Source organism: Streptomyces sp. NBC_01384 (assembly GCF_045040035.1).
Lineage (GTDB): Bacteria > Actinomycetota > Actinomycetes > Streptomycetales > Streptomycetaceae > Streptomyces.
The window spans coordinates 8,760,904-8,818,574 of sequence record NZ_CP109559.1 but is presented as its reverse complement, the minus strand read 5'-3'; the positions used below and the strand labels follow the sequence as shown (position 1 = coordinate 8,818,574).

The following is a 57,671-nucleotide window of genomic DNA, read 5'->3' as shown; positions in this document are numbered from 1 at the left end:
TGCCGTCTTCGGCCGAGGCTGGGGCCGCGCGTCCGTCGGTGAGGACCTGGCGGCGGTGGTCGCCGGCGGGCAGGACGTGTCGAAGACCCTCAAGGCGATCGCCGGACGCCTCCTCGCCGGGCCCGAGGAGTTCGCCAAGCGGGGCGACGAGACCACCGCTGCGGAGTGGCGGGCGTTCCTGCGGGAGGCCGGGGTGGCCGACGGGCTGCTCCCAGTCAGGTCCTCCGACGCCTTGAGCCGGGTGGACCAAGGCCGGGAGCTCAGCGATCGGCAGCTGGTCCGCATGGCGAAGGTGTCTGCCGAGGTGCAGGAGCAGTGGGCGCCCTACGTCCACTGGCCCGGTGTCCACTACCCCCGGACACCGTACCGGGGAACCCCCGCCTGGCAGCTCCCCGGCCAGGACGTCGTCGGACGCCTCAGCCAGGAGGCCCGGCTGGCGTACGCACGGCTTGTCCTGCACGGCCTGGCCAGCTGGAATGACGAGAGGTTCGCCAGTGTCTGGACCAGTGCCGGCAGCCAGAACTCCCCGGACACAGAACGGGTCACGACCCCGCTCGGCGCCTTCGTCCGAGAGCAGCCGTGGCTCCCAGTGCGGGGCCGCGACCGGGCCGTCCGGTTCGTCCGGCCGGCCGACGCCTGGCACTGCCCGCCCGGGCTGGAGGAGGAGCCCTCGTACGCGCCGACCGTCGACCATCGGCTGCGCCACCTCCTGGAGCGCGGCAAGGCGAGCGACCGCCTGCGGGAGATGCGGCTGCCGACCTGGGACGACCCCCGGGACAGCGACCGCCTCATCGCCGCGCTGGGACGGCTCGCCGCGGAGGGCACGCTGGGTGCCGAGGACCGGCCCGCCGCGCAGCGCGCCAACGAACGCGCGTGGAGGCACCTCGTACGGCTGCCCCGTCCCGCACTGCCTGAGGGCGCCAGTCTCCTCGCTGAGTCCGAGGACCGGCTGATCAGCGTTCCGCTGTCCGCCCTGGACGGCGGGGAGAGCGATGGTGATGCCGGGACCGTGCTATACGTCAGCGGTGAACGCGACGGCCTGACGGCCCTGCTTATACGGGAGATGGCGCGCCCCCTGCTCACCCTTCCCGGTGTCTCGGCGGAGGCCGCCGAGCTGCTGGCGGCCGAACACCCCGCCACCGTCCGGCACACCGACGACCTGATGTTCACGGTGACCGTGGACGGCGCACGGGTTAACCCCGCGGCCATGGGAGAGCCACTGGTCCAGCAGCTGCCCTGGCTCACGCTGGCCGTGGGCGTCCTCTGCGACCACCTGGCGCGCGGTCCCCGGGCGAGCGAGGCCGAGCTGAGCGAGCTGACGTCCCTGGTCCGGCGCGTATGTCTGCACCGCTACCGCTCCTGGGACATCGAGCTCGACGGCCGGCCCGTGACGTTGCCGGGCCGCCTCGGCGGAGTGCTGCCGCTGCCCGATCCGAAGCATCCGCTCGTCCTCGCCCCGGCAGGCGAGCCGGGCTGGCACGAGACCACCCGCATCGTCGTGGCGGTCGCCGAGCTGCTGGGACGGCGGGAGTTCGGCGACCGGCTGCGCCTCGCCGCCCACCAGCTCGCCTCCCGCCACGCTGACCTGCGCGACCCGGGCCAGGAGGAGCTCGCCGACGCTCTGGAAGTCACGGTCCACCAGGTCGAGGAGACGAGTCGCCGGATCGACGGGGCCATCGGCGTGGTCCTAGAGCGCTGCCGGCCTTTCCTCGTCCACCTGCTCGGCACGGAGGCCGCGAACTCTCTGTTCCTGCCGCCGCCGGGCGACACCCGGGAGTTCCAGGCTCATCTCGAGGAGTACGCCGCCGAGCTCCCGGTCCCCGTATCCGAGTTCATCGCCAGGGCCCGCGCGGCCCGCGGTACGGACGAACTGCGGCGCGACCTGGGCATCGGATTCGCCGAGCTGAACGACACCCTGCGCGCGATGAACCCGCCCCTGGAACCGATCAGCCACGCCGACGAGCACGAGGAGGCGCTCCGCACCTACCTGGACCTGCGCAAGAAGGAGCTCGTCAACCGGCTGCGCTGGGCGGTGCTGGAGGGCTTTGACGCGCGCCGTCCGATGCCCGACTGGCCCTCGGTCCGGGCCCTGGACTGGATCACCGCGCCGGAGGCATGGACGTACACCGTGGACACGGCCGACACGGGGAGCCTGGAGGCGCACGTGGAGGAGCAGCTGGCGCTGCGCCTGGGCCGTGCGGTGCCGTTGCCCCGGTCGGGCGAACGCCTGCCCGCCCGTGACCAGGTACGCGGCGTGAACCTCCGTACGATCACCGGCCTGGCCGCCGACCTCGCGGTCCTGGTCAGGGCTGCCGGACACCCGTTGCCCACGGCCCTGACCGGAGTCGAGCCCGCCGAGGAGGTCACCGCGCGGCTGGAAGCCGCGGGCGCGCTGGACTTCCGACCCCTGTCCCCCACCGACGTCGTCGGCTGGCTTGCGGTCCTCGGCCAGTGGCCCGACGGGATGGCGATGGCGACAGATCCCGAACGGCACGGGCTGTCCGAGGGCGACCTGGACCGGGTGCGCAACGCGGCGGAACACGAGCGCCGCGAACGGGAGCGCAAACGGCGGTCGATCTCCGTCGGCGGCCGCGACTTCGACGTGCACTCAGGCGACTTCACCGCCCTCACCCGCGAACTCGACCGGGTACTGCAGAGCGGCTCGGCGCCGGGCATCACCGCCGCCGGGCCGCTCCGCTTCACGGACCCCCGTCCTCAGACCGGGCGCACCCAGGCCAGCAGTCACACGCGCGGGCGGCGGTACGGGGGCGGCACGGACAGCGGGCTGACCACGGCCCAGCGGGAGGCCATCGGCTACGTGGGCGAGTGGTACGCGTACCAGTGGCTGTGTGCGTGCTACCTGGACCGCATGGACGAGACCGGCTGGGTGTCGGGCAACCGCCGCAAAGCCTTCCCCGGCCCGTCCGGCGACGACGGCCTCGGCTTCGACTTCCGGGTCGGCTCCGGCAGCCGGCCTTACCTGTACGAGGTGAAGGCGACCGGGGGCGAAGGCGGCCGCTTCGAGCTGGGAGAAAGCGAGGTCCGCGCGGCCCGCCAGCACGCGGGCAACGACCGCTGGCGCCTCCTGGTGGTCACACACGCCCTCACCCCTGACAAGATGGCCATCCAGATGCTCCCCAACCCCTACGGAAAGCGCGGCCGGGGCCGCTACCGCGAGGAGGGCGGGGCACTGCGCTTCTCGTACCTGCTGTGACCTTGACGTTCAACTCCAGCGCGAGATGAGTCGGGGTTGAACGTCAAGTTCAACGAGCTCGTGCACGGTTGGCGGTGAGACGTCGGGCCTGGATGGTTGATCATGGTCGGGTGGTGGGGAACTCGACGCGTGCGGTGATCATCAGCAATCGGCGGATCACGGGCCTAGGCATCACGAGCCGCTCCTCCATGTCTCTGAGCGCGGCGACGATCGGATGAGGAGAAGTAAGCCGCGCCGGAACCGGAACCACCGAGGCGTCACCCGCCGGCTTCCGGCTCTGCGAGTCGGGGTGTGATCCCGGCGCGCACCCACCACGGACCGTCTTCCCGAGGAGACCTGGTCGCCATCGGCTCAGGCGTGGCCGTGGCAACGCTCTTGGCCCTGCTGCTCAACGCAAGTCCTGAGTAGCCCCCCACGCCCGTCGGCCGCCCTGCCGTCAGCGCCACCTCGCCCGCACGTTAAGGAGGCGCAATCGGCCTAGGCCGGTGTCAGGTCGTTCAATGCGCCTTGAAGGGCCGCCCCAGTCACCGGTGCCGCCTCAGCGACCTTCCGGAGGTCTTCACCGGTCAAGTACCGGTAGCTCTGCGGCGGATGGAACGATCCCGAGGCTCGCAGCGCGGCCAGCGGTACCGGGGCCTCGAAGGTGATCGGTTCTTCGAGTGACAGACCGCTGGCCTGGGTCGCTCCACTCATGTACTCGTCGTACTCACGCCGACTGATCCCAGCGCTCGTGCGGTTGGCCGACCAGACCTCCCGCGGCGAGGCCACCTGCACGGAAGAGATCCGCGCCATGCCCACAATGGCCATCGTGGGCGCGGTCGCGTACAGGAGCACAGGAGTTCCCGGTGGGGCGGCGACGCGCTGCCGGCGAACCTCGACCGTCTTGGTCCCAGCCAGGATCGCCGTGGCAAACCGAGGGTGGACGGACAGCAGCATCGCGCGCTCCGGATCACTCACGTCTTTCGGTGCCCCTCTTCGTACATGGCCTGGAACAGCGTGTTGCTGATCTTCGACAGCTGCATCGGCGGTACCCACCGTAGTCCCAGCCCCTTGGCCAACGCGGTCATTCGTGCATGCGTCACCTGTACGGGAAAGATCTCCGTGTCCGAAAACCTCAACGCCATGGCCTTGCCCGACACATCGGCTGCGGCACGCACTTCGGCATGACCATATACGCCCAGGTGTTCGAATCGCGAGAAGAGGGTGTCGGGGTCGTCGATGACCACCTCGTCGAGGCGCGAGCAGCCGATGACCATCTTGCCCTGCTGCCCGGAAGTCCCCTCACTGACGTACCACAGGATCCGGGCGGGAACGCTTTCTCCTCGGTGTCCGGACGAGCGGTAGTAGACGTGCTCGCGGCTGATGCCCAGTACGTCGTCCCGGGGAACAAGCATGGCCGGAATGTCGAAGAGCTCCGTGGACCAGCGCGGCTTGATGGGTGCGATGAAGGAGGGCAGGGCCGTGTCGGTCAGTTTGGCCGGCCACCACACCCGCTCGGCCATGCTCGCGATCTCGGGCGACACGCGATCATCCAGCCATGGCGTCGACCGCCTCATCCGGCCCGCGATCTCCGCGGCCTTCTCCGAGACCGCCTCAGCAGGTCCGCAGACGTCGACCAGGAGTGCGGTGAAGCCGCTCTCGTCCTCGGTGAAACCGTCGGCGCCGGCAGCCGCCATCGCCGTCGGCGACAGGAACGGATCGGTGATACGGACCGCCTGCGCCCCTCGCTCCCGGCCAAGCCGCTTGAGCATGAACAGCAGTTGCCGTGCAAGTGTCTCCTCCAGCAGGTGCGACGCCGTACGGAGGAACGCGACGTTCAACGTGCGGCCGTCCATCGCCCAGACGTAAAGGGCCACCGGATACCCCTCTCCGTCCCGGAGCAACTCCCTGCGCCACAGCACCCCGTCATTGGCGAGGCTTTTCAGCCGCTCCGCGAAGCCCGTTCCACGGTCGCCCTCGGCCTGGTCGAAGAAGGCGACCAGCTCTCCTTCACCGCCTGGCGCGATCTCCTCGGCGGAGAAAGCAGTGCCCATGAGATCCGCAGGACGGTACACCTGGGCCTGGCGCAGTTCGTCCACATGCAGCGTGACCACAGCTGGCGCGACGACCTTGACCCGTGCGACGTCCCAGGCGATGTCCGCCAGAGCCGCCAGTGCGGGATCGCGCGTCACCAACACCTGGAGCCCGGCACACGACGTCTCGGCCACGTAGCGCAAGCGGGCGCGCTGCCGGCCATCGAGGGGGACATCAGGCAGCTCCTTCCTCACTGCCGCAGCCAGCTCCTCCAAGCGGATGGCCACGGCAGCGCTGTCGGGAGACAGTGACCGCAACTCGGCAAGCCCCGCACGCTGATGGTTGCGCGCCTCACGCTCCTCGACATCACGCACATCGTGCAGAAGCTGCGGAGTGAACGCGAGCTCGATCAGGTCGGCGAGCCACCCCGCTTCGAGAGCACGCGACTCCTCAACCGCGCGCTCCGCACCCGCACCGCGCAGCCCGGCGAACACGCCATGGTCGACGGTCACCACCAGCAGCGCATCACTCTGGGCCTCGGTGAACAGATCCTCGTGCCCCAGGTCGAGCCACCAGGTGTCCAGCGTCTCCTTGTCCTTGCCCCGCCCCAGGCTCTCACCCTTGGGAACAAAGCCCAGCGCCGTCCACATACCGCTGAGCCCATAGTCGCGCCGACACTTCGCACGAATACCAAGCCGATGAGCATGCCGCGCGCGGATCGCCTCGATCAGCTCACGAGCAACACCCCTGCCTCGATGCTCCTCGGCCACGCACAAATGAGCCAGACGAACATACAGACTCCGCTTAGGCAGCCGGAAGAGCGCGTAACCGACGACCTCCTCGTCATCCACAGCCACCAGCAGGCCGCCGTCCTCGGCGTGCTTACGGTAGGCAGGCGGTGTGAGCAGACCCAGATACTTCGTGTCTCGGTCGCCCAAAGCGACAACCGCGTCCAGCAGCTCCAACCGTTCCGCAGACACCGGCAGCACTCTGATCGCCATGTTCCCCCTCCGGTTCTCCCAACCGACAATGCCCCAGGACGGCATACTGCCCAACAGCGTCAGTGCCGAGCCACCGATCGATCAAAACCGGCTAACTGGCGGGAACTCACCAGACAGCCCGCAGCGACTCCTGTGACCGCAAATCCGATCAGCCATCCCGGCCCCTCTGGGCCAGTACACACTCCGGCGGTCACTCATGGGCAGAATCCGCGAGCTGGTTGATCAAGACCGATCTTCTCCACAGCAGCGTGGACGCCGCTTCTACGCTTGCCGTCATGCGCGAAGTCGAGTAACGGAGCAGCGGGGTTCCGTTGGAGGAGTATGAACTCACGCGCGGGAACCACCGCCGTCAGAAGCAGAGCGAGGAGATCAGCGAGTGGGCTCGGCGTCAGGTCGAGGAGGACGACGCCAAGTGCCGGGCAGATCCGGAGAGGGCGGAGCGTCGTCGCCAGGCGTTCGAGAACGTCGCGAAGCTGATGCAGTCCTTCAAGAAGGCCGACCACGAGATCATGCGGTGGCGTGTCCGGCTGTACTGCGGCCACATCATCGAGACGGAGGCGCACTACACGTATCCCGACCCCCTCTCGGCCGGGTCATACGGCAGGCGATGCTCTGAGTGCGGGAAAGACCGGCAAACAATCGTGGCCTTCGAACCCATCGGACTGCGTGGCGAGCCACCGGAAGCAACCGAGCCCCTACCTCCACCACCCCCGAAGAAGCCGACACGAGCCGAACTCGAACGACGCCTTAAGTCGCCAGCAGCTCACGGAGGCCGAAGTGACGGCAAGGGCGGAATTCGACGCCCGCACGAGCATCCAGTTCGCCCGCACAATGGCAACGCATCGCTCCCCTCGGCGAAGAGCCGGCCACGCACCGGTCGGCCTTACGCCGCCATCGCCGCGTACACACAGTCCGCGTCAGCCCCAGCTCGTTCGAGCGAACTGTTTCGAACCGCCCGTCGCTGACCAACGGAACTGACAACATGCCGCCGTCGTACGTCAACCTCAAGTCGAAGGCGGGCCATTGGAGCGGCAGGTCAATGAGCGGCAACTGTCAGTGCTGCAGTGGGTGGGAGCCGGATGTCCTGCTGGCGTTTGGGAGACCAGCTCCTACAAGACCACGTGTCAGGCACTGCAGAACCGGGGCCTGGTCACTGTCTCCCGGAAGGGCGGGCAGTGGAGCGTCGACCTGACGGGTGCAGGCCAGCACTACCTGGCGCACGGCACCTACCCTCCCCGCGGGTCACGCCCGCCCAAGACCCAGGCCACCGCTCCACGACCCCGGTCCCCCCGAGCGCACGAAACTCCGGCCACCGGGCGGACGCCAAGCCCTCCATCACAGCCTCGTATGACGTTCACGGAACAGCTGCTGCAGGAGCTTGCGGACGCCGGCGGCCGGATCGTCAAGAGCGGCAGCGGCCCGGACTTGGAGAAGTGGCCGTCCCGCGTCGCCGCGGCACGTAGGTCCGGAAGGGTCCCGGAGACGAAGGAGCTATACGGGGGTTGGTGCCGTGGCGGGTACGAGATCAAGCTCGTCGACATCCCCGCCTGGCGCCTTGCCGTCCTCAAACCCATCTCCGTGTCGTCGCGGCTCGCGCGTCCGCACACCGTGGTACTGGCCATGCAGAGCGAAACCCAACCGCTGGGCCTCACGAAGCCCGTCCAAGGACGTGCCCTCCGGCTCATCCAGGCGCTCATCACCGCTGCCGTGGCCATAGGACATTCCACTTCTCCTGGACGGACCGGCTTCGCTCCCCCGTCTCATCGCCGCCGCAGCGGATCTCCCCACTTCACCATCACCGCACGGGGCCAGACCGTGGGGTTCCTTGTCCTCCAGGAGCAAGACCGGACCGAGCACGTCGCCACCGAGAAGGAACTTGCCGCGGCCAAGAAGGACTCCTGGGTCAGGATCCCCCGCTTCGACTACACCCCGTCCGAACGGCTCCGCTCCGTCCTCAGCGGCGGCCAGCCGCACCGGGCGAGCGAGTGGGCCGACACCCACGGCTGCTCCCTCGAAGAGCAGCTCGCCGAGATCGCCCAAGAGGTCACTCTCCGCGGCGAGGCCGCTGAACGCAGACGCCAGGACGAGATCGAAGCGGCACGCCAGAAGCGCATCCGCTGGGAAGCCGCCATGGAAGAAGCCCGCATCCGGTACGCGGAGGCGTACCGGATCAGGCACTTCGAAGCGAAGGAAGCGGCTTGGCGCCACGCCACCCGATTGACCGAGTACGTAAGCACCGTGCGCGCGCGAGTCGAGGCCATGCCACCGGGGCAGGCCAGAACCGACGCCGAAGCATGGATCAGCTGGGCAGCGACCACCGTCGAGCGCCTCAACCCGCTGAGCTCACCACCCCGGTTGCCCGACGTCCCCGAACCGCGAGCCGACGACCTAAGGCCCTTCCTCGGGCACTGGAGCCCTTACGGACCGGCCTATTGAGCGCCCGCTCCGCCAACGTCCGACCCGCCGAACTACGGCATGCAGGAACTCGGCTTAGTTTCCTTCGAGTTCCTGCAAAGACAGCCCGCGGGAACGCGCCCTCTACCTGGCACGACCTGCACGATGAGTCAGGTGACGTCCCGTCAGAACGAGCGTCAAATGAGCGTCACGAGCGTCATTTCAGCGTCAAGATATCACCCGTAACGCCCACACCGCACATAATGCGCACGCGCGAAACCGCAGGTCAGGCGCCCTTTGCGACCGGTTCAAGGATGGCAACGCACTCCACATGATGCGTCATCGGAAACACATGGACGACTCCACGAACCGCCCGCTGTGCGCGTTACTGTCCGCCTCGAGGTCCCGGTCCATAGGGACTCCAACCCTTCAGGTGTGCCTTGAGCTCGTCCGACGTGGGCTCCCTTGGAGTCGGCATCTCCGGAAGCCGGTTCAAGGGGTCGATCGCCCGTACAAATTCACGTGCCCACTCCAACCAGCGTCTGGCCGATCCCAGAGTGGTTTCGTCCACATCACCCGGTTGGGCAAGACGACGTTCCAGAGCATCGCAGTACGCACCGAGCACGGCGGCCTCCTGCCAGCGTCCGGCTTCCTCGCGCAGCACCTCGGCCAGTTGGTCCTGAACAGCTCGCTTCCTTGCCTCCTCCATGGCCGCCCGCCAACCGACCTCGCGCTCCGCCATGACGCGCTGCTCGTGCTCCCTGCGCTGAGCGTCCTCCGTCGCTCGCGCTTCGACCTCCCCAAGGATCACCTCTAGGGCGTCCTCAAGCGCCCTGCTCTTCCGGTCTCGCCACCGCCCTGGCCGACCAGACCGGCCATGGTCAAGCTCGACGACAATACGCGCGGAGCGCTCTGCATTCGTCGACTGCGGGAACTCCTGCCTGACACTGACCGCGCACGCGAAACCGCCGACCACCACGTCCACTCCCCCCTCGCGCCGCGAATAGCACGACCGGCTCTGCTTGACCTCGTATCCTCGCCGCACCGCCTCGGCAGCCAGCGCCTGCAGCAGCAAGAGCGACCGGCGGCGAAGCACAGGGGGAACGACGAGCTGTCCGTCATCGTCCCTGAGCGCAGCCACAGCCGGATGAAGAGAACTCAGCCGCGTGGTCACCGGCACCACCGATGCATCAGCCTCCGGCCGCCGACTCCGCGCGTTGGGATGCGGACCTTCAGCGAGAAACATCTCCAGCCCGCGTGCGCCGATCCGGGCCTTCTCGATGCGTTTGCCCTGCGGTTCCAGGCCGTGCCGCTTGGCGAAATCGACCGCACGCCGCCACTCCGCAACCTCGTCGTCATCGAGGTCGGTGAAACAGACACGTCCCTCGGCAACAAGGCGCTCGACCAAATCCACTGCCTTCGCCCGTCGAGCTCGCGCGATAGGCCGCTCACTGTATGGCGTCGGATTGCTTTTTCGAGCGGTCACTTCGCACTGTGCTCCGTACTTCGTGGACGCCAGAGTCCCAGCTGACACTAACTGAACGCCACCCGCAAACAACGATCGTCGGGATGACAACCAAGCCGCGTACAAGAACGAAGCCAGCCTCAGCGACTCCGTGTGCGCACCCCCACCGCTCCAGATGACTGTCAGCAGGCGGCGGTCTGGCAGGGGCGTAGGCCGAGCGTAATTCTCGCGGAACCCCGACTCCAGGCCCCTCACCAGTCACGAGCCGCAGCCCGCACCCCACTCAACCTGCTCAGGACCGAAAGGGCGGCCGACGACAAGAGGGGGCCCGTGAGAAATTCCCGGAACTTCCGCTGCGTCAACGAACATGGCGGTGAAACAGCCGAAAGGCCATCTACGCAGCTCAGCGCCCTGCTGCCATCCGACACGGTCGGCACCATAACTCGGAAACGCCGGTTAGCCAAACCGGCGTTTCCAGAGACGATTATTTCGCCAACGTCCGCTCCCGAGCACAACCACGGACCTAAGCGACAGTGAAGGTGCGTCGCCACTACCGGCTCGAAATTCGCCGCGCGCATTCTCCGGTCGCGAACTGTGTCGTCCGTCTCTGGACTCTTCCACAGATCCGTCAAGTGTTCCGTACTCCCCGGAGAATAGCCGCACTTGCCCAATGAGTCGATAACAGCCATTGCCAACGCCGAACCGCATCACGAGAAGGAGGCCGCAGCGTACCCTGCAGCTCCTCCCCATCATGTCGTCTCACCTGATACCCAAGCGCCTCTCCTGACCAACGCCTGGTATTCGACCAGTGACCTCGCCGCTTGTCTGAGAGTGGACGCCTCAACTCTCCGCCGCTGGCGCACCGCTCAGCCTCCTCAGGGGCCGCCTTTCGTGACGGTCTCGGAACGCGTCGTCATGTACAGCGCCCTCGACGTCGAGGAATGGCTGCGCAGCCGACGTACCGTCCCTGCCAAGGGGCTCAATGGCCGATAAGACCAGTGTTCCTGTCGGTGTCCGCCTCTCCACCGATATCGAGTACCGCCCTGACCGCCCCACTCCGTATCGGGCACGCGTCCGGTGGACCGATCCGACCAGCAAGCGCCGCCAGTCACTGTCCGAGGGAAAGGACAGCGAAGAAGAAGCGCAGGAATGGCTCCAGTCCATCATCGAGGCCGCAGAGGCCGGCCTGTCCCCGTCGCTGGCCACCATGAAGCTCGCCGAATACGGCGAAGCGAACATGGACCTCGCCCTGCGCGGCCTGGAGTTGAAAACGCTGGACCCCTACCTGTCCGGGTGGCGGATGCGCGTTGTCCCCGCCCTGGGCCACCTCGCGGTCCGGATGATCACCAACGGCGTCGTCGACCGCACCGTGCAGAACTGGATCGCCGACGAACACAGCCGCTCAACGGTGAAGAACACCATCGCCGTCCTGGTCCGCGTCATGGAGCAGGCAGTCCGTGACGGCATCATCAAGGTCAACCCCGCCCGGGTGACCGGCTGGCAGAAACTCTACAAGCAGGCCGAGGACGAACTCCTCGACCCACGCGCGCTGGCCCTGCCCGACTGGGAAACCCTCCTCGCACTGGCCGACGCACTCGTGGCCGCCTCCCACGACCACTACCGCGGCTGGGGAGATGTCGTCCTCTTCGCCGCCTGCACCGCCGCCCGGATCGGCGAGGTCTCGGGATGCCGCGTCGGTGACATCGACACCAGCCAGTGGATCTGGACCGTGCGGCGTCAGACCACACCCGCGCCCGGCGGGCTGACCGACAAGGGCACCAAGGGCAAGCGGGCCCGCAAGGTTCCCATCGTCGAGGAGATCCGACCCCTCGTCGCCCAGCGCATCCTGTCCGCCGGCCCCAATCCCGACGCCCGTCTGTTCACCGGCCCGCGCGGCGGACGCATCTCCACCGCCGTCCTGCGCGACGCCACACACTGGGACGACGTGGTCACCAAGCTCGGCTACGAGCACCTGCGCCGCCACGACCTCCGGCACACCGGACTGACCTGGTTCGCCGACGCCGGAGTCCAAGTGCACGTCCTCCGCAGGATCGCCGGCCACGGCTCCCTGACCACCACCCAGCGCTACCTACACCCCGACGTACACAAGATCACGGCCGCCGGGGCAGCACTCTCCGCGCACCTCAGCGTGCTCCGCGCCCCCCGCTCCCTGCCGGGCCCGATCGTCATGACCCGCTGACGCCGGTCAAGAACGCCGGTCCCCAACTGGTCCCCAAGAATGACCAAGGGCCGGTTTCGGATGCCTCCGAAACCGGCCTTGACCTGCGACTGTCTCCAGTCGGGACGACAGGATTTGAACCTGCGACCCCTTGACCCCCAGTCAAGTGCGCTACCAAGCTGCGCCACGTCCCGATGCGTTCACCCGCGGTGTTCCGCGTGATCGTGCGAACAGAACTTTACCCCACGTCGGGAGGCTGCTCCGCAAGGGGCGCGGAGCGCGCGACAATCGGGGCATGAGCGGAACATCCGGAGGTCGGCAGGGCGGCGGGCGGGATCGGGACACGGCGGGCCGGGCACGGAGCGCCCGGCCGCGGGACGGTCTGGGGCGGCCACTGCCCTACGGCGCGAACGGCGTGGGGCGGCAGCCGGAGGGCGTGGTGCGCAGCCCCGAGGACACGGTCACACAGGCGCAGGCGCTGCTGGACGCCGGGAAACCGTTCCACGCGCACGAGGTCTTCGAGGACGCCTGGAAGTCGGGCCCCGAGGGCGAGCGCGCGCTCTGGCGGGGCCTGGCCCAGCTCGCGGTGGGGCTCACGCACGCGGCCCGGGGGAACACGACGGGCGGTGCCCGGCTACTGCGGCGCGGGGCCGGGGCCGTCGAGGAGTGGGCGGCCGGGGCCGTCGGCCAGGGCCGTCCGTACGGGCTGGAGCTCACCGAACTGACCTCCTGGGCTCGCGGGTTGGCGACGGTCGTGGAGCGTGAGGGTGCCGCGATCAGCGCGGTGGCGTGGGCTCCTCGGCTGCGGGGTCGCCGGGGCTGATCGGTGCGGTGCGCGCGCCGTCACCCGGGTGCGGTGCGTCCACTGTCAGTGGCGTGCGGCAGACTCGGGGTGTGCGAAAGATTCATGTCATCGGCATTGGCGCGGGCGACCCCGACCAGCTCACCTTGCAGGCGGTCAAGGCGCTGAGGAGCACCGACGTGTTCTTCATCCTGGACAAGGGCGAGGTGAAGTCGGACCTCGTCCAGCTGCGCCGCGACATCCTCGACGCACACATACCGGACGGGGCGTACCGCCTGGTCGAGGCGCGCGACCCGGACCGCGACCGGGCCGCCGGGGGCGCTGCCTACTCCCCCGCGGTCGGGGACTGGCGCAGTGCCCGCGCGGACATCTACGAGCGGCTGATCGCCGAGGAACTGGGCGAGGACGAGAGCGGCGCGTTCCTGGTGTGGGGCGATCCCGCGCTGTACGACAGCACGCTCGGAATCCTGCAGGAGATCCTGGACCGGGGCGCCGTGGCGTTCACGTACGACGTCGTGCCCGGCATCAGCAGTGTCTCCGCGCTCGTCGCCCGGCATCGGACCGGCCTGAACCGGGTCGCGCGTCCCGTTCAGATCACCACGGGGCGACGGCTCGCGGAGGGCTTCCCGGACGGCGTCGACGACGTGGTCGTGATGCTCGACGCCCATCTGACCTTCCGGCAGTACGCCGATGAGGACATCGACATCTACTGGGGTGCCTACATCGGCACGCCCGACGAGATCCTCGCCGCCGGCCCGATAGCCGAGACGGCTCCCCGTATCGAGCGGCTGCGGGCCGAGGCGCGGGAGCGCAAGGGCTGGATCATGGACACGTATCTGCTGCGCAGGAATCCGCGCGCGTAGGCCGCTCGGCCGAGGGCCCGGGTACGGGGCCCGGGTACGGCGGACCGGGTACGGCGGACCGAAGGGTTCCGCGCCGGTGCACCGGGCGGGGTCGCCCCACATGCAGAGGGGCCCGCGGTCCGAAGGTGTCATGGCGACGGCGAAGTGCTCCGGGCCGTCGAGCGCGTGCGGGCTTCCGTCATCGCGGGCCGAGGTTCAGCAGCGCCAGGGCCGACGGCACGTCCGGGGCCGTGGTCACGTTCTCCGGGAGCGGGGGACGACGTACGACGATCACGGGGAGCGCGAGATCGCGTGCGGCGGTGAGTTTGGCGGCCGTTGCGTCTCCCCCACTGTCCTTCGTCACCAGGACGTCGATGCGGTGTTCGCGCAGCAGGGCCTTCTCGTCGTCGACCGTGAACGGACCACGGGCGAGCAGCACCTCCGCGTCCGGGGGCAGCGGCGGCTCGGGCGCCTCCACCGAGCGGACGAGGAAGTGGAGTTCGGGGAGGTGCGCGAAGGCCGCAAGCCCCAGGCGGCCCGTGGTGAGGAAGACACGGCGGCCCAGGGACGGCAGGAGGGCCCCGGCTTCGGGGAGGGTGGCGGCCCAGTACCAGCGGTCGTCGGGGCCGGGGCGCCAGCCGGGGCGGCGCAGCACGACGGCCGGGATTCCGGTGGCCGCGGCGGCGCGGGCCGCGTTCGCCGTGATGCGTGCGGCGAAGGGGTGGGTGGCGTCGACGACGGCGTCCACGCGGTGCTCGCGCAGCCACTGCGCGAGCCCCTCCGCCCCGCCGAAGCCTCCGACGCGTACCTCCCCGTCGAGCGCCCCCGGCCGGGACACGCGTCCCGCGAGGGACGTGGTCACACGCGCGCCGGGGCGCGCCGCCAGGTCGGCGGCGAGTTCGCGGGCCTCGGTGGTGCCGCCGAGGACCAGGACGTGGGAGGACATGGCGTCGAGCCTACGAGGTGGTCAGCGCAGCAGAAGCTGCACCCCGCCCACCACCGTCGCCGCGATGACCAGCCGCTCGAAGAGCAGTTGGTTGATGCGGTGCACGGCCCATTTGCCGAGGACCGCCCCCGGTACGACGAAGATCGCGAGCGCCGCGTCCAGGAGCAGCGAATGCCCGTCGATCAGGCCGAGGCCCGCGCTGAAGGGCAGTTTGGAGACGTTCACGATCAGGAAGAAGAACGCCGAGGTGCCCAGGAAGCCGAGTTTGCGGAAGCCCGCCGACAAGAGGTACATCGACATCACCGGGCCGCCCGCGTTGGCGACCATGGTGGTGAAGCCGCCGAGGACGCCGTACGAGCGGGCCCTGACCCGGCCCGCTCGCGTCCTCACCGAGTCGGGTTCCTCGTCCCGCGCGGCGGCCCGCCGGCGCCACATCGTCACCGCCGCCATCAGCAGCAGGATCGCGCCGATCGAGGTCCGTACGATCCCGTCGTCGGCCCACACCAGGAACAGCGTGCCGAGCACGACACCCGCGGCGACCGCCGGGAACAGCCGCCACAGCGTGGGCCAGTGGGCGTGCCGGCGGTAGGTGAGCACCGCGAGCACGTCCCCGACGATCAGAAGGGGCAGGAGTACGCCGGTCGAGGCGCGGGCGGGCAGCACGGCGGCGAAGATCGCCAGGCTGACCGTGTTGGCCCCGCTGACGGCGGTCTTCGAGAAGCCGACGAGCAGGGCCGCGGCGGCGAGCGCGGCGAATTCCCAGCCGGATATGTGCCAGAGCGTCATTGTGTTCATGCGGGAACCGATGCTAGGCGCAGGCATCTCCTCGCGTAAGGACCATCTCGCCAGGTGACCCCTGCGCCGCCCTCGGTCCCTCGTCGATCCGCGCCGGGTCGAGCCCGGGCTCCTCGGCGAGCGGAGAACGCCTCCGCCTCCCCCGTCAGCCGTGGAAGACTGCTCGAACATCGACACGAGCGTGAGCAGAGGAGTGCCGCATGACCGCGACGGGACCTTCCGCCCAGCGGATCGACACCAGCAGGCCGCACCCGGCACGGATGTACGACTGGTTCCTCGGCGGCAAGAACAACTACCCGGTCGACGAGGAACTCGGGCGGCGGATCATGTCGTTGGACGCGAACGCCCCGCGCTCGGCGCGCAGCAACCGCTGGTTCATGCAGCGCGCCACCCGTTGGCTGGTGCGGGAGACAGGCATCCGCCAGTTCCTCGACGTCGGCACCGGCATTCCCACGGAGCCGAACCTCCACCAGATCGCCCAGGCCGCCGCCGCGGACGCGCGGATCGTCTACGTCGACAACGACCCGATCGTTCTCGCCCACGCCGAGGCCCTGCTGCGCGGCACCCCCGAAGGCATGACGGAGTACCTGCAGGCCGACGCGCGTGAACCGGGGAAGATACTCGAACATGCCGCGCGTGTCCTCGACTTCGACCGGCCCGTCGCGCTCTCGCTCATCGCCCTGATGCACTTCATCTCCGAGGAGGACGGCGCGTACGACGTGGTGGACACCCTCGTCGACGCACTGGCCCCGGGTAGCTGCCTGGTCCTGTCCGCGATGACCGCCGACTACGACCCCGTGACGGTCGCGACCGGCATCGCGGCGTACGCGGCGGGCGGCGTGACCCTCGTGGCCCGTTCGCACACCGAGGTGAGCCGCTTCTTCAAGGGACTCGACCTCGTCGACCCCGGGGTCGTGTCGGTGGCGAAGTGGCATCCCGAGCTCGCCCTGGACGAGGACGAGATCGGCGACGCGCCCGTCCCGCTGTACGGCGGCGTCGGCTTCAAGCCCTAGCAACAGCAGGGGACTTGGGCCGATGATCACGGCTCGCGACACGGCCCTCAGGAGGCAGGCTGTGGGAGCGGATCACCGCGTGGGGGATGTCCTGCTGGTCTCGTGCCCGTACACCGACGCACGGGTCACCCGCCTGACCCGGCAGGAGGTGGTCGTCGAGTGGCCGTGGTGGGAGGTGGACCCGGAGTGCGAGTGGATCGAGTGGAACGGCCAGGTGGCCCTGGCCGGCGATCCTGCCTCGTACGACTGGGACTTGGAGCTGTTCCGCACCGAGCCGCCGACCCGGGATCTCGAGGTCGGCGCGGTGTGCCGGGTCGGTATCCCGCCCACCGTGGTGCATGTGAGGGAGGTCGAGCGGTTCGATCCACCGCGGGAGACGGGGCGCCTCCCGCGCTCGCGCATGCACGTGGTGGTGCTGCGCGCGGGGCAGTCCCACGATCCCGAGCTGGAGTGGCAGGGCTACGAGATCGTCCCCGACGACGGGGTCCCGATCGCCCTCGACCTGTTGTTCCGCCCGTACGCCTGCCTGGTGGCGGGTGACGAGGTCGCGGATGCTGCGGGACGCGCCTGGCGTTTCGACGCGCCGTGGGACTGGCACCCGTTCGACGGCTCGGAGCCGTCCGTGCCCGTCTGGCCACTCAGTCTCCTGACCCGCGACGGCCACGCCGATGACACGGCGGCGGCCGCCGTGGCGCGGGCGACGCGCACCGGTTCGCACGAGCACGAGCTCGCCCGCTGGGTGGAACTGACCCAGGCCAGACCCACCCGCCTCTTCGTCGTACGGGACTCGACCCGGCAGCCGAGCCGCTGACCGCCGAACGCTCCAACATCACTTTGCCGCGAGGGGTTCCGCCGGTTCGCGCGTAAACAGAAACGACGCTGCCGGCGACACCTGAGGATCAAGGAGCAGGGGACGACATGAGATTCCTGGAGCGGGAGCGCACGGCCCTCGCCAAACTGCTGCCCGGCCTCGACGAGAGTCTGAGGGCCGTACCGCTGATGACACTGGAGGGGCCGGGGAGCCCCGGCATCGGGTTGTTCCGGGAGGCCGGGGGGCCAGGTCTGCTGGCGCCGACCGCCTTCCAGGGCCGAGGTGCCACGGCGCTGGAGGCCCTGCGGGTGCAGCGCGCGCTGGGCAGTCGTTCGCCCTCGCTCGCGGTGGCGACGACCATGCACCACTTCTCGATGGCCACGCTGGTCGGGCTGAGCGACTCCGGGGAGGGACTGGAGTGGATGCTCGTCCAGGGCGTCGCGTCCGAGAACCGGCTGATGGCGTCCGGCTTCGCGGAGGGGCGCAGCGGCACCGGCATCCTGTCGCCCTCCATGTCCGCCACGGTGACGGCCGAAGGCGTACGGATCAGCGGTGTGAAACGGCCGTGCAGCCTGGCCCGTTCCATGGATCTGCTGACCGCCAGCGTGATGGTGCCGTGCGAGGAGGGCGAGGGCCAGGAGCTGGCCGTGGCTCTGGTTCCCGCCGAGAGCGAGGGGCTGACCGTCAGCGGGTTCTGGTCGAGCAGCTTCCTCGCGGGCGCCGAGAGCGACCAGATCACCTTGGACAACGTACTGGTGCCGAAGGAACTCCTGGTGCGTACGGCCTCGCCGGCCGGGGCCCGCCTCGACGAGGTGCAGACCGCCGGTCTGGTCTGGTTCGAGCTGCTGATGACCGGCAGCTACCTCGGTGCCGCGAGCGCACTCGTCGAGCGGGTGCTGCTCAACGACCGGGTGCCGGACGCCGAAAGGGTCCGGCTGCTGGTGGAGATCGAGGGTGCGGCGGCGGCGGTCGAGGGCCTCGCCCGCCGGGTGGACGAGGACGCGCCCGACGAGTCCGCGCTCGCCGACTCGCTGTACGCGCGCTACACCGTGCAGGACGCCCTCGCGCGGATCGTCCCCCGGTCGGTCGAGCTGCTCGGCGGGCTCAACTTCATGACCTCCGACGAGGTCGGGTACCTCGCCGCCTGCGCCAACGGCCTCGCCCTGCACCCGCCGTCGCGGTCGCGGATGACCGGCCCGCTGTCCGCGTACCTCGCCGACGAGCCACTGACCATCGCCTGACCCTGCTCCGCTCGGGCGGGCACCGCCCTGACCTCGGCCGGCCCGAGCGGTTCCCTCCAGACAGGGCTCGCAGCGCGGCGAGCTGCCCCGGCCGGGCCGACATCGGCCTGGGCCGGCCCGGGCAGCGGACGCGGCGCCCCACGCGACGCGTATCCAGCCCATGTCCCACCCGTATCCGGCCCACGCCCCGGCCGTGTCCGGCCCGCATCGCGGCCGTATCCGGCCCGGCCCGTATCCACGCTCCCGCCCTGATCAGGTGTGGTCCGCATCAGCGCGCCCGGCACCGGCACGCACGGTCCGGTCCCGGCCCGTTCCGGTCTTCCGGCCCCTTTTCGCCCGGTCCGAACCACCGCCCGCCCGACAGCCACCCAAGAGCCGCCCCGTTGACCGTCGTCGGGTCCACCATCCGGCCACCCCGCACCCGACACCCGCCCGGGCCTCCCGGGCCTCCCGCCCATCCATCCATCCATCCATCCGACCGCCCGCCCGCCGCCCGCCGCCCGCCGCCCGACACGAGCCACCGCCTGACCAATGCACTGCGCTCACTCGACCGAGGGGAACATCGCCATGCCTCTGCCCCGGCCCCGGCCCAGCGCTCCGACCAGCCCGCCACCCTCCGCGAAACGCCCCACGATTCTGCTCACCGGCGGCGCCGGAGTGCTCGGCAGAGCCCTGATCGAAGAACTGTCGCCGGACTTCGGAATCGTCTGCCTGCGCCACCGCACCCCAGTGAACGACCACCGGGTCCGCGAGGTCCGGGCCGACCTGGTGGAGCCCGGACTCGGCCTGACACGGGCGGACTTCACCCAGCTGACCGCCGAAGTGGACCTGGTCGTGCACTCCGCCGCCGCCACCAACTGGAAGGCGGAGCCGGACCGGATCCGGCGCGCCAACCTCGACGGCACGATCGCGATGCTCGGCCTCGCCGCCCGCGCCGAGGCTCCGTTCTTCCACATGAGCACCGCCTTCGTCGCCAATCCGCTGGCGCCTGAGGAGCAGGAGCGCTTCCCCGGTGCCGCCGCCTACCTCGCCTCCAAGACGGAGGCCGAGCAGGTGGTCCGCGAGGCTCCCGTGCCGGGCGTGATCATGCGCCCGTCGGTGGTGATGGGTGACTCCGTCACCGGCCGGATCGCCGGGATGCAGGGGCTGACCCGGGCGCTCGGCGCCATCGTGAAGGGGCAGGTGCCGGTACTTCCGGGAGCGCCGGACGCACGGATCGACATGGTGCCCCAGGACATCGTCGCGCGCGCCGTGGGCGACCTGCTGCGAGCCGGCGTCACGGGCGGCGAGTACTGGCTGACGGCCGGCGCGCAGGCGTTGCTGCAGCGCGAAGTGGTCGACACCTGCCTGGAGTTCGCCGACCAGTGGGGACCCCGGCCGCATCCGCCCCGGCTCGTCCCGCTGGAGTCGGTGCATCGTCTGCTGCTGCCGCTGATCGAGGGCCCGACCTTCCCGGAGTCGCTGCGCCGCCGCTTCCAGACGTACGCGGAGCTGCTGCTGGTCTTCCAGCGTGCGCTGCCCTTCGAATCGTCCCTGGGGTCGCCGCACTGCGGCTCGGCCCTCTCGAAGGACGACCTGCGCCGGGCGCTGGTCCGCAACCTCGCCGCCTGGTCCGTCGGACGCGGCGGCATGCGCACCCTCCTGCGGACCCAGCCCGCGCAGGACCCGGCGCCGAGGACAGGGCCCTCGCAGAGCACCCACACCCAGGAGCTGGCGTCATGACCGCGGCCCCAGCTCCTGCCACCGCTCCTGCCACCGCCCGTGTCGTCGCACCGGTCGCCGACCCGGCCACGGACCGTGCGCACATCGCCCGCCTCTACCGCGAGCACCTCTCCTCCGGCCGCTCCGTCCTCGGCACGGTGCTCGGCGGCATGCTGGAGACGGCGTCCGACGGCCCCTGGGTGTTCACCGAGGACGGCCGCCGCTATCTCGACTTCGGCGGTTACGGGGTCTTCATCCTCGGGCACCGCCACCCCCATGTGACCGCGGCCGTGCACCGTCAGGTGGACACCCATCCGCTGGCCGGGCGGGTCTTCCTGGAGCCGGTCGCGGCCCTCGCGGCACAAGCGCTGGCCGCACGGACCCCGGCCGGCCTGGACCACGTCCATTTCGTGAACTCCGGGGCTGAGGCGACCGAGGCCGGTCTGAAACTGGCCCGGGCGCACGGCCACACCGCCCTCGTCTCCACCACCGACGGCTACCACGGCAAGACCCTGGGCGCGCTGACCGCCACCGCCAACCCGAAGTACCAGGAGCCCTTCCAGCCGCTGCTGCCGGACAGCACGGCGGTCCCGTACGGCGACACGGCGGCGCTCGCGGCCACGCTCGCCGACCTCGGCCGCCGGGCTTGCGTGATCGTCGAGCCGGTGCAGGGCGAGGGCGGCGTACGCATTCCCCCGCCGGGATATCTGGCGGAGGTGAGCCGGCTGTGCCGGACGTACGGGGCCTTCCTGATCGTCGACGAGATCCAGACGGGTCTGGGGCGGCTGGGCTCGTGGTGGGGCATGGACGCCGAGGGGGCCGAGCCTGCGCAACCCGACGTCCTGCTCGTCGGCAAGGGGCTCAGCGGCGGTGTCGTGCCCGTCGCGGCGATGGTCGCGACCGCGGCGGCCTACGGCCCGTTCTCCCGCGACCCCTATCTGCACACCTCCACCTTCGGGGCCTCCCCGATCGCCTGCGCCGCCGCGCTCGCCGCGGTCGAGGCCCTGGACCGGGAGGACGTCGTCCCCCGGGCCAAGGCCCTCGGCGAGCGGCTGCTCGTAGGCGTCCGGGCCGCCTGCGCCCCGTACACCGGTGGCCTGGTGCAGGAGGTCCGCGGGCGGGGGCTGCTGATCGGCCTGGAGTTCACCGAGGAGCAGGCGGTCGGTGAACTGATCCTCGAACTGGTCGGGCGCGGCGTCCTCGTGAACCACTCCCTCAACGCCACGCGGGTGCTGCGGCTGACACCGCCCGCGATCGTCGGCGAGGAGGAAGTACGGCTGTTTTTCGGCGCCCTGACCGAGGCCCTGCGCATCGTCGCGAAGCACGTCGGCTGATCTGTCCCCGCCCTCTGCGAAAGGTAACCCCCATGCGTCACGTGACCGTACGACTGACCGCCCACGACGTCGACCCCGAGACCGCGTACCAGCGGATCCGTGATTTCCGCCGGTATCCCGAAGTCACCGAGGCCGTCCGCGACGTCGTGGTCCATCCGCCCCATGACGACGGCACAGTGGTCTCGGACTGGACCGTCCGCTTCCGCAACGGTCTGATGCGCTGGTCGGAACAGGACGCGTTCTTCCCGAAGACGCGGACCATCGGCTTCACCCAACTCACCGGCGACTTCGAGCTGTTCGAGGGTACGTGGCGGTGCGCGTCCGGCGAGGACGGTACGCACGTGACCTTCGACGCCGTCTTCGACCTGGGCATCCCGACACTGGCGGAACTCCTCGACCCGGTCGCCGACTCGACCCTGCGCAGCAACATCGAGCGCATCCTGCGCGGGCTGCTCGGCAGGGTCACGCCCATCCCGGCCCAGCTCGCCGACAGCGTGGCCCCCGCGCATGGCTGACCTCGCCCTGGTGCCCCGGCAGCCCCTTCCCGACGGCCCGTCCGCCGCCGGCTGGGACACCCTGCGGGACGAGCCCGGCCCCGACACGGTCCGCTGTCTCGGTCTCTACGCCAAGCTCACGGCCGGGGTCACGGTCGTCACGGCGCTGGACGGCGCGGGTCTGCCGACCGGGATGACGGTCTCCGCGCTGACCTCCCTGTCGGCGCGGCCGCCGCTGGTCCTCGCCTGTCTGCGCGGCAGTTCGCGCACGCTGACCGCGCTGCGAGAGCAAGGTGCCTTCGCCGTAAGTCTTCTGACGGATCATCAGAGACCGGTCGCCGAGCTCTTCGCGGACTCCTCCGTGCCGCCCGCGAGGCGGTTCGAGGGCAGCCCCGTGCGCCAGGTGCTCGGCCTGCCGGTGCTCGTGGACGCGCTCGCGTGGTCGGTGTGTCTGGTCGAGGACGTACGCCCGTACGGCGATCACCACGCCGTCGTCGGACGGGTGATGGCGGTGGAGGTGAACGGCGGACGGCCGCTGCTCTGGCACGACCGCGCGTTCCACACGCTGCCCGGGGCGCCGACCGGCTGAGCCCACCGACCGAACCCGTCAGAAGTCAGGACGTACGCCCGGCCAGGGCTTTCCCCGGCCGGGCCTCCCGCGTACCCCTCCCCCGTCCGTTCACCAGTCCGTCAGCAGAACCCGACCCCAAGGAGGCCCCATGTCCCTGCCCCGCATTCCCGGCGTGAACTCCGAAAGTGCCGCGACCGAACTGCTCCGTACCCCCGAGCGGCTGGCCGGCAACGCCCAGTCCGCCGCGCACCGGCTCGGCGCCGCCCTCGACGGCGACCCCGAGGTGGACGACTGGGGCCTGCCCCCGACGCCGGAGCGCCCGTACCCGGTCGTCCTCGTGCACGGCACGCTGGGCGACCGAGAGTCCGTCTGGCGAAAGGCCGCGCCCGCGCTCAGAGCCGCGGGACACCGCATCTTCCGCCTCAATTACGGGGAGTTGTCCACTCTTCCGCGCCTGTACGGTCTCGGTGACATCCGGAAGTCGACCAAGGAGCTGGCCGACTTCGTCGACCGGGTGCTGGCGGACACCAAGGCGTCGAAGGTGGACCTGGTGGGCCACTCGCAGGGCGGGATGATCCCGCACTACTACCTCAAGTACCTCGGCGGGGCCGGGAAGGTACGGCGCGTCGTCGGAATCGCGCCCAGCAACCACGGGGTCGAGGTGGCGGGGCTGACGAAGCTGGTCCGTCAAGTACCGGGCGTACAGGCCGTCGTGGAGGACAAGGTGCTCTTCCGGATCAGTCCCGCCTTCACCCAGCTGCTGCACGACTCGGAGTTCGTGGGTGAGCTGGTGGCACCGGGCGACACGGTGGACGGGGTCGACTACACCGTGATCTGGTCGACCCGGGACGAGCTGGTCCAGCCTCCCGAGGCCCAGCAGCTGAAGCCGTCCCGGCCGGAGCACCCCGTCACCAACACCTGCCTGCAGATCCTCGCCCCGCAGAACCGGACCACGCACCTGGCCATGCCGTACGACCCGATCGTGGTGCGGGAGACGCTCAAGGCACTGGCCGACTGAGGCTGCTCGTACGACGACGAGGAAGACGAACGAGAGGGGGTGGTGCGGGCCCCGGTCGGCCCGCACCACCCCCTCCTTCGTGTGGTCGGCTCAGAAATCCGTGCAGCGGCCCTTCTCACCGGGCCACAGGCACACCTGGCCGAAGACGTCGAAGCCCGCGACGCCCTTCGGGTCGATCTTGTCGAACCGGGGCCTGGGGATCTGCAGACCGTTGATGCTGTCGCCGGCGAGCGGGCCGCTCGTCACGGTGCGGTCGGGTACAGGGCTGCCGTTCTTGAGGTCGCCCTTGTAGTAGAGGCTGCCGACCTCGCCGGTGTTCCAGGTACCCACATCGTTGCCCTCCACCGAGAAGGTCGGCGGCAGCGCACCGAATCTCCCGGTGCCCTCGATGTCCCAGACGACGTCGGTCAGCTGCGGCGCCGCCCCGCTGGGCGACCGGCAGTCCAGGTACCCGACGTGCCCGGTCACCCGGGCCTCCTTGACCCGCACGCCGAGCGGCGGAGTGAAGTTCAACTCGGCGGAGAGGCGGCACACGAGGTCGGGGACCGGTGCCGCCCGTACCCCGGCCGGTTCGGCCTGGGCCGCGGGGGCGGCCAGGGCCGTCCCCGCGAGGAGGGCGGCGGCCAGCACCGACCTCCTGCCGAGCCGGGCCACACGCGCGGACACCTTCGCTTTCGCTGAGATCGTCATGTGTACGGTTCCTTTCCTTCAGACCGTGGCTGCGGTGCCACGGAGGACTTCGCTCGCGGAGCCGAGATGCTCCGCGAGGTCGCGGTACGACTCCAGGACGCCCGTCTCGACGTACGGGATCTCCCGCTCGACGCAGAACTGCTTGACGAGCGGATACGCGCGGCGCAGGGCCGACCTGGGCATGCCGGGGAAGAGGTGGTGCTCGATCTGGTAGTTGAGGCCGCCGTAGAAGAAGTCGCCGACGTAGCCGGTGGGCAGGGTGCGCGAGGTGAGGACCTGGCGCTCCAGCCAGCTCCACTCCTTGCCCACGCGGGTCGGCAGGCCCTTGTGGTTGACGGCGAAGGCCAGGCCGAGCAGATAGCCGAGCAGGACCTGGTGGACGGCCAGGAAGAGCAGGACGGACGGCCACGGCAGGAGCACGAAGAGCGCGCCGAAGAACAGCACCGCGTGCAGCGCCATCAGACCGCCCTCAAGGAGGGGCTTGCGCAGCGCACGGCGGCGCAGGGCGATGACGCCGGCGATGCGCAGCACCAGGGCTTCCAGGCCCAGCAGCGGGAAGAACAGGTAGCGCTGGTTGGCGGCGAGGAAGCGGGCGAATCCCTTGCGGTCCTGGGCCTGTTCGGGCGCGAAGATGGCCACACGGCGCAGGATGTCGGGGTCGAGCTCCAGGTGGTTGGGGTGGTTGTGGTGCCGGTTGTGGTGCTGCACCCACCAGCCGAAGCAGACCCCGAGCATCAGATTGCCGTGGACCAGGCCGAGGGCCTCGATGAACTTCCGCGACCGGGTGATCTGGCGGTGTCCCGCGTCGTGCACCAGGAAGGCGAGCTGTTCGTGCCAGACGGCGAGCCAGACCGCCGCCAGGACCACCTTCCACCAAGTACCGCCGGAGTACGCCAGCGCCGCCCAGCCGAGGGCGTTCATCAGCCAGACCACCGCGATCCCGGTCACGTACTGGCCCTTGCGGGGCCGCATGAGCCCGGCGGCCTGGACGCGCCGGGTCAGTTCGCGGAAGTCCTCGTCCTGTGCGGCCGGTTCATACGGTGAGGAGTTGACTGCCGGGCTGTCGGTCATCGGTGTGCCACCGAACCCTTCCTTGGTGGACGTTGGCGGATGGTGGGGCGCGTGCGCGGGCTGTTCTCGGGGCTCGCTGGGTTCACGGGGTTCACGGGGTCATGCCCATGTCGGCGAGGCGCGCTTCCTGGGTGACGCGCGCCCATTCCGCGGCGGCGAGCATCCGCTCCTCGGGTGTGGTGTCGACCAGCCGGCGGCCCGGCCACAGCTCGTAGTCGCCGGCGATGTCGCGGTGCTGGTCCAGGCCCTGCTGGTAGAGCTGTTCGCGCCGGAAGGTCATCTGCTGCACCGGGAGCTTCGACCACAACTCGGCGCCGCGCGCGACCAGTTCCCCGATCCGTCCCAGGTCCTCCGGGTGCCGCTGGACATGGCGGCGGACGATCGTGGTGCCCACGGACAGGTGCCGGATCTCGTCGATGCCCGCGGCCCGTTCGATCTCCGCGGCGGGCGGGTCGAAGGGCCGCCACTTGCGCTCGCTCAGCTCGGCGGTGGGCGCGAGAACCCCTTCGACGAGGACGGTGAGGGTGATCACACCGCCGATGTAGTCGCGTTCCCTCTCCATGACGGACAGTCCGAACTCTTCCAGGGGCGCCAGGACGGCGTCCCGGTCGACCCCGGCGAGCGACTCCATGGTGACTTCCAACTCGTCCTGCCGTACGCCCAGTTCGAGCAGGTGGCCGCGGAACGCGTAGGCGTGGCGGGCCTCGTCCATCAACTGGGAGGTGTAGAAGTCCATCCCGGCGAGGTCGGGGGCGTACGCGACGAGGAAGGAGATCGCGCGGGCCGCCTTCTCCTCCGCCATCGAGCGGAAGGCGAGCTCCTGCATGACGGCCTGGCGCAGCGGCCCGTCCGCCATCATGTGGTCAGGCACCGGGACGTCCGAGCGGCCCATCGGGTCGCCGCCGAGGGTGCCTTCGGGCACGGCGCGGAACCAGTAGCCGAGGTCGCAGCCCTCCGGTGTCAGCTCCGCGTGCAGCGCGCCGTCCAGGAGGCTCGGGGCGCGGTGCCGGTCGGCCTCCGCCGGGAACTTCGCGATGGATGTGGTCATTTCGGCCTTTCTGAATCACGGAACGGACCGCTACGGCCCAGGGGGTCAGGGGTCACACGGACTTGGTGAGGCGCATCAGCTGCCAGACGGCGCCGGGGCTCACCCCGCCCTGGAAGGCCAGGTATTCCGGCTCGATGAGCTGCGGGCGCCATTTGAGCTTGAAGGACTCCTGGGCGGCCGCCGGGTAGACGGCCCGCCCCTTGGCCGCCAGCACTTCCACGCAGCGGTGCAGGAAGCTGCTGGTCGGGCCGGGTGCGGCGGTGTCCGGGTGAAGCTGGACGAAGGGGGTGAAGCCGAGGTGCAGCCAGTCGCAGCCCTCGTCCTGGAACTGGCGCAGGGCGGTGGCGAACAGCAGCTCCACCGTGCCGGGCGGGGCGTCGGGCAGCCGCCGCGTGAGGTCGTACAGCCAGCCGGCCCGCTCACCGAAGACCGGCGAGTACGACACGTAACCGACCGTCCGTCCCTCGTGGACGGCGGTGAACAGGCGCCGGTGCGGTGCGCCCGGGCCACCGCGCTCGCCGATCAGGAACTCGAGTTCCTTGACGTGCCGGCCCTTCGCGCGCAGCCAGGCGGCGTCCACCGCGTCGAGGGCCGCGGTGACCGCCTCGCCGTCCCGCTCCTCGGCGGGCACCTCGGCGACCGAAACTCCTTCCCTGCGGGCCCGGTTGACCATGTTGCGGACCTTGACCATGCGCTGGCCGCCCAGGCTGTAGCCGTCCAGCGCGATGCTGAAGGAGGCGCCGAACTGGTTGACGACGAAGCCGTGCCCGGCGTGCAGTTCGGCCTGGGGGCGGGAGAGTTGGACGGCGGCGACCCGGCGCCGCTCGCTCCCGGCCCGCGCGAGCAGCGCGGTCAGCAGCCGTGGCTGGTCCTCGACCGCGCAGACGGGCCCGCCCAGTTGGAACAGGTGCCGTCGTCCGGCCTCCCGGTACGGGACGAAGCCGTCGACACCGTCCGTACGGAAGCGCCGGTTGCCGCTGTTCATCGCGAGGAAGGCGCTGCTGTGGCTGCCGTGGCGGCGCAGCATCTCGTACGCCTCCGTGTCGGCCGGCGCCTGCGGGGCGCTCACCGCACCGCCGCCTCGTGCCAGGGAACGGTGGCGAAGTCCCGCAGCGGGCCCTGCACGGCGGGGTGCGGAACCGGTTCGAACGACACGGTGAACGACTTGGCGAAGTTGCCGAACAGCGCGCGGTCCCCGAACAGATGGATGGGCAGCACCAGCAGCGCCCACTCCCAGCCGTGCACCAGGACCCAGGCGCCGAGAACGGCACCCTGCACACTCAGGCTGTGCATGGTGTTGTAGAGCACGTAGTAGACGCGGGAGACCCGCTGGTCGGGGCTGCGGTGGTAGGCGAGCGCGCCGGGCAGATAGCCGATGACGTCGACATAGGCGAAGAGGACGACGGCGACCCACCAGCGCACCTCGGCCAGATGCACGAGGAAGAATCCGGCGGCCACCAGGAGCCCGAGCAGGTATTCGAGGCGCAGCAGGCGGTAGGTGGTGGGGGTCTGGCAGAGATTGTGGCCGTCCACGGTCACCGCCCGCCGTCCGGGCTCGTCCCGTCGCCCGAGACCGCCCCGTCGTCCGAGATCGTCCCCTCGTCCGGAACCGCCCCGTCGACCGAGACCGGCCCGTCGTCCGGGATCGTCGCGGTGACCAGGATCATGCTGTCCTTCTCGACCCCCGAGAAGGCGGCCAGATGCGGGGCGAACCGCTCGACGGCGTACGGCAGTGTCAGCAGGTCCGCGACCCGCGCCTGCCAGCCGTACCCTCCCCACCAGCGCTCCGCGTCCGCGAGGTGCCAGACCCACGGCGTTCCCGAGCCGGACAGGGCTTCCAGCCAGGGCTTCACGAAGGGCGATTCGGCGGTGTCGGCGTTGAGGCACTCGGCGCCGAGGGTGCTGCCCGGCGCGGAGAGCTCGCTCACCGTGCCGATCAGCCGCTCCACGGCCTCCGGGGCCAGATAGAAGAGCAGCCCCTCGCACAGCCAGGCGGTGGGCCGGGCCGGGTCGAACCCGGCGGCGAGCAGGGCGCCGCGCCAGTCGCCCAGCAGATCGGCGGCGACCGTGGTGCGCCGGGCGGTGTCCGGCGTACGCCCCTCGATGATCCGCTCCTTGAAGGCCTGTACGGCCGGCAGGTCGACCTCGAAGACATGGGTTCCGGCGGGCCAGGCGAGCCGGAACGCCCGGGTGTCGAGCCCCGCTCCCAGCAGCACGACCTGCGCGCGCCCCTCCCGGGTCGTGGCGAGCAGGTGGTCGTCGAAGAAACGGGTACGGACGGCCAGCCAGTCGGGCAGCACCTTCTGCAGAGCGCCGGCTCCCGGCGGGGCCCCGGCCACCCCGGCGGCGTCCAGGAACTCGGCCGCCAGCCGGTCGTCGAAGAGCGCGTCCGCCCGCGCGGATTCCTGGGCTCGCATGCGTACGGTCCACAGGGCCGTCTCCGAGACGCCGTCAAGGGCGCCGGGAGCCGCTTCGCACTGAGCGTCGTACTGCTGCATGGGCATGGACATTCCTTTGCGAATAAGGTTTATGACGGTCCATCAAGTAAGACTGATGTGGTGGATGAGAGAGGGCGGTACGTCAGCGGGTACCGCGGCGGCGGTCGAAGAAGAGGGCCGCGGCGCCGAGGGCCATCAGCCCGCGCGACGGCGACCAGGGCCGCTGCCCGCCCATGGAGGAGGGCGTGTGCGGCTCGTGGAGCTGGAGCGCGAACTGCCGGTTGGCCGCGTCGGAGAGCAGTCCGCGCCACTGTTCGGGGGCGGACGCGGCGGCCGAGAGGAAGTCCATCGTGTTGCGGGCGACCTGGTCCACGGTGAAGTACTCGCGGATCAGGGCCAGGATGATCCCGCGTGCCTCGGCCTTGAAGACCTCCGCGAGGGCGATGTCCGGCGCCAGGCAGCGCACCGAACCCTCCAGGTTCGCGAAGGACTTGCCGAGCAGGGAGATGGCGGGCGCCGAGCCGATGCCCCGGCGGGTCGCCTTCTCCAGGACGGTGGTCAGGGACACCCCGAAGTTGATGTCCTCCAGGGAGGCGGTGGCGACCTTGGGGACCAGCGCCGCCATGTCGGCGGCGAACGCGGGCAGGTTCGACCAGGCGGTGACCCGGCCCATGTCCGCCCACGCCCGGGCGAGGCCGTGGCCGTCGTTCTGCGCGATGGCCATGAGCAGCGGCAGCAGTTGGAGGCTGGTGCGCCGGTCGAGGCGGCCGACCATGCCCCAGTCGATGAGTGTGGCCGGACCGCCGGGCAGCGCGAAGACGTTGCCCGCGTGCGGGTCGGCGTGGAACATCCGGTCGACGAAGTACCCGCGGTACATGAAGCGCAGCAGGTCCTTGCCGATGTCCGTGCGCTCCCGGTCGCTGAACGAGCGGCGGTCGAGGTGACGTACGGAGGTGCCGGGCGCCAGCGACTGGACCAGCACCTTGGGGGTGGCGTGGATGACCCGGGGCACGGCCAGTGACGGATAGCGGCGGATGTTCTCGCGGGCCTCGTCCATGTTGCGGGCCTCGCCGGTGAAGTCCAGCTCGGGTTCCATGGCGTCGAAGATGGAGCCGAGCATCGCCTCGACGTCGATGACCTCGTTGAAGCGGGGGGCGGTGCGGGCGACGATCCGGGACGCCTTGCGCATCAGGGCCATGTCCGCGCGGACGGCGTCCCGGATACCGGGCCGCTGGATCTTCACCACCGCGGGCCGCCCGCCGGGCAGGGTCACCCGGTACACCTGGGCGAGCGAGGCCGCCCCGAGCGGGCGGACCGTCTCGATGTCGTCGAAGCGGCGCTTCCAGTCCGTTCCCAACTCCTCCTGGAGCACGGGTTCGAAGAGCGCGAAGGGCTGGATGTCGACCTGATCGTGGAGGTTCTGCAGTTCGCCGATCATGGAGGCGGGCACCATGTCGGGCCGGGTGGAGAGGATCTGGCCGAGCTTCACATAGAACGGGCCGAGGCTCTCCAGGGCGTGCCGCACCGCCTTCGCGCGGCGTGCCCCGTCCGCGGAGCCGGTCCCGTCCCCGGCGGAGGTCCCGTCCCCGGCGGAGGCCTCGGCTTCCGCCGGGGAGTTCGGGTCCTGCCGGGACCGCCGGCGCTCCCGTGTCGCCTGGCCGACCTCGTCGGCGACGAGGCTTCCCAGCACCTTCACAACCAGCCGGAGCCGACTGCCGAGCATGGCACTCATGTGTCACAACCTCCTGTGCCTGACGAGTTCCGTCGGTCATGCGCGTGATCGCCCACGCACGTGGGTCATGCGGCGCGATCACTCACCCGAGGTGAGGCGGTACGCGCCCGGTGGCGGCCGGTGAGGCCCGGATCAGCGGCCGCTCAGCCGCTCTTCCTCGCCGCCGGCGCGCGCCCGGCACCGGTCATGGCGCCGGCCACTCCCTGGACGCCCTCCAGCACATTCACCAGGGAGGCGACGAGCTCGGAGAGCTGGGCGATCTGCCGGGGCAGTGCGGCCAGGCCCTCCGCCATGTCGGCCGCTCCCGAGACGGCCGAGGTCGCCCCGCCGGCGACCTGTCCGAACGCGCCCAGCGGATTTGCGCCGCCGCCGAGCGCCGCGAGCGGATTGGGGGCCGCACCGGCCAGTGCGGCCAGCGGGTTGGGGGCTCCGCCGACGAGCGCCGCCAGCGGGTTCGCGGCGCCGACGCCGGCCGCGGCGTTGGCGGCGTTGGCGAGCGCGGCCACGGGATTGGCCACACCTCCGAGGGCGGACAGCGCGCTCACCGTCCGCAGCACATCGCCGGGTAGTCCGCTCAGCGCCTGATACGGATTCCCCGGAGTGAGCCAGTCCACGGAATGCCCATCATCGCCTTTCCGGTCGAGAATTTCGTCGAAAGCCTTCTTGGTGCTGTCGGCAATATCGCCGATGAAATCCTTGATGGTGTCCTGGGTATTGTTCTTGCCCACGGTCACTAACCTTTCCCTCTCAGCTGCACTCCCGGAGTTCGGGAGCCGTTTTTGCCCCCCGCGCCCCGATGTGCCGCCGGACGCGGGAAGAAAGCGGAAATCCGTTATGCCGCGGCGCCGTCCAGGGCTTTGGCGCAGACCAGCCGCAGCCGGGCCCGCCCACGGGTGAACGCGCCTTCGGCCGCCTTGACCGAGATCTGGTGCATCCGCGCGAATTCCAGCGTGGAGATCCCATGGGCACGGGCCAGCACCACCTGCCGCTCCCGGCCCCGCAGCAGATGGACCTGACCGAGCAGCCAGCGCCCGAAGTCCTGATCGCACACGCCTTCGTCCGGCAGCTCCGGCCCGCCCACGTCCGCCGCGCGGCGCAACAGCCGCCGTCTCCGCTCCAGTTCGCGGTAGTGGTCGACGCACAGGCGCAGGGCGACCGAGGTCAGAAAGGGACCGATCCGATCCTGGTCGAGATTGCCGTGAGCGGCCGCTCTGAGCATCGCTTCCTGGACGCAGTCCTCCGCGTCCTGAGCATTCGGCAGCCGGCGGCGGACCAGCCTCATCAGTCGCTCCCGGTGACTGGCGATCACATCCCAGGAGAACTCCCGCCGCACCTCTTCCTGGGATTCATGACCTGCTCGATCGATCGCTCGATCGACGATTCCGAACTCATCTAAGTGGTCTAGCAATTCCCTGTGATTCATGGCCCCGAGATTGATTCCTGGGTGCGAATCGGAACATTCGCACGGTCTATCCCCTACCCGTCGCGAAGGTTCTTTTCCGAGTCAACCCGCCAACAAACCAGAGGGAATGCCTACCACTCATCCGCATGGAAAACGGAGGATCATGTTCCGGGACCCCCTCCCCCGTGCTACACAATTCATGCGGGCTCATGCGGCCCCTCACGTCTGCGGAAACGTCACGCCATGAGTGAGGGCACCCCAACAGGACGCCGAAATCACACCCGCACCAGCCACGCGCGGGCCGATCGCGCCAAATTCCTCGACGGCTGCGGCACGGACGGTGCCAGGAATACGGGGTGGGGGCGCGGGTCGCGTACCGGCGTACGCGGGTGGCCACCGCCGGCCGCCGGCGGCCTGGTGACCATCGGTGGCCGCCGGCGGCCCGGTGACCATCGGGGACTGCCTGACCCGGAACACAGTGCTGCGACGTGGGTCACCCAGGAGGGTGGCCCACGTCGCAGTTGATGCCGGGGAGGCGTCAGGCGGTGCCGGTCAGCTGGTCGTCACCGCGGTGTCGTCGACGACGAAGCTGGTCTGGAGCGAGGAGTCCTCGACACCGCTGAACTTCAGGGCGACGGTGGTACCGGCGAACGAGGACAGATCGAAGGTCTTCTGCGTGTACCCCGTGGCCGCGTTGAGGTTGGAGTACGTCGCCAGCGTGGTCGTACCTGCGGTGACCGTCAACGTGTCGTACGCGGTGCTGGTGGTCGTCTCCGCGGTGTCGATGTGCAGATAGAAGGTGAAGCTGGCCTTGCAGCCGGACGGGATCGTCACCGACTGGGAGAGCGTGTCGGTGTGGGTCGAACCGTAGCCGTCCATCCAAGCCATGTACGAACCGGCGTGCGCCGCCTGGCTGCTGGAGTTGGTGATCACGCCGCTGGTCGCGGTCCAGGTGGTGTTGCCGGACTCGAAGCCGGGGTTGCCGAGCAGCTGTGCCGAGGTGCAGGTGCCGCCACCGCCGGAGGAGCTGACGGTCCAGGTGAAGGACGCGGTGCCGGTGGCTCCGGTGCTGTCGGTGACGGTGACCGTGGTGCTGTAGGTCCCGGCGGTGGTCGGGGTCCCGGTGATCGCCCCGGTGGAGCTGTTGATCGACAGGCCGGTGGGCAGCCCGGTCGCGGCGTAGCTCAGCGAGCCGGTGTTGGTGCTGCTGGCCGAGACCTGCAGGCTCACCGCGGTACCGACGGTGGAGGACTGGCTGCCCGGGTTGGTGACGGTCACTCCGCTCGACGGCGGGGTGACATGGCTGCCGACGTTGATGCCCGCGAAGGCGTTCGCGACCCCCGCGTACTGGGTGGAGCTCGCGCCGTACAGGGCGGTGGCCGCGTTCAGGGCGGCGGTGCGGGCTCCGGCGTAGTCGGTGCTGGACGTCATGTACGACGTCAGCGCCTTGTACCAGATCTGCAGGGCCGCGTCCCGGCCGATGCCCGCGACGGCGACCCCGTCGGAGGTCGTGCTGTTGTACGTGACGCCGTTGATGACCTTGGTGCCGCTGCCCTCGGAGAGCAGGTAGAACATGTGGTTCGCCGGGCCCGAGGAGTAGTGGACGTCCAGGTTGCCGACGCCGGAGTACCAACTGTCCGCGGAGCCGCCGTCCTTGCTCGGCTTGTCCATGTAACGCAGCGGCGTGCCGTCGCCGTTGATGTCGATCTTCTCGCCGATGAGGTAGTCACCGGGGTCGGAGGAGTTGTTGGCGTAGAACTCCACGCCGGTGCCGAAGATGTCGGAGGTCGCCTCGTTCAGACCGCCGGACTCACCGCTGTAGTCCAGGCCGGCGGTGTTGGAGGTGACACCGTGGCTCATCTCGTGCCCGGCCACGTCGAGCGAGGTGAGCGCGTGGGTGCTGCCCGAGCCGTCGCCGTAGGTCATGCAGAAGCAGCTGTCGTCCCAGAAGGCGTTGACGTACGCCGAGCTGTAGTGGACGCGCGAGTAGGCGGCGACGCCGTCGTTCTTGATGCCGCTGCGGCCGAACGTGTTCTTGTAGAAGTCCCAGGTCTCCTGGGCGCCGTAGGCGGCGTCCGCGCCGGCGGTCTGGGTGTCCGAGCCGGATCCGGTGCCCCACGTGTCGTCGGAGTCGGTCATCAGCGTGCCCGTGCCCGACGTGCCGTTGTTGAGGCTGTACGTCTTGTGGCCGCCGCGCGTGGTGTCGTACAGCTGGTACGTCGAACCGGACAGCGTGGTGTTCAGCGTGACCGTTCCGCTGTACTGGGTGTTGCCCGTGCCGGTCTTGATGCCCTGGAAACGGTAGAGCTCCTGGCCGGTGGTGGCGTCCGTGATGACGTGCAGCTGGCTCGGGGTGCCGTCGTCCTGGAAGCCGCCGATCACGGTCTCCCAGGCGAGCTTCGGGGTGCCGCTGCCGGCCCAGATCACCTTGCGGGCGCTGTCGGTGGTGGGCTTCTCGGCGGAGAGGGACTTGGCGGCCTTCAGCGCCTTGCTCGCGGCGGCGGACTTGGTGAAGGTCGCGGTGGTGGAGGCGACCTTGATGGTCCGCTTGTTGTTGAAGGTGCTGCTCACCGTACCGGCGGCGAGGGAGGCCGGCGGGGTGTGCACGATCACGTCGCCGCCCAGCACCGGCAGGCCGGCGTAGGTGCGCTCGTAGCGGGTGTGGAGCGTGCCGTCCTGGTCCTTGACGACGTCCTTGACGACCAGCTTCTCCTTGGCCCCGAGGCCCAGGGTGCCGGCGGTCGCCGTGGTCTTCTGTGCCGCGCTCTTCAGCAGGGCCGAGTGCTGGGCCGGGGTGAGCTTGGCCTCCAGGCCTCCGGTGCGCAGCGGACTGGGGTGGGGGGCGGCAGGCTTGGCGGCCGCGGGGACCGTCTGTATGCCGACGGCCAGGAACGCGGCGGTGGCCGCCAGTGCTCCGGCTGCGGCCGCCTGACGGGGGATTCGTCTCACTCGTACTCCTACTGCTGCGGCCGAGCGTCGACGGCCGGTGACAGACCCGGGCAGACGGGATGTGCTGACCGGGACGAGCTGAGCAGTGCGGTGCGGGGCCCCTGGGGAGGCCGGATACGGCCTGTCCGACAGGTGGAGGAAGAAGAATGGCAGCTTGACAGAGACATGTCATTCGCGCCGAGGGCAATCGAGGGTTATCCCTCTGCGGCGTTCACGCGGGGCGCATATGGGAGGTTCACGCGGGGTGCACGTGAGGGGCCGTTCACTCGGATGGCGGCGCCGAGTGGACAGGCAGACGATGGGGTGGAGGGGGGTGTGTACGGCCAGATTGGAGGCAGCCGTCATGATGGAGGTCAAGACGGTCGACAAGCCTGATGAGCGGCGCGATTTCCCTCGCGGCCACCTCGAAGCCGTCCACCTCACCGGCCTCGACTTCGCCGTGGGAACCTTCGAGCCGGGCTGGCGCTGGTCCGAGTCCGTCAAACCGATCGCGGGTACGGAGAGCTGCGAGATCCACCACAATGGCTTCGTCGTACAGGGACGGATGCGCCTGCGCATGGACGACGGCGCCGAGAGCGAGATCGGACCCGGCGATGTCTTCGTCTGCCCGCCCGGACACGACGCCTGGGTCGTCGGCGACGAACAGTTCGTGGTGTACGACTTCGCCGGAGGCATGGCGACGGAGTACGCGAAGGCGAAGCGGGGATAACCCCGTAGTACACGGCGACGCACCGGGCCATACCCCCAGGGGGCGACATCCTTCCCTGGTTGTACGACCGGATCCCGCACCTGCTCCTCAAGGGGAGGGGCAGGTGCCTCCGTGAGCACGACGCGCTCGATCGGGTGGGCGTGGAAGCTGGTCGTACGAGTCCGAGGAGGGCGCCATGAACCGCCAGATCCGCATCCGTCCCAGCCGCCGGCCGACCGCCGGGCGCGAGGTGAAGATCGACCGCAGGACGCCATCGGGACGACTGCTCCCGTACTGATCCGTGCCGCTCCCGCACCGATCCGCGTGTGCCCCGGTGTCACGCGCGGATCCGGAGGGGTTGAAAGTATGATCACCCAATGTCTGACATGACCGAGACCACGCCGGGTTGGCTGACTCCCGACGAACTCGAACTCGCGCGCGCACGTATGCCGATCCTGTACGTCGAGGCCGTGCCGGTGCGCGTCGACGACAACGGCGAAGTCACCAGCATCGGACTGCTGCTGCGTATCGGGCCGGACGGAACGGTCAGCCGTACCCTCGTCTCCGGTCGGGTGCTGCACCACGAGCGGGTCCGGGACGCCCTTCTGCGCAACCTGGAGAAGGACCTCGGCCCGGTGGCACTCCCCCGTATCCCGACCTCCCTGCAGCCCTTCACCGTCGCCGAGTACTTCCCGACGGTGGGGGTCACTCCGTTCCACGACCCCCGCCAGCATGCGGTGTCGCTCGCCTACATCGTCCCGGTGACCGGCGACTGCCGCCCCCGGCAGGACGCCCTCGACCTGGTCTGGTTCAGCCCGGAGGAGGCCTCCTCGCCCGTGGTCCTCGACGAGATGCCGGGCGGACACGGAGCCCTCCTCAAGCAGGCCCTGGCCCATGTGGGCCGCCTGTCCTGACACAGGCCTCGGTCCAGAGTCGGCGCGATCCCCGGTCGGGCACGCTGCCGTGGGGGTGGGCCTGCGCTGGGGGATGACGGACACGACGCGGTTCGAACAAGTGGAACTGGCCGGGTACGAGATCCAAGAGGTGCTCGTGCGGCGCACCTGGCCCTACCCCGACCTGCCCGGAGTACCGTTCGCACTTCTGAGCATGCCCTGGGGCGAACGGGCGCCGTGGCACCCGCCACCCACCGAGCTCGTGTTCAGTGCAGGTCGGCCGGCGAGTGGCTGTCGTCGAGGAAACCGCCCGACTGGTGCTGCCACAGCTTCGCGTAGGCGCCCTCCGACGCGAGCAGCTCCTGATGCGTGCCCTGCTCGACGATACGTCCGCGGTCGAGGACGACGAGCCGGTCCATGGTGGCCACCGTACTCAGTCGGTGTGCCACGACGAGCGCCGTCCGCCCCTCCATGAGCCGCCACAGCGCCTCCTGGACGAGGATCTCGCTCTCGGAGTCCAGAGCGCTGGTCGCCTCGTCCAGCAGCAGGATCGGCGCGTCGCGCAGGATCGCCCGGGCGAGTGCGACCCGCTGGCGCTGTCCGCCGGACAGCTTGACACCACGCTCGCCCACCATGGTGTCGAAGCCGTCCGGCAGCGCGTCGGCGAACTCCGTGACGTGTGCCGCCTCGGCGGCGCGGCGGATCTCGGCGTCGGTGGCGTCCGGCCGGGCGAAGGCGATGTTGTCCCGCAGCGTGCGGTGGAACATCGCCGGGTCCTGCGGCACGTAGGCCATCAGGCTGCGCAGGTCGGTCTGGCGCAGCCTGCTGATGTCCTGCCCCCCGATCAGGATCCGGCCCGCGTCGATGTCCGTCATCCGCAGCAGCAGCCGGGCGAGCGTGGTCTTACCCCCTCCGGACCGGCCGACGAGACCGATCTTCGCCCCGCTGGGCACAGCCAGGTCGAGTCCCTCGAAGAGCGGCTGCGCGCCCGCGTGGGCGAAGGTCACCTGCTCGAAGCGGACGTCGGCGGCGCGGGACTGCAGCGATTCCGGCGACTCGGGGTCGAGCACGGTCGGCGGCTTCAGCAGCAGTTCGGTGAACTGCGCGGCCTCCGTCATCGAGCTCTCCAGGCGGCGGTAGATCTGGTTGAACTCGAACATGATCCGCGTCGCGTTGCTGTAGTACGTGAACGCGACCACGACCGCTTCGACGCCGTGACTGCCCCTGCCGAGCGCGACCGCGAGCAGCAGGCCCAGCGCGTTGGTCAGCACGGACATCGGCGCGACCAGCGTGTCGATGCGCAGGTTGCCGTAGTCCCACGACCTGAGCATGAGCCGCCGCGACGCCGCGACGCGGGACCGGTGCTCGGCGGCCTCGCGCTTCTCGGCGGCGAACGCCCGGACCGTGTCCATGTTCATCAGGCTGTCGGCGACGTGGCCCGACACCCGGGCGATCGCCTCCTCGCGCTGATCGACGAGCGCCTGGCGGCGACGGATGAGGGGCATCACACACAGCGCCGTCAGCGCGATCATCGCCAGGAGTCCGACGACGAGCAGCGGTTCGTAGCTCCACAGCACGACCGACCCGAACACCAGCGGCACGAAGCTGCCCACGACCTGGAACGTCATCGTGTCGACGAACTCCTCGAAGCGGGAGGCGAAACTCAGGACCCGCTTGGTCAGTGACCCGGCGAAGTTGTCGTGGAAGAACGCGGCGTCCTTGGCGAACAGCTCGTCCATGCCGATGACGTACAGGTGCTCGATGCCGAGGGCGTCCAGGCGGTTCAGGCAGTGCAGGCCGATGCGCCACATCATCTCCGCGAGCAACAGGACGCCGGCGAAGCCGAGAACGTAGGGCAGCGTCGAGCCGATGGCGATTCCGGTGTCGCCGGCGATCCGGCCGACGAGCTTCGCGACGATCAGCGGTGCGATGTAGTTGATGCCGATGTTACCCAGCGCCGGCAGCAGCATCGCGGGCGCCGTCAGCCGCCGGCGCCGGGCCAACTCCCGTCCGTAATAACGAAGTGCGAGGAGCACCGAGCCCTTGCGCGGTGGAACCTCGCGCGATTCAGGCGATCCCATCCCAACCCTGTGTTGTCGTGCGGCGTCCTGCCGCGTGCTTCTCCGGGGAGCTACCGTTGCCTCAGCGGCCGTGCGGAGTTTCGGTTTCGAGTGAGTGCGCTTGCTCGGGTCGTCCTCCGACATGCGGGGCACGACGACGGGGCCCCGCGCAGCTCGCGACGACGCCAACGCGCGAGTGCGGGCAGGCCAGGAATCGCAGTGTCCCGCGACGGCGCCCGGGGAGTCCAAGCGTTTTCCCGGCCGGCGGCCCGACGTTGCGCGTGCTGTGTCCGGTGTTCGCATGCGTCATTGGCGTCAGGTTCCCACCCTGTGCTCATCAGCGAAAAACAGCCAGGGTTGTCGGCCCACTGCGCTCCGCGGCGACCCGCCACAACGACGGCGAGCCCGGCCAGAGGCATGCGGCCGCGCCGGTGACTACCGACGGCGCCCTCAGGAGGTAGCCGATGCTCACCGCACGGCTTTCACCGCCCGCATGACCGAGCACGCAGGCGCTGGGATCGGAAGACGGCGACGACGGGCCGCGCCGGGCTCAGCACGCTGACGAGCATCACCAGGGGTCGGTACGTGCAGAATCTGACAAATGCCTTGAGCGCCATCCCCCGCGCAGCCGGCTGTCGTCGACGCCCGGCACGTCGCCGACGTCATCCGTTGGGCGACCTCAGTGACCGTCTTCAGCCCTTCGACACCGCGTGTGCGCAACCCCTCGGGCCGACAGTTCCGGCGAAGCCACGACCCAGACCTGGGGGTCGTACCGGGAACTCGGCACCGGAAACTACTCCATGCGTCGAACACCGGACCAGGCTGCCGGCAAGCAAATGGGCCGGCCCTCGGCGCGGCGAGGCTGACCACGGCCCACGACGACGATAGGCCCCGGCAGGGATTCGATCCCACTCCGTACGCCGTGCAGCGCTGTTCGCCGGACTTCTCGTGAAGTCGCGTTCGCAAAAAGGCTGAGAGGACACTGCCACCGGTCAGGCTCCCGACCCGTGTTTGCAGACGAAGGGCGGGACTTGCCATCCGCCCCATCGAGCGCGCCATCGAGAAGGGTGCGCGGATCTGTCGGCCCCGCAACGACGGTACGGTGTGCGACAGTCGATCGCTTGTTCCGCGATCACTGACCCACGAGGGGTTCCATGAGACACCGCCGCCCGCGCAATCGTCAAAAAGTGATCGCCAGAGCGGTCAGCACAGCCAGTGCGATCGCAGTCGCCTTGGGTGCGGGGATGACGCCGGCGATGGCCGCCGGGACGACACCCGGCAAGCCCACGGCCACCAAGGCCTCGCCCGACCTGACGACGCCCTGGGCACCCGAGAACGACGAGGTGACAGGGCAGTACAAGACCATCCACCCTGCGGCCGTCTCGCCCAACGCCCTGCGCTCGTCCGCGCTCAACCTCAGCCTTCCCGCGCCGACCGGACGCTACAGCGTGGGCATGGTCGGCCTGCACCTGGTCGACAAGTCGCGTACGGACCCGTACGTGCCCGGCCAGAAGCCTCGCGAGCTGATGGTCTCGCTCTGGTACCCGACCTCCTCCCCCTCCGGGCACTACCAGGCGCCGTGGATGCCGTCGATCTCGGGTGCCGACTTCCTCGCCTCGCGCGGCCTGACGCCGCAGCAGGTGACCCTGCCGACGACCGCGGGCCACGTCCTCGCCCCGGTGGACACCCAGCTGGGCAAGCTGCCCGTCCTGCTGTACTCGACCGGGCTGCACTCCGACCGCGCGATGGGCACCGCGCTCGTCCAGGACCTCGCCAGCCGCGGCTACCTCGTCGTCACCGTCGATCACACCCACGACGCCAACGAGGTGCAGTTCCCGGGGAACCGGGTCGAGGTCAACACCATGCCGGCCGGCGCGCACTCCTCCGACACGCTCAACGTGCGCGCGGCCGACATCAAGTTCGTCATCGACCAGCTCGGCACGCTGAGCAAGGGCGGCAACCCGGACGCCGGCCACGCCACGCTCCCCACCGGTCTGTCGAAGGCCGTGGACATGTCCCATATCGGCATGTTCGGCTGGTCGCTGGGCGGCGCAGCGGTCGACACCGCCATGCAGCTCGACCACCGCATCGCCGCCGGCGCCAACCTGGACGGACAGTTCTTCGGCTCGGCGCCGAGCAAGAACCTGGACCGCCCCTTCATGCTCTTCAGCTCCGGCACCCACAACCGCAACACCGACAGCTCGTGGCGCACCCTGTGGTCGCACCTCACGGGGTACCGGGTCGACGTCCAGCTCCACGGCGCGGCGCACCTCTCGTTCAGCGACAACGAGTGGATGGTGCAGCAGGAGGCGAGCCTGCTCGGGCTCTCCCAGACCCAGCTCCAGCAGCAGTACGGCACGATCGACCCGAACCGCGCGATCGCGGTCCAGCGCGTCTACCTCGCCGCCTTCTTCGACCAGGAATTGCGCCACCAGCACAGCACCCTGCTCGACGGGCCCAACAAGAATTACTCGGAGATCTCCTTCGTCCGCTGACCCGGCGTTCCAAGGGCGGGCTCCGTTGAGCGGGGTCCGCCCTTCGATGCGGCCGGGAAAACACCGCACTCGTACGACAGCGGTACGAATATGTGATGGAGATGTGATCGCGTGACACTAGAGTGATCGTTCACCCCATCGAACTTCTTTGCGCTAGGCGCCCATTGAGAGAGGAACCGCTGCCCTGCCCACCGAGTCCCGGGCGCCGCGCCGACACCGAGTCCGCCGCCGCGCCGACATGCCGCTGCTCGGCGGTGTGCGCCCGCCGATCGTCCTGCTCGTCCTGCTGCTTCTCGTGGTCGCCGCCCTGACCGTCACCGGCCTCGGCGATGTCCATTCCGAGCATGTGCCGCCGGCCGTGCTGGACTCGGAGCAGCAGATCGCTTCGGACACCGCGCTGTCGGTGCGTACCACGATCGACGTCGAGGCGAGCACGGTACGCCGTACGGCCGACGCCTACACCGCGACGAGCACATCGACACCCGCGAGCGCGCTCAAGGCGCTGACTGCCGCGAACAAGGCGGACCTCGGCAGCGCTCTGCTCGACGCGCACACCGGCAAACTGCTGGCGTCCGGTGGCGGGTCGGTGGCACTGGCCGGGGTGGACGCCGCCAGGAGGACGTCCGGGCACGGCTCGATCCCGCCCCGGCTGGTGACCTCGGACGGGACGCGGCAGCTGCTGTACTTCGCCAGGGTCACGCTGCCCGCGCAGAAGGTGGACGCCAACCAGGACCAGAACCAGGTCCCGAGCGGGACCGAGCGGCAGTGGCTGCTGGTGGTCTCCGCGGCGCTCCCCGCCCTCACGACGTACGGGGACGGGCGCACCGCCGAAGTGCTGGACGCGAGCGGCAAGGCGCTCGTCACCACGTCCCGCGGCGCGGCGTCGCCGGCCGCGGCCGACAGCGGTCTGCCCATGACGGCGGCCCGCGCGGTGAGCGCATCGGGGCGGGGCGCCGACGCCTCCGGAAGCCTGCTGGGCGCCGCCACGGGCGCTCGGCCCACGGTGGCCGGCTGGGCCCAGGTCGCCTCGACGACCGGTCCGGGCGACACCGACGGCCTCGGCCTGGTGGTGCTCACCTCCCGCGCGGTGCCCGCCTCGACCGCCGCCGCCGACTACTCGGGCTTCGCGCTCGAAACCGCGGGGGCGCTGGCCGGTATCGCGCTGCTGCTCGGGCTGGTGCTGAACTTCCTCGTGCAGCGCCCGCTGCTGCGGCTGTACCTGTCCGCCGGCCGCCTGGCCCGGGGCGCGACCGAGGGCGGCCCGGCCGCGGCGGCGGAGCTCGCCCGGCCCGTCCCGGTACACGGCTTCGGGGAACTGGCCCGGATCGGACGGGCGTTGGAGTCGCTGCGTCGGCAACTGCTCGGCGAGAGCGGCCCGCAGGAGTTCCCGGCACGCCGCGGACCGGGCTACCGGGCGCTGGCCGCACTCAGCCTGGTGCTGGTGGCCGGCTGGGCGGTGCCGATGATCTTCATGCTGAACCGGGCGGACACCGCGACCGCGGTTCCGACACCGGTCATCGCCAACCAGCAGACGCGCGCCGAGCTCGCGGCGAACCGTGTCCGGCAGTCGCTCGGCCAGTCGTACGCCGAACTGAGCGACGTGGCCGCAAGCCTGCCGGGCAAGAGCCGGGCCGCCCAGACCCAGGATCTGCGGCACGCTCTCGCCGCGCACAAGCAGTACCGCTCGCTGTACCTCCTGGACCGCTCCGGCGCCATCACCCTTCGGGTCGGAGACACACCGTTGCGCACCCTCGTCCACGTACCCGACGGCGGCGGGGTCACCACCGTCAACACCTCGGGCCGGGTACCGGCCATCGCCTCCTACGCCCAGGTCCGGGCGGTCAAGGGCGAGGCCCCGGCGGCCGGGGTGGTCCTCTTCGGCGAGATCGACGTGAAAACGCTCAACTCCACCCTGGCCAGGCCCAATCTGGGCAGCGTCTGGGTGACGGACGCCGACTGCAAGGTGCTGGCGGCGAGCGTGGGCTACCGCGCCTTCCAGTCGCTGCCCGACCCCAGCCTGACCCGCCTCGCCCGCGCCGCCCAGAGCGCCCCCGGCACCGCGGGCACCGCGACCTCGACGGTGCTCTCCTCGTCCTCCGGCCCCTCGGTCGACGCCGCCGCGCCGCTGGCACAGAACGGCCCGACAGCACACCTCGGCTGGCGCGTGGTGACCGCGGAGCCCGCGGCGGCGCTCCGGCTCCCCGCGGTGCAGGCCCAGCAGCGCACCATGCTCGCCGGGATCCTGGGCCTCGCGTTCGGCGCGGCCTGCCTGGGCTGGCTGCACGTCGTGGTGTTCCGGCCGCTGCGAGCGGTCGCCCTGCTCGTCGAGAAGCTCGCGGGCGGGGACCGCCGTACCGTGCTGCACCCGGTCAACCACGACGAGATCGGCTCGGTCACCCGCAGCCTGGAGCTGATGCGCCAGGCCCTGGCGGAACGCGGCCGGGCGGACAGATCCGGACAGACCGCCGACCCCTTCCTGTCGTGGCCCGAGAACACACTCCAGCGGTAGAAGAACGGATTCGGCGTGCTCTTCCTTTATGTCATAGTCCTGCTGTGCTGCGCCGCACTGTGGGTCGCCGGAATCCTGGAACAGAGGCGGCACTTCGACTCGCTGAACCAGATACCGACGCGGGTGCTGGTCAACGGCATCCGCGGCAAGAGCTCGATCACCCGGCTGTGCGCGGGCGCGCTGCGCGGCGGCGGCCTGGTCACGGTGGCCAAGACCACCGGCACCGCGGCCCGGTTCATCCATCCGGACGCCACCGAGGAGCCGATCTACCGCAAGTTCGGGCTGTCCAACATCGTCGAGCAGATCGGCATCGTACGGCGGGCGGCGACCTACCGTCCGCACGCGCTGGTGATCGAGTGCATGGCGGTGATGCCCGCACTGCAGGAGATCAACCAGGAGAAGCTGATCCGCTCCACCATCGGCGTCCTGTGCAACGTCCGCGAGGACCACCTGGAGGAGATGGGGCCGACGTTGGACGACGTGGCCCGCTCGCTCTCCCGCTCGATGCCGGTCGGCGGGGTGTGTGTGACGGCGGAGAAGGACCGTCTGCACATCCTCCAGGAGGAGGCCGACAAGCGGAACTGCCGTCTGGTCTCCGTCGATCCGGAGTTGGTGAGCGACGCCGAACTGCGCGGCTTCAGCTGGTTCACCTTCAAGGAGAACGTGGCGATCGCGCTCGCCGTCGCCGAACTGCTCGGTGTGGAACGGCAGACCGCGTTGCAGGGCATGTGGGACGCACCCCCCGACCCGGGCGTGCTGTCGGTGGAGCGCTACGTCACGCCCGAGGGCAAGCGGCTGCGCTTCGCCAACGTCTTCGCGGCCAACGACCCCGAGTCGACGCTGATGAACGTCAAGCAGCTGAAGGATCTGGGCGCGATCAGGCAGCCGCTCAACGTGATCATCAACTGCCGCCCGGACCGGGTGGAACGCAACGGCCAGATGGGCACGATCATCCCCGGCCTCGCCCCCGAGGCGGTCTTCCTGATCGGCCACCCGACCAAGAGCGCCCGCGACGCCATTCCGGCCGGCTTCACCGGGCGGGTGGTGGATCTCGGTGGCGACCGCCGGGACCCCGAGGAGCTGACCGCGGCGATCCTCGCGGAACTCGGCCCCTCCTCCTCGCTGGTCGCGATCGGCAACATCCACGGCCAGGGCGAGCTGTTCCTGGAATGCCTCGCCGAACTGCCGCTGGACGACTCCGAGGAGGAGCTCGCCGCCGTTCCCGCCGGCGACGGCCTGGACCAGGAGACCATGCAGTTCGCGCTGCCCCGGCAGATCGCGCTGTCCCCGCCCCCCGCCCCCGAGCCGTACAGCTGGGTGGCGCCGCTGGAGACACCGACGTACTCCTTCCACGTCCCGGGGCAGCGCGAGCTCGCCCGCCGGTTCGCCGCCCGCCACGACCGGCCCGACGGCGAGCGAACCGAAGACGACCTGCACCACTCTTACGATCCCCACCAGTCTCCGAGGAACCGTTAGTGATCCCCGCCCACCTCACCGCACAGACCGCCGCACTCGGGATCGCCCTCGGGCTGGTCTTCTCGCTCGTCTGCTACCTGACCACCAACCTCTCGCCCGGGGGGATGATCACCCCCGGCTGGATCGCCCTCACGCTCCTCACCGACGTGCAGATGGCGGGACTGATGGTCGGTGTCTCGGCGCTGACCTACTTCATGACAAAACTGCTGCAGCGCACGGTGATCCTCTACGGCAAGCGGCTGTTCGCCGCCGTGGTGCTGTGCGCGGTGCTCATGCAGACCACCGTGATGCTCGCCCTCAACCACGAGTTCCCGCTGCTGTACACGTCACAGACGCTCGGCTTCATCGTCCCCGGCCTGGTCTCCTACCAGATGGTCCGCCAGCCGCTGGGGGCCACGCTCATCTCGACCACGGCGGTGACGCTGGCCACGTATGTGGTGCTGGTCGTCGGGCTGCTGCTCGGTGCCCTGCCCACCGCCTGACCTGCCCACCTCCCTTCAACCCACACTCTCAAGCTCAAGGAGCACCGGCCATGCACTCTGAACCCCTCGGCAGGCGCAACCGTCCGACTCGCCGCGCCGTGCTCGCGACGGTCGCGGGCGTGGCGGCCGCCGGGGTGGTCGGCGGTTACGCCTGGAACCGCCACGGGCACGACAGCGGCAGCAGCAGCAGTGGCAGCAGTGGCAGCGGCAGCGGCGTGAGCACCCAGCCCGGGAGCCACACCTTCGAGCGGCTGTCCGACCCCGGCCGCACCGTCGTCCGCGGCTCCGACGGCGGCACGCTCGCCACCTTCACCGACGGTGCCCGTACCGCCGTGCTCGCCGGGCCCACCCGCAGCTTCAGCGAGCCGCGGACCACCAGCGCCACGGTGACCACGAACGCCTGGGTGCGGGTGCTGCCGCACACGTGGCAGCAGGGCATGGAGAAGTCCGCCTGGTTCAAGGGCTGGTTCGGCAAGGCGCTCGGCGACACCGGACCGGACGTCTTCGCGGTCGCGTTCGAGTACAGCAGCGCCGGGGCGCCCGACAAGCACAACGGCGCCGGCGTGCGCTATGCGGGCACCGCGCACTTCGGCCCGCGCAACCAGAGAGTCAGCAGCCCCCTGGACTTCGCCTACCACGATGAGCAGTCCGACTTCTACGACTATCTCGGCACCCCCTGGACCTTCTCGGACGGCGCGCGCGCGCAGCCGGAGCAGGCCCGCTACGGCGATGTCGACTGCTCCGGCTTCCAGCGCCTGGTGTGGGGCTACCGCATGGGTCTGCCCCTGCACAACACCAACACCAAGGGCGTCGGCCTGCCGCGCCGCGCCTTCGCCATCGCCGCCTACGGTCCCGGCCTCATGGTGATCCCCGACACCCACGAACAGCCCACCGAACTGGGCGTCCTGCAGCCAGGGGACCTGGTCTTCTTCGCCATCATCAAGGACCGGCCGGGCTTCATCGACCACTGCGGCATGTACCTGGGCCTCGACGACCAGGGCCGGCACCGCTTCTACTCCAGCCGCTCCGCCGCCAACGGCCCGACCATGGGCGACCTGTCGGGCCGCTCGCTGCTGGACGGCACCGACTTCTACGCCCGCGGGTTCAGGGCGGCCCGCCGCCTGTGAACCCGCCGCCTCACCCGTCCGCTGATCCGAGGACCACTGCCATGGCCACCATCCCCGCCGCCCAGCCCACCGGCACGCGCCGACGCCGACGGGCGAACGACCGTCGCTCCGGCCGACCGGAAGCCGTCCAGCGCTGGGAGCGCCCGGCGCTTGCCGCGGTGCTGGTCGCCGCCCTGGTGCTGTACTCCTGGGGCATCGGGCACGCCGCGCTCCACCCCTACTACGGCGCGGCGACACGGTCGATGGCCGGCAGCTGGCGCGCCTTCCTCTACGGCGGGCTCGACGTCGGCGGTTCGATCACCATCGACAAGCTCCCCGGCGCGTTCTGGCCCGAAGCCGTCTCCGTCTGGCTCTTCGGCCCGCACACGTGGGCGGCCGCGCTTCCGCAGGTCGTGGAGGGCGTGCTCACCGTGTGGCTGCTGCACCGGATCGTACGGGTCTGGGCCGGGCCTTTCGCCGCGCTGATCGCCGCGCTGGCGCTCACTCTCACGCCGGTCACCGTGGCCCTCACCCGGGCCACCATCCCGGACACCGCGCTCACTCTGCTGCTGGTGGCGGCCGCCGGAGCGCTGCAGAAGGCGGTGCGCACCGGGCAGCTGCTGCCGCTGATCACCTGCGGGATCTGGGTCGGGCTCGCTTTCCAGGCCAAGATGTTGCAGGCGTGGCTGGTGCTGCCGGTCTTCGCCCTGGTCCATCAACTCGCCGCGCCCGGAACGCCGTTGAAGAGGACCCTGCGGTCCTTGTCGGCCGGTGCGGTCGCCCTGGCGGTCTCCTGTTCCTGGGTGCTGCTCGCCTGGGCGACACCGGCCGCCGACCGCCCGTACCTCGACGGAACGTCCAACAACAATCCGTTCGCCCTGGTCTTCGGCTACAACGGCCTGAGCCGCTTCAGCAGCGACGCCACCGCGTTCGGTGCCGTAGCGGGAACCACCGCCAGCCGCACGACCGGCAACACCGGCTGGACGATGCTGATCAACCACACGATCGGTCCCCAGGTCGCCTGGTTCCTGCCGCTCGCCGTGCTCGCCGCGGTGCTGGGCGTCGTCTGGCGCGCCGGGCAACCGCGGACCGACCCGCTGCGCGCGGGATTTCTGCTCTGGGGCGGCTGGCTGGTCGTGCACACGCTGGTGTTCAGCGCCTCCAACGGCAACCACCCCTACTACACCGCTGTCATCGCCCCAGCACTCGCCGCGCTGGCCGGAGGCGGCCTCGAACTCTTCCGCTCGGAGTACGAGGGGGGCGGCCGGCGGCGCGTGGCGCTGCCGGCGGCGATCGTGCTGACGACGGTGTGGGCGCTGGTGCTCGACTGGCCCACCCGCTTCCTCTCCTGGCTGCTGCCGCTCGCCGCGATGCTCGCGGTGTGCGGCGCGGTGGGCCTGTGGACCCGTGGGCCCCGCACCTCCCCGCGGATGGTCCACAGCGCCCTCGCCGCCGGGATCGCGGCCATGCTGGTCGTCCCGGCCGGCTGGGCCTTCTCCTGCCTCGACCCGCTGTACGCGGGCGCCTCCACCTCGCCGACGGCCGGTCCGGTCGGCATCGCGTACTCCGAGGCCCTCCAGCACCGCCGCGCCGTCGCCAGGGTGGGGCTCGACCGGCCGAGCGCCCGTGACACCACCCTGCTCCGTTACCTCACCGCGCGCCGCCACGGCGAGAAATTCCTGCTCGCCACCCAGGCCGCCTACGCCGCCGAGCCCCTGCTGCGCGCGGAATCCGAGCCCATGCTCGTCATGGGCGGCTTCACCGGCCTCACCCCCTACCCGACTGCCCGGCAGCTCGGCACGCTCGTCACCACCCACCAGCTGCGCTACGCGCTGCTCACCACGAAGCGTCCCACCTCTGCCGCCACCACCTGGGTGAAGTCCCACTGCACCCGCGTCCGGCCCACCGCCTACGGCCGCCGCACCGACGGCACCCTCTCCCTCTACGACTGCAACCCGAAGGGGTGAGGCGGCGCCTCCCGAACCCGGGGATCGCGGTCAACGGCTGAGTGTCGGCGGCCCGGCGAAAGGAACTCTGCACGTGCCGGTGCCCGAAGCGGGGGTCTGGACAGTCCGACGCCAGACCACCCCCGCTCCCGGCGGCCTCGTCGACAAGGGGACCAAGGGCAAGCGAGCCCGCCAGGTCCCCATCACCGAGGAGATCCGGACACCCGCATGTTCACCGGTGCTCGCGGAGGTCGTATCTCCACCGCCGTACTGCGCTACGCAGCGCTACCTACACCCCGACGTCCGCCAGATCACGGCCGCAGGCGCGGCGCTCACCGCCCACCTCAGTGTGCTGCGCGCCCCGAGATCCCTTCCGAACCCGATCGTCGTCGCCCGCTGACGCGGTCAAGGCAGTTGGTCCCCAACTGGTCCCCAAGAACAGTTGAGGGGCCGTCTCGGATTTCTCCAAAACGGCCCCTGACCTGCGACTTCGAAAAGTCGGGACGACAGGATTTGAACCTGCGACCCCTTGACCCCCAGTCAAGTGCGCTACCAAGCTGCGCCACGTCCCGTTGCCCGCTTGACCTGGGGTTTCCCCTGGCCGAACGCGCACCGAAACAATACCGCACTCCGGCCGGTGGTCGCGCACCCGTTTATGCGGAGCCGACGCCACGGAGGCGGCGGGCACCGATGTCGTCCTCGTCCAGCCGTATCCGGCCGGCCCGTCCGCGGCCGCCGCGGGCGACGCGCGCGCCGACGTGCCCCATCGTGTCCTGGGCCTCGGCGTCGGCCGCCGTGAGCCGCGCCGGTACGGGACCGTCGACGAACACCTGGCCGCGCACGGCCTCGACGCGGGGTCCCTGCGGGAGCGGATCGGCCACTTCCTCCGCACCCCGGGCCGTCGGCACCCTTGAATCCGCCCTCGCCCTCACCCGCGGCCGCACCGGCACACGGGTCAGCGGCGGTCCCGCCGCGCCGGTTCGCACAGTGCCGCGGTCGTACGGGGCAGCGGTGCGGGCGGGTCGACGCGCTCAAGGTTGCGTACGGCTGGCACCGAGAGCAGGGCCGTCGAGACGACCAGGGTCATCACACCGGCGATCGTGAGGACGTGGTGCACGCCGAGGGCCGTCGCGGCCGGGCCCGCCAAGGCCTGGCCGACGGGCATCATCGCCAGGGAACCCGCGACGTCGTAGGCATGGATGCGGTTGAGGACATCGGGGGCGACCTGCGTCTGCACGCTGGTCGACCACATCACGCCCCAGAAGGACATGCCCACGCCGGCCAGCACCGCGCCGGCCGACATCGCCGGGACACCGAGCCCCGCCCCGACGGACGCCGGGAAGAAGGCGAAGCCGAACAGGGCGATCGCACCGGCCCGCAGCATATGGCGAGGGCGCAGCCGCAGCGCGATCAGGCCGCCGATGACGGTGCCGGCGCCCAGGGCCGAGTTGACCAGGCCGTAGGCCCGCGGGCCGTGCTTCTGGACCACCTCCGTCGCCACCAGGGGCACGGTCGGGCCCCAGATGGAGATCATGTAGACGCACCAGATGAGGATGACGCCCCACAGCCAGTCCCGGGACCTGAACTCTCGCCAGCCGACCGCGAGATCGGCCTTGAAGCTGCTGCCGCGCGCCTGGCTGCCGGGCGCGGCGGGGGGCAGCCGGAGCACACGCAGGCACAGGGCGCTCAGGGCGTACGTGGCCGCGTGGGCCGCGAAGACCCCGCCGGCCGAGTAGAACGCGACCAGCAGCCCGGCGAAGGCGGGGCCCGCGAGCTGGGCGGCGGACTCGGCGATACGGATCGCGCCGTTGGCTCCCTGGACATCGGTGGCGAGCCGCAGCACCGTGCTGGCGACACCGGGCTGGAAGACCGCGCCCGCCACACCGTTGACGGCGCCGATCGCGCAGATCTGCCAGAGAACCACGTGACCGGTGAAGAAGAGCCCGGCGGCGATCGACTGGGTGAACAGACGCACCACGTCGGCGCCGATCATCAGCTTGCGCGTGCTGATGCGGTCGGCGATGACCCCGCCGAAGATCACCAGCCCGGCGAAGGAGGCGGCCGACGCGGCCATCGCCAGGCCGACGGCCCCCACCCCGTACCCGTGCTGGAGCAGTCCCGCGGCGAGCGCGACCGGCAGCATCGTGTCGCCGAGCCGGGCGAGGGCCCGCGCCGCGAAGAACAGCGCGAAGTCCCGCGACCAGACGGAGCTGGGGCCGACCAGGACAGCCACGTCACGGGGCTGCGCGGCCTCCCGCGAACGGGTGGACCGCCCCGAGCCCCGTCCCCCGACACCGCCGAACCGCCTCCCCACGCTGAAGCCGCCAACGGCACCTGACGCGACCGGCGGGGCCATCTCGGTGATCGAGGGCACCTCGGAGGCCGAAAACATCTGGGTCGCAGAGGACACGCCAGAGGCCGAGAGCAGCTCGCTCGTCGAGGACACCTCGGAGGCCGTCGGCGGCCCGGCCGTCGGGGACACCCCGTTCGTCAAGGCCACCGAGGCCGTCGAGACCACCCCGGACACCGCACGCACCCCGGACACCCAGGGCACCTCAGCCGTCACGGGCACCTCGGACGCCGAGGCCACCTCGATGGTCGTCTCGCCCGGCGCCTCGGCCTCCAGGGTTTCGGCCGGTGGAACCTCTGCCACCGAAAGCTCGGTCAGCGGAAACTCGGCCGGCGGGGCCTCGGCGGCGGGCGGGTCGTGTCGGGTGCCCACGCCGGCGGGCATGCGGCGGCGCGTGTCCGTGCCGCCCGGCTTCCGGCGTTTCGCGTTCGTACCGGCCGACACCCCGGCCCGCGGCGGCTCCCCGTCTGGTGACGTTCCGTACATCCCGCCCGCGCCTCTCCTCGGCCGATCCCCCGCAGCTTCCCGGCGAGCCGAGCGTCCCACTGCCTACTCCTTCCGGATCATGCCACGGCGCAATACCAACGGGAGGATTTCAGTCGGCCGCCGGAAGTCCCAACTCCGGGTGGGACTCAAGCAATCGGGGCGGGGCCGCCTGGCGCCAGGAGTCGGCGAGGATGTCGCGGAGTTCCTCGTCGTCCTCCAGGGCCGCAAGCCGGACCCTGACCCAGGCGAAAACGGCCTCGTGGTCGGCGATCCAGAACTTCCCGGGCTCCGCCCGAACGAGCTCGTCACGCTCCTCCTTGGGGCAGCGCACCGCGATGGAGGTCTCCTCCTCGGGCAGCGTGGCGAACATCTTCCCCGCGACCCGGAAGGTGGGCATGCTCCAGGCGATCTTCTCCGTCGTGTCCGGCAGAGAGAGGGCGATACGGCGTACGTCTTGGGCATCCGGCATGAGACGAAACCGTAGCCAATGGCACCGACAATCACCGGACGACCTCCTCGACACCAAGACGACCTCGTCCGACGTCGCTTCGCAACCGACGGCGACGGCGACGGACGACCGCCGCCCCGCCCGGGCGCCCCCTCTCGCCCTGGCCGCCCACATGGTCGATGATTGAACTAACTGCTATCGGATCGACACTGACCGTAATATTTTTCGATACCCGTCTGCACGTTCGGGCCACCTCGGACGCTTCATGGGTGGAGGCGGACGGTGCCTCTGGTGCCGGGGTGGGGACAGGGCACCTGGAAACAGCACAGGTACAGGGGAGGACCCCGTGCAGCAGAACGCTGCCGCGTGGTTGTTCGAGATCGCGCTTGCCATGAGGGTGTTCGGCCCGGATGTCGCCCGAAGCTGTCGCCGACTACTGACCGCCGGCGTGCGGATCGGCATCATCGGTCTGACCGGCACTGGCACCGGCTCAGGCACCGGCACCCGCGCCCCGTCCCGCTCCACCGAGGCGACACGGGACGTGCCGTGAACGGCGACGGCGGGCCGGAGGAGACCGGCGGGGCCGTCGGCGCGCCGCGGGTGGTGCCCATCGACCAGTGGGATCCCACCACACAGATGGCGTACTGGGGTTTTCACCATCAGCGCCGCCAGGACTACATGCGCTACGCCTATCTCCAGCTCGGCTCCGACGCCGACGCGGAAGAGGCCGTTGACCTGACGTTCGATCAGGTCATGGACCGCTGGCCGCAGATGCTGCGGATGGAGAACCTGGAAGGCTACGCGTGGACGATCCTCAAGCGCCGCATCATCGACATGCACCGCAAGCGCCGACGCCGCCCGGAGCCGATGGAGATCGCCGCCTTCGAGGCCGCGCTCGCGGACCCGGCCGAGGACCCGTACGACACGCTCACCGACGCCATCGCCCTGTACGTCGCCGTCGGCGCCCTGAGCGAGCGTCAGCGCGACGCGATCCTTCTTTACTACGGCATAGGTTTCACGGCCGCCGAAGCCGCCGTACTGATGGGCAACGAGGAAGCCACCGTCCGCTCCCAGCTCCGTACCGGACGCAGGCGCCTCGCCACCCTGCTCAAACTCCGCTGCCCGGAGCACTCCGACGGGAAGACCTCCTGATGAGCACCCTGCCGTCCGACCACCGCACCATCGACGACCTATTGGCCAAGGCCCGCACGCAGGATCGTTACGCCCACTACGACCTCGCCCGCGCCGAAGCCCGCCTGCGCAGCCGTCAGGCGGCCCGGCACCGCCCGCGCACCCCCGACGTGGCCCGCGCCCGGGCCGTGTGGACCACCCCGGAGGACGACCGCACCCCGGACGCCGACCGCGCCTGGTGGGACCTGAACGCCGTCAGCCTCCTGGTGCTGTTCGGCCCGGACGCCGACCGCCACCTGAGCGAGTTCATCGACAGCCAGCACGCCGACAAGACCGGCGCCCTGGTCTTCGCCTGCCTGCTGCACGTGGCGGGCGACAGCAGTGGAGCGCGCTTCTGGTGGCGCTTCGCGGCCGGCGTCGGCCACCAGGTCGCCGAGTACTGCCTGTTCCTCGAACACGCCCACAGCGGGGAGTACGACGACGCCGACCACTGGCGTACGCAACTGGTGCGCGAGCACTTCGAACCCACCTACATGTGCGGCGACCGCGTCACCGCCCCCTTGGTGAACCCGCCGCTCATCGACCACGTCCACCCACACATCACCCGCCCCCTCCACCCCGAGATCGGCGCCGTCCCGCTCCCCCAGCCACCCCTGGTGAAGGAGCTGCGCCACCTCACCTCCCCTCTCTAGCGGGCCTGTAGCGGGCCCGTGGCGGGCAGAAGGGGGCGGCGGCTCTCATGCGTCGAGAGCCGCCGCTCCCACCCGCTTGTAGAAGATCGTCGTCGGCCGCAGCACGCCGGTCGGCGTCGCCGCGTAGTCGGGTATCGCCCCGAGCCGGGTCCAGCCCGCGGAACGGTAGAGGGACTCGGCGGGGCTGTCGGTCTCGGTGTCCAGGTGCAGGAGGGTCACTCCGGCCGCGGCGGCCCCGTGTTCGGCGGTGGTCAGGAGCGCACGGCCGAGGCCCCGCCCGCGGCCGTCCCGGTGCACCATCAGCTTCACCAGCTCGGCGCGGTGGCGGCTGTTGGGCTTGTCCGGGAAGGCGAGGCTGACGGTGCCGAGCAGCCGGTCCGCGCCATGCGCCACCCACACGGCGAGACGGCCTGCCGACACGGCGGCGGCGCGCTCCTCCCACCAGGCGACTGCCGCCGCACGGTCGAGCGGGGCGAGGAAGCCGATCGAAGCCCCGCCGTCCACGGTGTCGATCAGCAGCTCGGCCAACTCGTCCACCACGGTGCGCAGTTGTTCCGCGTCGAGCCTGGAGACGGTGGTCACGGCAGCACCACCACCAGCGCGTACCGCACGTCCTCGGGGCCCAGGCACCGGAAGCGCGTGGGCCCCCACACCCGTAGCCGCAGACAGTCCCCGGCGGCAAGACGGTGTTCGACGTCCTGCGCGGTCACCTCCAGCGTCCCGTCGAGGACCCAGATGTGCTGCTCCAGGCCGGGCACGGGAGGCCGGTCGTAGGCGATGTCGGCACCGGCCGCGAGCCGCCCCTCGACCAGCTCGCCGCGCAGCCCGGCGTGCGGCGGGGAGACCGAGCGTCGTACGAATCCGGAGGCGCCGTCCTCCCAGACCGTCTGGTCGGCCGCCCGCACCACCGGGACGGGTTCCGCCTCCACCTCGCTGAGCAGCTGCGACATGGTGCGCCCGTACACACCGCACAGACGGTTCAGGAGGGAGGCCGTGGGGCTGATCTCCGCGCGCTCGGCGCGGGACAGGGTCGAGCGGCTGACCCCGCTGCGCTCCGCCAACTCCCCCAGGGACCAGCCCCGTTCGGCCCGCAGCTCGGCCAGCCGGGCCCCGAGCCGGACATCGACGGCATCCTCAACATCGCTTCCCATATTCGGGATGTTATCCCGAATATGAAACGAACGCACTCACTCCACGGTCGCGGCCTTCGCCAGCGCCTCCAGCACCGGGCGGATCAACGGGTGCCCCTCCGCGCCCCGGCGCACGGCGGCGAAGACCCGGCGCGTGGGCGCCACGCCGTCGACCGGGCGCACGAGCACGCCCGTGAGGTCCATGCCACGCAGGGCCGAGCGGGGCACCAGAGCCACGCCCGCGTCGGCCGAGGCGAGGGCGACGACGGCGCGGAAGTCGTCCGAGGAGTGTTCGAGGCGGGGTTGGAATCCCGCGTTCTCGCAGGCCAGGACGACCACGTCATGGCAGGGGTTGCCGGGGTACGGGCCGATCCACGGGTCCTTGGCGAGCTCGGCGAGCGGCACCTCGGCGGCGTCGGCCAGACGGTGGCCGACCGGGACGACCGCGTCGAAGGGCTCGGCGTACAGGGGTACGGGGGTGAGACGCGGGTCGTCCGCGTCGGGGGCGCCCCGGTACTCGACGGCGACCGCGATGTCGACCTGCCGGTCGAGCACCATCGGCAGGCTGGCATCGCCCTCGGCATCCTGGACGCGTACGTGGATACCGGGCGCGGTCCGGGAGAGGCGGGCCAGCGCGGGGGCCACGACCAGGCCAATGCCGGTCGCGAAGGAGGCGACGGTGACCGTGCCCGCCGAGCCCGAGCTGTACGCCGCCAACTCCGCCTCGGCGCGCTCCAGTTGAGCCAGAACCTCGTTGGTGTGGCTGAGCAGGATCTCGCCGGCCGGAGTCAGTCGTACGCCCTTGGCACCGCGCTCGACGAGCCTGTGACCGGTCTCCTGTTCCAGTGCGGTCAGCTGCTGGGAGACGGCCGAGGGGGTGAGATAGAGCGCGGCGGCCGCCGCCGTGACCGTGCGGTGGTCGGCCACCGCACGGAGGATGTGGAGCCGCCGCGCTTCGATCATGTGACCGATTCTCTCAGGTCGCCGATGCTTTTCAGCCGCCGAGCTCCGCGCGGGCGGCCACGAACGCGTCCACCGCCTGGTTCACGTCGTCCGTCGAGTGCGCGGCCGACAGCTGGACCCGGATCCGGGCCTGGCCCTGCGGGACCACCGGGTACGAGAAGCCGATCACGTACACACCGCGCTCCAGGAGCAGCTCCGCCATACGTGCGGCGACGGCCGCGTCGCCGATCATGACGGGGGCGATCGCGTGGTCGCCGGGGAGGATGTCGAAGCCCTCCGCGGTCATCCGGGAGCGGAACAGCGCGGTGTTCTCGGCGAGCCGCTCGCGCAGGTCGCCCGCCGACTCCAGGAGGTCCAGGACCTTCAGGGAGGCCGCCGCGATCACCGGGGCGAGCGTGTTCGAGAAGAGGTACGGGCGGGAGCGCTGGCGCAGCAGGGCGACGATCTCGGCGCGGGCGGCGACATAACCGCCGGAGGCGCCGCCGAGCGCCTTGCCGAGGGTGCCGGTGATGATGTCGACGCGGTCCATGACGCCGTGCAGTTCGGGGGTGCCGCGGCCGCCGGGGCCGACGAAGCCGACGGCGTGCGAGTCGTCGACCATGACCATGGCGTCGTAGCGGTCGGCGAGGTCGCAGATCTCCTTCAGGGGCGCGACATAGCCGTCCATCGAGAAGACGCCGTCGGTGACGATCAGGCGGCGCCGGGCGTCGGAGGCCTCCTTGAGCTGGGCTTCCAGGTCGGCCATGTCACGGTTGGCGTACCGGAGGCGGCGCGCCTTGGAGAGCCGGATGCCGTCGATGATCGAGGCGTGGTTGAGGGCGTCGGAGATGACCGCGTCCTCGGCGCCGAGCAGGGTCTCGAAGACACCGCCGTTGGCATCGAAGCAGGAGGAGTAGAGGATCGTGTCCTCCTGGCCGAGGAACGCGGACAGCCGCGCCTCCAGTTCCTTGTGCACCTCCTGCGTACCGCAGATGAAGCGCACCGACGCCATGCCGTAGCCCCAGCGGTCGAGAGCCTCGTGGGCGGCGGCTACGACCTCGGGGTGGTCGGCGAGGCCGAGGTAGTTGTTCGCGCAGAAGTTGAGGACCTCGCCGGGGCGGCCACCGGCGGTGACGCTCACGGTCGCGGACTGTGGGGTACCGATGACGCGCTCGGGCTTGTGCAGGCCGGCGGCACGGATCTCGTCGAGGGTGGTGCGGAGGTCGTCGCGCACGGAGTCGAACATGAGAGGGCTCCTAGAGAGTTACGCGGTGCGGGGAGGGCTCTTGCGGACGCTCACGCGCTCCAGTCGAGGATGACCTTGCCGCCGCGGCCACTCGCGGCGTCCGCGAACGCCGCCTCGTAGTCGCGGTAGTCGTAGCGGCCGGTGATGACCGGCGCGAGGTCGAGGCCGCCCTCGAGGAGGACCGACATCGCGTACCAGGTCTCGAACATCTCGCGACCGTAGATGCCCTTGATCGTGATCATGGAGGTGACGATCCGGGACCAGTCGACCGGGAACTCCTGGGCGGGCAGCCCGAGCATCGCGATCCGGCCGCCGTGCGTCATGTTGGCGATCATGTCGCGCATCGCCTCGGGGCGGCCGGACATCTCCAGGCCGATGTCGAAGCCCTCGCGCAGGCCGAGGGCACGCTGGCCGTCGGCGATGGTCG

At 70.4% G+C, this 57,671-nt stretch carries 48 protein-coding genes, 2 tRNA genes and 2 pseudogenes (2 of these 52 only partly in view); 27 read left to right on the top strand and 25 right to left on the bottom strand.

Annotation, left to right across the window (positions count from 1 at the left end; all coding sequences use genetic code 11):
* On the top strand, nt 1-3,214 hold the 3' portion of the coding sequence (locus OG747_RS40525) for a sacsin N-terminal ATP-binding-like domain-containing protein (protein ID WP_405884330.1). It extends 2,198 nt beyond the left edge of the window; 3,214 of the gene's 5,412 nt are visible here — the last part of the coding sequence; its start codon lies off the left edge, out of view; its stop codon occupies nt 3,212-3,214.
* 477 nt (nt 3,215-3,691) lie between these two features.
* Here the strand turns inward: OG747_RS40525 and OG747_RS40520 are convergent, their stop codons facing one another.
* Nucleotides 3,692-4,171, bottom strand: coding sequence for an ASCH domain-containing protein (locus OG747_RS40520; protein WP_326818684.1), 480 nt, complete (start codon nt 4,169-4,171; stop codon nt 3,692-3,694).
* Entirely contained in the window at nt 4,168-6,228 is a 2,061-nt protein-coding gene (locus tag OG747_RS40515) for a GNAT family N-acetyltransferase (RefSeq protein WP_405884329.1), read from the bottom strand. Before OG747_RS40515 ends, OG747_RS40520 begins: the two co-directional genes overlap by 4 nt.
* 1,347 nt (nt 6,229-7,575) lie before the next feature.
* Between OG747_RS40515 and OG747_RS40510 the strand changes: the two genes are divergently transcribed.
* A complete protein-coding gene (locus tag OG747_RS40510; protein WP_405884328.1) occupies nt 7,576-8,664 on the top strand; it encodes a hypothetical protein in 1,089 nt (362 codons plus the stop codon).
* 343 nt (nt 8,665-9,007) lie between these two features.
* Here the strand turns inward: OG747_RS40510 and OG747_RS40505 are convergent, their stop codons facing one another.
* The gene (locus tag OG747_RS40505) at nt 9,008-10,036 is read right to left on the bottom strand and encodes a hypothetical protein (RefSeq protein WP_405884327.1); all 1,029 of its coding nucleotides are present in this window, start codon (nt 10,034-10,036) and stop codon (nt 9,008-9,010) included.
* Nucleotides 10,037-10,750: 714 nt separating this feature from the next.
* Here OG747_RS40505 and OG747_RS40500 point away from each other — a divergent pair.
* Both OG747_RS40500 and OG747_RS40495 read left to right on the top strand, forming a co-directional pair.
* Nucleotides 10,751-11,080, top strand: coding sequence for a helix-turn-helix transcriptional regulator (locus tag OG747_RS40500; protein ID WP_405884326.1), 330 nt, complete (start codon nt 10,751-10,753; stop codon nt 11,078-11,080).
* A complete protein-coding gene (locus tag OG747_RS40495; protein ID WP_405884325.1) occupies nt 11,070-12,287 on the top strand; it encodes a tyrosine-type recombinase/integrase in 1,218 nt (405 codons plus the stop codon). The genes OG747_RS40500 and OG747_RS40495 overlap by 11 nt, the downstream gene beginning before the upstream one ends.
* 99 nt (nt 12,288-12,386) lie before the next feature.
* Here the strand turns inward: OG747_RS40495 and OG747_RS40490 are convergent.
* Nucleotides 12,387-12,460 (bottom strand) — tRNA-Pro (locus OG747_RS40490).
* 101 nt (nt 12,461-12,561) lie between these two features.
* Between OG747_RS40490 and OG747_RS40485 the strand changes: the two genes are divergently transcribed.
* Nucleotides 12,562-13,089 carry a DUF309 domain-containing protein gene (locus OG747_RS40485; protein WP_405884324.1) on the top strand — a complete coding sequence of 176 codons (528 nt, stop codon included), beginning with the start codon at nt 12,562-12,564 and terminating at the stop codon, nt 13,087-13,089.
* A gap of 71 nt (nt 13,090-13,160) precedes the next feature.
* Nucleotides 13,161-13,931: a precorrin-6A synthase (deacetylating) gene (cobF, locus tag OG747_RS40480; RefSeq protein WP_405884323.1), complete on the top strand. Its 771-nt coding sequence runs from the start codon at nt 13,161-13,163 to the stop codon at nt 13,929-13,931.
* Nucleotides 13,932-14,109: 178 nt separating this feature from the next.
* Here the strand turns inward: cobF and OG747_RS40475 are convergent, their stop codons facing one another.
* Nucleotides 14,110-14,856, bottom strand: a complete 747-nt coding sequence (locus tag OG747_RS40475) for a cobalt-precorrin-6A reductase (protein ID WP_405884322.1) — start codon at nt 14,854-14,856, stop codon at nt 14,110-14,112.
* Nucleotides 14,857-14,877: 21 nt separating this feature from the next.
* Nucleotides 14,878-15,651, bottom strand: a complete 774-nt coding sequence (locus OG747_RS40470) for a sulfite exporter TauE/SafE family protein (protein ID WP_405884321.1) — start codon at nt 15,649-15,651, stop codon at nt 14,878-14,880.
* A 200-nt stretch (nt 15,652-15,851) separates the two neighbouring features.
* On the opposite strand from OG747_RS40470, the gene OG747_RS40465 reads away from it, so the two are divergent.
* The 8 genes from OG747_RS40465 to OG747_RS40430 all read left to right on the top strand — a co-directional run bounded on the left by OG747_RS40465 (nt 15,852) and on the right by OG747_RS40430 (nt 23,834).
* Nucleotides 15,852-16,664, top strand: a complete 813-nt coding sequence (locus tag OG747_RS40465; protein WP_405884319.1) for an SAM-dependent methyltransferase — start codon at nt 15,852-15,854, stop codon at nt 16,662-16,664.
* Nucleotides 16,665-16,725: 61 nt separating this feature from the next.
* Nucleotides 16,726-17,475, top strand: a complete 750-nt coding sequence (locus OG747_RS40460; RefSeq protein ID WP_405884318.1) for a hypothetical protein — start codon at nt 16,726-16,728, stop codon at nt 17,473-17,475.
* Between the two features lie 107 nt (nt 17,476-17,582).
* The gene (locus OG747_RS40455; RefSeq protein WP_405884317.1) at nt 17,583-18,716 is read left to right on the top strand and encodes an acyl-CoA dehydrogenase; all 1,134 of its coding nucleotides are present in this window, start codon (nt 17,583-17,585) and stop codon (nt 18,714-18,716) included.
* A 567-nt stretch (nt 18,717-19,283) separates the two neighbouring features.
* The gene (locus tag OG747_RS40450) at nt 19,284-20,438 is read left to right on the top strand and encodes an SDR family oxidoreductase (protein ID WP_405884316.1); all 1,155 of its coding nucleotides are present in this window, start codon (nt 19,284-19,286) and stop codon (nt 20,436-20,438) included.
* Nucleotides 20,435-21,751: an aspartate aminotransferase family protein gene (locus tag OG747_RS40445; protein WP_405884315.1), complete on the top strand. Its 1,317-nt coding sequence runs from the start codon at nt 20,435-20,437 to the stop codon at nt 21,749-21,751. Before OG747_RS40450 ends, OG747_RS40445 begins: the two co-directional genes overlap by 4 nt.
* A gap of 32 nt (nt 21,752-21,783) precedes the next feature.
* The gene (locus tag OG747_RS40440; RefSeq protein WP_405884314.1) at nt 21,784-22,266 is read left to right on the top strand and encodes a type II toxin-antitoxin system RatA family toxin; all 483 of its coding nucleotides are present in this window, start codon (nt 21,784-21,786) and stop codon (nt 22,264-22,266) included.
* Entirely contained in the window at nt 22,259-22,834 is a 576-nt protein-coding gene (locus OG747_RS40435; RefSeq protein ID WP_405884313.1) for a flavin reductase family protein, read from the top strand. The genes OG747_RS40440 and OG747_RS40435 overlap by 8 nt, the downstream gene beginning before the upstream one ends.
* 130 nt (nt 22,835-22,964) lie before the next feature.
* On the top strand, nt 22,965-23,834 hold the full coding sequence (locus tag OG747_RS40430; protein ID WP_405884312.1) for an esterase/lipase family protein: 870 nt from the start codon (nt 22,965-22,967) through the stop codon (nt 23,832-23,834).
* 90 nt (nt 23,835-23,924) lie between these two features.
* Here OG747_RS40430 and OG747_RS40425 read toward each other — a convergent pair whose 3' ends face one another.
* From OG747_RS40425 to OG747_RS40380, 10 genes are all read right to left on the bottom strand, one after another.
* Nucleotides 23,925-24,524, bottom strand: a complete 600-nt coding sequence (locus OG747_RS40425; protein WP_405884311.1) for a hypothetical protein — start codon at nt 24,522-24,524, stop codon at nt 23,925-23,927.
* A gap of 18 nt (nt 24,525-24,542) precedes the next feature.
* Nucleotides 24,543-25,595: a fatty acid desaturase family protein gene (locus OG747_RS40420; RefSeq protein ID WP_405884310.1), complete on the bottom strand. Its 1,053-nt coding sequence runs from the start codon at nt 25,593-25,595 to the stop codon at nt 24,543-24,545.
* 91 nt (nt 25,596-25,686) lie between these two features.
* The gene (locus OG747_RS40415; RefSeq protein WP_405884309.1) at nt 25,687-26,643 is read right to left on the bottom strand and encodes a VlmB-like protein; all 957 of its coding nucleotides are present in this window, start codon (nt 26,641-26,643) and stop codon (nt 25,687-25,689) included.
* A gap of 52 nt (nt 26,644-26,695) precedes the next feature.
* Nucleotides 26,696-27,712 (bottom strand): bifunctional lysylphosphatidylglycerol flippase/synthetase MprF, encoded by a 1,017-nt coding sequence (locus tag OG747_RS40410; RefSeq protein WP_405884308.1) that lies wholly within the window; start codon nt 27,710-27,712, stop codon nt 26,696-26,698.
* The gene (locus tag OG747_RS40405) at nt 27,709-28,182 is read right to left on the bottom strand and encodes a hypothetical protein (protein ID WP_405884307.1); all 474 of its coding nucleotides are present in this window, start codon (nt 28,180-28,182) and stop codon (nt 27,709-27,711) included. Before OG747_RS40405 ends, OG747_RS40410 begins: the two co-directional genes overlap by 4 nt.
* Nucleotides 28,179-29,147, bottom strand: coding sequence for an SAM-dependent methyltransferase (locus OG747_RS40400; protein WP_405884306.1), 969 nt, complete (start codon nt 29,145-29,147; stop codon nt 28,179-28,181). The genes OG747_RS40405 and OG747_RS40400 overlap by 4 nt, the downstream gene beginning before the upstream one ends.
* A gap of 76 nt (nt 29,148-29,223) precedes the next feature.
* Entirely contained in the window at nt 29,224-30,813 is a 1,590-nt protein-coding gene (locus OG747_RS40395; RefSeq protein ID WP_405884305.1) for an ABC1 kinase family protein, read from the bottom strand.
* Between the two features lie 143 nt (nt 30,814-30,956).
* On the bottom strand, nt 30,957-31,547 hold the full coding sequence (locus tag OG747_RS40390; RefSeq protein WP_405884304.1) for a hypothetical protein: 591 nt from the start codon (nt 31,545-31,547) through the stop codon (nt 30,957-30,959).
* A gap of 98 nt (nt 31,548-31,645) precedes the next feature.
* Nucleotides 31,646-32,122, bottom strand: a complete 477-nt coding sequence (locus OG747_RS40385; RefSeq protein WP_405884303.1) for an RNA polymerase sigma factor — start codon at nt 32,120-32,122, stop codon at nt 31,646-31,648.
* A 645-nt stretch (nt 32,123-32,767) separates the two neighbouring features.
* Entirely contained in the window at nt 32,768-35,164 is a 2,397-nt protein-coding gene (locus OG747_RS40380) for a M4 family metallopeptidase (protein ID WP_405884302.1), read from the bottom strand.
* Between the two features lie 343 nt (nt 35,165-35,507).
* On the opposite strand from OG747_RS40380, the gene OG747_RS40375 reads away from it, so the two are divergent.
* Together OG747_RS40375 and OG747_RS40370 are read left to right on the top strand one after the other, a co-directional pair.
* On the top strand, nt 35,508-35,873 hold the full coding sequence (locus tag OG747_RS40375) for a cupin domain-containing protein (protein WP_405884301.1): 366 nt from the start codon (nt 35,508-35,510) through the stop codon (nt 35,871-35,873).
* A 365-nt stretch (nt 35,874-36,238) separates the two neighbouring features.
* Nucleotides 36,239-36,766, top strand: a complete 528-nt coding sequence (locus OG747_RS40370) for an NUDIX hydrolase family protein (RefSeq protein ID WP_405885963.1) — start codon at nt 36,239-36,241, stop codon at nt 36,764-36,766.
* A 245-nt stretch (nt 36,767-37,011) separates the two neighbouring features.
* Here the strand turns inward: OG747_RS40370 and OG747_RS40365 are convergent, their stop codons facing one another.
* On the bottom strand, nt 37,012-38,826 hold the full coding sequence (locus OG747_RS40365; RefSeq protein WP_405884300.1) for an ABC transporter ATP-binding protein: 1,815 nt from the start codon (nt 38,824-38,826) through the stop codon (nt 37,012-37,014).
* Between the two features lie 1,223 nt (nt 38,827-40,049).
* Here OG747_RS40365 and OG747_RS40360 point away from each other — a divergent pair.
* From OG747_RS40360 to OG747_RS40330, 7 genes and pseudogenes are all read left to right on the top strand, one after another.
* Nucleotides 40,050-41,300 carry an alpha/beta hydrolase family protein gene (locus OG747_RS40360; protein WP_405884299.1) on the top strand — a complete coding sequence of 417 codons (1,251 nt, stop codon included), beginning with the start codon at nt 40,050-40,052 and terminating at the stop codon, nt 41,298-41,300.
* A gap of 238 nt (nt 41,301-41,538) precedes the next feature.
* Nucleotides 41,539-43,809, top strand: coding sequence for a HAMP domain-containing protein (locus OG747_RS40355; protein WP_405884298.1), 2,271 nt, complete (start codon nt 41,539-41,541; stop codon nt 43,807-43,809).
* Nucleotides 43,810-43,824: 15 nt separating this feature from the next.
* Entirely contained in the window at nt 43,825-45,285 is a 1,461-nt protein-coding gene (pgsB, locus tag OG747_RS40350; protein ID WP_405884296.1) for a poly-gamma-glutamate synthase PgsB, read from the top strand.
* The gene (locus tag OG747_RS40345) at nt 45,285-45,767 is read left to right on the top strand and encodes a poly-gamma-glutamate biosynthesis protein PgsC/CapC (protein ID WP_405884295.1); all 483 of its coding nucleotides are present in this window, start codon (nt 45,285-45,287) and stop codon (nt 45,765-45,767) included. The genes pgsB and OG747_RS40345 overlap by 1 nt, the downstream gene beginning before the upstream one ends.
* 50 nt (nt 45,768-45,817) lie before the next feature.
* Nucleotides 45,818-46,894, top strand: coding sequence for an NlpC/P60 family protein (locus tag OG747_RS40340; RefSeq protein ID WP_405884294.1), 1,077 nt, complete (start codon nt 45,818-45,820; stop codon nt 46,892-46,894).
* A gap of 41 nt (nt 46,895-46,935) precedes the next feature.
* Complete coding sequence (locus OG747_RS40335; protein ID WP_405884293.1) at nt 46,936-48,840, top strand: ArnT family glycosyltransferase; 1,905 nt, start codon at nt 46,936-46,938, stop codon at nt 48,838-48,840.
* Between the two features lie 94 nt (nt 48,841-48,934).
* Nucleotides 48,935-49,219 (top strand): annotated as a pseudogene (locus OG747_RS40330) (site-specific integrase); the annotation flags it as partial.
* A gap of 98 nt (nt 49,220-49,317) precedes the next feature.
* Here OG747_RS40330 and OG747_RS40325 read toward each other — a convergent pair.
* Nucleotides 49,318-49,391, bottom strand: a tRNA-Pro gene (locus OG747_RS40325).
* A gap of 96 nt (nt 49,392-49,487) precedes the next feature.
* Here OG747_RS40325 and OG747_RS40320 point away from each other — a divergent pair.
* Nucleotides 49,488-49,733: pseudogene (locus OG747_RS40320) on the top strand (transketolase); the annotation flags it as partial.
* Between the two features lie 41 nt (nt 49,734-49,774).
* On the opposite strand, the gene OG747_RS40315 reads toward OG747_RS40320, so the two are convergent.
* The gene (locus tag OG747_RS40315; RefSeq protein ID WP_405885961.1) at nt 49,775-51,175 is read right to left on the bottom strand and encodes an MFS transporter; all 1,401 of its coding nucleotides are present in this window, start codon (nt 51,173-51,175) and stop codon (nt 49,775-49,777) included.
* A gap of 589 nt (nt 51,176-51,764) precedes the next feature.
* Nucleotides 51,765-52,124 (bottom strand): MmcQ/YjbR family DNA-binding protein, encoded by a 360-nt coding sequence (locus OG747_RS40310; protein WP_405884292.1) that lies wholly within the window; start codon nt 52,122-52,124, stop codon nt 51,765-51,767.
* 325 nt (nt 52,125-52,449) lie between these two features.
* Here OG747_RS40310 and OG747_RS40305 point away from each other — a divergent pair, with 325 nt between their 5' ends.
* Genes OG747_RS40305 through OG747_RS40295 form a run of 3 tightly spaced genes read left to right on the top strand, consistent with a single transcriptional unit; the run spans nt 52,450 to nt 53,926 of the window.
* On the top strand, nt 52,450-52,653 hold the full coding sequence (locus OG747_RS40305) for a hypothetical protein (RefSeq protein WP_405884291.1): 204 nt from the start codon (nt 52,450-52,452) through the stop codon (nt 52,651-52,653).
* Nucleotides 52,650-53,255, top strand: a complete 606-nt coding sequence (locus tag OG747_RS40300; protein WP_405884290.1) for an RNA polymerase sigma factor — start codon at nt 52,650-52,652, stop codon at nt 53,253-53,255. The genes OG747_RS40305 and OG747_RS40300 overlap by 4 nt, the downstream gene beginning before the upstream one ends.
* Nucleotides 53,255-53,926 (top strand): hypothetical protein, encoded by a 672-nt coding sequence (locus OG747_RS40295; RefSeq protein ID WP_405884289.1) that lies wholly within the window; start codon nt 53,255-53,257, stop codon nt 53,924-53,926. The genes OG747_RS40300 and OG747_RS40295 overlap by 1 nt, the downstream gene beginning before the upstream one ends.
* 45 nt (nt 53,927-53,971) lie before the next feature.
* On the opposite strand, the gene OG747_RS40290 is transcribed toward OG747_RS40295, so the two are convergent.
* The 5 genes in view from OG747_RS40290 to tdh are tightly spaced (at most 50 nt apart) and all read right to left on the bottom strand, a layout consistent with a single transcriptional unit that may run on beyond the window.
* Nucleotides 53,972-54,508: a GNAT family N-acetyltransferase gene (locus OG747_RS40290; protein ID WP_405884288.1), complete on the bottom strand. Its 537-nt coding sequence runs from the start codon at nt 54,506-54,508 to the stop codon at nt 53,972-53,974.
* Nucleotides 54,505-55,077: a helix-turn-helix domain-containing protein gene (locus OG747_RS40285; protein ID WP_405884287.1), complete on the bottom strand. Its 573-nt coding sequence runs from the start codon at nt 55,075-55,077 to the stop codon at nt 54,505-54,507. Before OG747_RS40285 ends, OG747_RS40290 begins: the two co-directional genes overlap by 4 nt.
* A 36-nt stretch (nt 55,078-55,113) precedes the next feature.
* Nucleotides 55,114-56,019, bottom strand: coding sequence for a LysR substrate-binding domain-containing protein (locus tag OG747_RS40280; RefSeq protein WP_405884286.1), 906 nt, complete (start codon nt 56,017-56,019; stop codon nt 55,114-55,116).
* A gap of 31 nt (nt 56,020-56,050) precedes the next feature.
* Nucleotides 56,051-57,244 carry a glycine C-acetyltransferase gene (locus OG747_RS40275; protein WP_405884285.1) on the bottom strand — a complete coding sequence of 398 codons (1,194 nt, stop codon included), beginning with the start codon at nt 57,242-57,244 and terminating at the stop codon, nt 56,051-56,053.
* A 50-nt stretch (nt 57,245-57,294) separates the two neighbouring features.
* Nucleotides 57,295-57,671 carry the final stretch of an L-threonine 3-dehydrogenase gene (tdh, locus tag OG747_RS40270; protein ID WP_405884284.1) on the bottom strand. Its footprint extends 652 nt past the window's final position, so the window shows 377 of its 1,029 coding nt (coding positions 653-1,029); its start codon lies beyond the right edge, outside the window; its stop codon occupies nt 57,295-57,297.

Bases quoted from the DNA above. Each gene is read 5' to 3' on its own strand.
- OG747_RS40515 (WP_405884329.1), bottom strand. From the start codon at position 6,228: ATGGCGATCAGAGTGCTGCCGGTGTCTGCGGAACGGTTGGAGCTGCTG.
- OG747_RS40510 (WP_405884328.1), top strand. From the start codon at position 7,576: ATGACGTTCACGGAACAGCTGCTGCAGGAGCTTGCGGACGCCGGCGGC.
- OG747_RS40495 (WP_405884325.1), top strand. From the start codon at position 11,070: ATGGCCGATAAGACCAGTGTTCCTGTCGGTGTCCGCCTCTCCACCGAT.
- OG747_RS40485 (WP_405884324.1), top strand. From the start codon at position 12,562: ATGAGCGGAACATCCGGAGGTCGGCAGGGCGGCGGGCGGGATCGGGAC.
- OG747_RS40475 (WP_405884322.1), bottom strand. From the start codon at position 14,856: ATGTCCTCCCACGTCCTGGTCCTCGGCGGCACCACCGAGGCCCGCGAA.
- OG747_RS40470 (WP_405884321.1), bottom strand. From the start codon at position 15,651: ATGAACACAATGACGCTCTGGCACATATCCGGCTGGGAATTCGCCGCG.
- OG747_RS40465 (WP_405884319.1), top strand. From the start codon at position 15,852: ATGACCGCGACGGGACCTTCCGCCCAGCGGATCGACACCAGCAGGCCG.
- OG747_RS40455 (WP_405884317.1), top strand. From the start codon at position 17,583: ATGAGATTCCTGGAGCGGGAGCGCACGGCCCTCGCCAAACTGCTGCCC.
- OG747_RS40450 (WP_405884316.1), top strand. From the start codon at position 19,284: ATGCCTCTGCCCCGGCCCCGGCCCAGCGCTCCGACCAGCCCGCCACCC.
- OG747_RS40445 (WP_405884315.1), top strand. From the start codon at position 20,435: ATGACCGCGGCCCCAGCTCCTGCCACCGCTCCTGCCACCGCCCGTGTC.
- OG747_RS40440 (WP_405884314.1), top strand. From the start codon at position 21,784: ATGCGTCACGTGACCGTACGACTGACCGCCCACGACGTCGACCCCGAG.
- OG747_RS40435 (WP_405884313.1), top strand. From the start codon at position 22,259: ATGGCTGACCTCGCCCTGGTGCCCCGGCAGCCCCTTCCCGACGGCCCG.
- OG747_RS40430 (WP_405884312.1), top strand. From the start codon at position 22,965: ATGTCCCTGCCCCGCATTCCCGGCGTGAACTCCGAAAGTGCCGCGACC.
- OG747_RS40425 (WP_405884311.1), bottom strand. From the start codon at position 24,524: ATGACGATCTCAGCGAAAGCGAAGGTGTCCGCGCGTGTGGCCCGGCTC.
- OG747_RS40420 (WP_405884310.1), bottom strand. From the start codon at position 25,595: ATGACCGACAGCCCGGCAGTCAACTCCTCACCGTATGAACCGGCCGCA.
- OG747_RS40415 (WP_405884309.1), bottom strand. From the start codon at position 26,643: ATGACCACATCCATCGCGAAGTTCCCGGCGGAGGCCGACCGGCACCGC.
- OG747_RS40400 (WP_405884306.1), bottom strand. From the start codon at position 29,147: ATGCCCATGCAGCAGTACGACGCTCAGTGCGAAGCGGCTCCCGGCGCC.
- OG747_RS40395 (WP_405884305.1), bottom strand. From the start codon at position 30,813: ATGAGTGCCATGCTCGGCAGTCGGCTCCGGCTGGTTGTGAAGGTGCTG.
- OG747_RS40375 (WP_405884301.1), top strand. From the start codon at position 35,508: ATGATGGAGGTCAAGACGGTCGACAAGCCTGATGAGCGGCGCGATTTC.
- OG747_RS40370 (WP_405885963.1), top strand. From the start codon at position 36,239: ATGACCGAGACCACGCCGGGTTGGCTGACTCCCGACGAACTCGAACTC.
- OG747_RS40365 (WP_405884300.1), bottom strand. From the start codon at position 38,826: ATGGGATCGCCTGAATCGCGCGAGGTTCCACCGCGCAAGGGCTCGGTG.
- OG747_RS40360 (WP_405884299.1), top strand. From the start codon at position 40,050: ATGACGCCGGCGATGGCCGCCGGGACGACACCCGGCAAGCCCACGGCC.
- OG747_RS40355 (WP_405884298.1), top strand. From the start codon at position 41,539: ATGCCGCTGCTCGGCGGTGTGCGCCCGCCGATCGTCCTGCTCGTCCTG.
- OG747_RS40340 (WP_405884294.1), top strand. From the start codon at position 45,818: ATGCACTCTGAACCCCTCGGCAGGCGCAACCGTCCGACTCGCCGCGCC.
- OG747_RS40335 (WP_405884293.1), top strand. From the start codon at position 46,936: ATGGCCACCATCCCCGCCGCCCAGCCCACCGGCACGCGCCGACGCCGA.
- OG747_RS40315 (WP_405885961.1), bottom strand. From the start codon at position 51,175: ATGGCCCCGCCGGTCGCGTCAGGTGCCGTTGGCGGCTTCAGCGTGGGG.
- OG747_RS40310 (WP_405884292.1), bottom strand. From the start codon at position 52,124: ATGCCGGATGCCCAAGACGTACGCCGTATCGCCCTCTCTCTGCCGGAC.
- OG747_RS40295 (WP_405884289.1), top strand. From the start codon at position 53,255: ATGAGCACCCTGCCGTCCGACCACCGCACCATCGACGACCTATTGGCC.
- OG747_RS40285 (WP_405884287.1), bottom strand. From the start codon at position 55,077: ATGGGAAGCGATGTTGAGGATGCCGTCGATGTCCGGCTCGGGGCCCGG.
- OG747_RS40280 (WP_405884286.1), bottom strand. From the start codon at position 56,019: ATGATCGAAGCGCGGCGGCTCCACATCCTCCGTGCGGTGGCCGACCAC.
- OG747_RS40275 (WP_405884285.1), bottom strand. From the start codon at position 57,244: ATGTTCGACTCCGTGCGCGACGACCTCCGCACCACCCTCGACGAGATC.